Annotated in this window: 49 protein-coding genes and 1 tRNA gene (1 of these 50 cut by a window edge); 29 read left to right on the top strand and 21 right to left on the bottom strand. The window is 66.5% G+C overall.

Annotated features, from left to right (window positions below; all coding sequences use genetic code 11):
• Positions 1-1,842, top strand: partial view of a serine/threonine-protein kinase gene (locus tag ACDC67_RS13270; protein WP_376693878.1) — the 3' portion only. It extends 126 nt beyond the left edge of the window; only the last 1,842 of its 1,968 coding nucleotides appear in the window; its start codon lies off the left edge, out of view; the stop codon is at positions 1,840-1,842.
• Positions 1,843-2,788: 946 nt separating this feature from the next.
• Here the strand turns inward: ACDC67_RS13270 and ACDC67_RS13265 are convergent.
• The gene (locus tag ACDC67_RS13265; protein ID WP_376693877.1) at positions 2,789-3,799 is read right to left on the bottom strand and encodes a CsgG/HfaB family protein; all 1,011 of its coding nucleotides are present in this window, start codon (positions 3,797-3,799) and stop codon (positions 2,789-2,791) included.
• Between the two features lie 256 nt (positions 3,800-4,055).
• Here ACDC67_RS13265 and ACDC67_RS13260 point away from each other — a divergent pair, with 256 nt between their 5' ends.
• The gene (locus ACDC67_RS13260; protein WP_376693875.1) at positions 4,056-5,318 is read left to right on the top strand and encodes a NupC/NupG family nucleoside CNT transporter; all 1,263 of its coding nucleotides are present in this window, start codon (positions 4,056-4,058) and stop codon (positions 5,316-5,318) included.
• 29 nt (positions 5,319-5,347) lie between these two features.
• Here ACDC67_RS13260 and ACDC67_RS13255 read toward each other — a convergent pair whose 3' ends face one another.
• Complete coding sequence (locus tag ACDC67_RS13255) at positions 5,348-6,088, bottom strand: class I SAM-dependent methyltransferase (RefSeq protein ID WP_376693873.1); 741 nt, start codon at positions 6,086-6,088, stop codon at positions 5,348-5,350.
• Between the two features lies 1 nt (position 6,089).
• On the opposite strand from ACDC67_RS13255, the gene ACDC67_RS13250 reads away from it, so the two are divergent.
• Genes ACDC67_RS13250 through rsmA form a run of 5 tightly spaced genes read left to right on the top strand, consistent with a single transcriptional unit; the run spans position 6,090 to position 12,449 of the window.
• Positions 6,090-7,118, top strand: a complete 1,029-nt coding sequence (locus ACDC67_RS13250; RefSeq protein ID WP_376693871.1) for an aminopeptidase — start codon at positions 6,090-6,092, stop codon at positions 7,116-7,118.
• A 54-nt stretch (positions 7,119-7,172) separates the two neighbouring features.
• On the top strand, positions 7,173-9,341 hold the full coding sequence (locus ACDC67_RS13245) for an LPS-assembly protein LptD (RefSeq protein ID WP_376693869.1): 2,169 nt from the start codon (positions 7,173-7,175) through the stop codon (positions 9,339-9,341).
• Positions 9,342-9,390: 49 nt separating this feature from the next.
• Entirely contained in the window at positions 9,391-10,656 is a 1,266-nt protein-coding gene (locus tag ACDC67_RS13240) for a peptidylprolyl isomerase (RefSeq protein WP_376693867.1), read from the top strand.
• Between the two features lie 12 nt (positions 10,657-10,668).
• Positions 10,669-11,652, top strand: coding sequence for a 4-hydroxythreonine-4-phosphate dehydrogenase PdxA (pdxA, locus tag ACDC67_RS13235; RefSeq protein ID WP_376693865.1), 984 nt, complete (start codon positions 10,669-10,671; stop codon positions 11,650-11,652).
• Complete coding sequence (gene rsmA / locus ACDC67_RS13230) at positions 11,649-12,449, top strand: 16S rRNA (adenine(1518)-N(6)/adenine(1519)-N(6))-dimethyltransferase RsmA (protein ID WP_376693863.1); 801 nt, start codon at positions 11,649-11,651, stop codon at positions 12,447-12,449. The genes pdxA and rsmA overlap by 4 nt, the downstream gene beginning before the upstream one ends.
• Positions 12,450-12,505: 56 nt before the next feature.
• On the opposite strand, the gene ACDC67_RS13225 is transcribed toward rsmA, so the two are convergent.
• Entirely contained in the window at positions 12,506-12,856 is a 351-nt protein-coding gene (locus tag ACDC67_RS13225; protein ID WP_376693861.1) for a DUF2782 domain-containing protein, read from the bottom strand.
• Positions 12,857-12,979: 123 nt separating this feature from the next.
• Here ACDC67_RS13225 and ACDC67_RS13220 point away from each other — a divergent pair, with 123 nt between their 5' ends.
• The 7 genes from ACDC67_RS13220 to ACDC67_RS13190 all read left to right on the top strand — a co-directional run bounded on the left by ACDC67_RS13220 (position 12,980) and on the right by ACDC67_RS13190 (position 21,384).
• Complete coding sequence (locus ACDC67_RS13220; RefSeq protein ID WP_376693860.1) at positions 12,980-14,128, top strand: hypothetical protein; 1,149 nt, start codon at positions 12,980-12,982, stop codon at positions 14,126-14,128.
• A complete protein-coding gene (locus ACDC67_RS13215) occupies positions 14,125-14,886 on the top strand; it encodes an ABC transporter ATP-binding protein (RefSeq protein ID WP_376693858.1) in 762 nt (253 codons plus the stop codon). Before ACDC67_RS13220 ends, ACDC67_RS13215 begins: the two co-directional genes overlap by 4 nt.
• A gap of 42 nt (positions 14,887-14,928) precedes the next feature.
• A complete protein-coding gene (polA, locus tag ACDC67_RS13210) occupies positions 14,929-17,616 on the top strand; it encodes a DNA polymerase I (protein WP_376693910.1) in 2,688 nt (895 codons plus the stop codon).
• Between the two features lie 307 nt (positions 17,617-17,923).
• On the top strand, positions 17,924-19,285 hold the full coding sequence (gene glmU / locus ACDC67_RS13205) for a bifunctional UDP-N-acetylglucosamine diphosphorylase/glucosamine-1-phosphate N-acetyltransferase GlmU (RefSeq protein WP_376693856.1): 1,362 nt from the start codon (positions 17,924-17,926) through the stop codon (positions 19,283-19,285).
• Between the two features lie 76 nt (positions 19,286-19,361).
• Positions 19,362-19,769 carry an ExbD/TolR family protein gene (locus ACDC67_RS13200; protein WP_376693854.1) on the top strand — a complete coding sequence of 136 codons (408 nt, stop codon included), beginning with the start codon at positions 19,362-19,364 and terminating at the stop codon, positions 19,767-19,769.
• 36 nt (positions 19,770-19,805) lie between these two features.
• Entirely contained in the window at positions 19,806-20,186 is a 381-nt protein-coding gene (locus ACDC67_RS13195) for a DUF4870 domain-containing protein (protein WP_376693852.1), read from the top strand.
• Positions 20,187-20,256: 70 nt separating this feature from the next.
• Positions 20,257-21,384, top strand: coding sequence for an acyl-CoA desaturase (locus ACDC67_RS13190; protein WP_376693850.1), 1,128 nt, complete (start codon positions 20,257-20,259; stop codon positions 21,382-21,384).
• 114 nt (positions 21,385-21,498) lie between these two features.
• On the opposite strand, the gene ACDC67_RS13185 is transcribed toward ACDC67_RS13190, so the two are convergent.
• Genes ACDC67_RS13185 through ACDC67_RS13170 form a run of 4 tightly spaced genes read right to left on the bottom strand, consistent with a single transcriptional unit; the run spans position 21,499 to position 24,405 of the window.
• Entirely contained in the window at positions 21,499-22,290 is a 792-nt protein-coding gene (locus ACDC67_RS13185; protein WP_376693848.1) for a TatD family hydrolase, read from the bottom strand.
• A 57-nt stretch (positions 22,291-22,347) separates the two neighbouring features.
• Entirely contained in the window at positions 22,348-22,791 is a 444-nt protein-coding gene (locus ACDC67_RS13180; RefSeq protein WP_376693846.1) for an Rrf2 family transcriptional regulator, read from the bottom strand.
• Positions 22,792-22,801: 10 nt separating this feature from the next.
• A complete protein-coding gene (locus ACDC67_RS13175; protein WP_376693844.1) occupies positions 22,802-24,001 on the bottom strand; it encodes an NnrS family protein in 1,200 nt (399 codons plus the stop codon).
• Entirely contained in the window at positions 23,983-24,405 is a 423-nt protein-coding gene (locus ACDC67_RS13170) for a YbaN family protein (protein ID WP_376693842.1), read from the bottom strand. Before ACDC67_RS13170 ends, ACDC67_RS13175 begins: the two co-directional genes overlap by 19 nt.
• 250 nt (positions 24,406-24,655) lie before the next feature.
• Between ACDC67_RS13170 and ACDC67_RS13165 the strand changes: the two genes are divergently transcribed.
• A tRNA-Thr gene (locus tag ACDC67_RS13165) sits at positions 24,656-24,731 on the top strand.
• A gap of 75 nt (positions 24,732-24,806) precedes the next feature.
• On the top strand, positions 24,807-25,358 hold the full coding sequence (locus ACDC67_RS13160) for a lipocalin family protein (RefSeq protein WP_376693840.1): 552 nt from the start codon (positions 24,807-24,809) through the stop codon (positions 25,356-25,358).
• Here the strand turns inward: ACDC67_RS13160 and mnmC are convergent.
• Positions 25,352-27,220, bottom strand: coding sequence for an FAD-dependent 5-carboxymethylaminomethyl-2-thiouridine(34) oxidoreductase MnmC (gene mnmC, locus ACDC67_RS13155; RefSeq protein WP_376693838.1), 1,869 nt, complete (start codon positions 27,218-27,220; stop codon positions 25,352-25,354). The genes ACDC67_RS13160 and mnmC overlap by 7 nt on opposite strands.
• A gap of 67 nt (positions 27,221-27,287) precedes the next feature.
• Here mnmC and ACDC67_RS13150 point away from each other — a divergent pair, with 67 nt between their 5' ends.
• Both ACDC67_RS13150 and gcvH read left to right on the top strand, forming a co-directional pair.
• Positions 27,288-27,755, top strand: a complete 468-nt coding sequence (locus tag ACDC67_RS13150) for a MerC domain-containing protein (RefSeq protein WP_376693836.1) — start codon at positions 27,288-27,290, stop codon at positions 27,753-27,755.
• 71 nt (positions 27,756-27,826) lie between these two features.
• The gene (gene gcvH, locus ACDC67_RS13145; protein ID WP_376693835.1) at positions 27,827-28,216 is read left to right on the top strand and encodes a glycine cleavage system protein GcvH; all 390 of its coding nucleotides are present in this window, start codon (positions 27,827-27,829) and stop codon (positions 28,214-28,216) included.
• 319 nt (positions 28,217-28,535) lie between these two features.
• On the opposite strand, the gene nfi is transcribed toward gcvH, so the two are convergent.
• The 7 genes from nfi to groES all read right to left on the bottom strand — a co-directional run bounded on the left by nfi (position 28,536) and on the right by groES (position 36,234).
• Positions 28,536-29,192 (bottom strand): deoxyribonuclease V, encoded by a 657-nt coding sequence (gene nfi, locus ACDC67_RS13140; protein ID WP_376693832.1) that lies wholly within the window; start codon positions 29,190-29,192, stop codon positions 28,536-28,538.
• Between the two features lie 2 nt (positions 29,193-29,194).
• Positions 29,195-31,753 (bottom strand): bifunctional [glutamate--ammonia ligase]-adenylyl-L-tyrosine phosphorylase/[glutamate--ammonia-ligase] adenylyltransferase, encoded by a 2,559-nt coding sequence (glnE, locus tag ACDC67_RS13135; protein WP_376693830.1) that lies wholly within the window; start codon positions 31,751-31,753, stop codon positions 29,195-29,197.
• Positions 31,750-32,535 (bottom strand): gamma-glutamyl-gamma-aminobutyrate hydrolase family protein, encoded by a 786-nt coding sequence (locus ACDC67_RS13130; protein ID WP_376693829.1) that lies wholly within the window; start codon positions 32,533-32,535, stop codon positions 31,750-31,752. Before ACDC67_RS13130 ends, glnE begins: the two co-directional genes overlap by 4 nt.
• The gene (locus ACDC67_RS13125) at positions 32,532-33,533 is read right to left on the bottom strand and encodes an amidoligase family protein (RefSeq protein WP_376693827.1); all 1,002 of its coding nucleotides are present in this window, start codon (positions 33,531-33,533) and stop codon (positions 32,532-32,534) included. The genes ACDC67_RS13130 and ACDC67_RS13125 overlap by 4 nt, the downstream gene beginning before the upstream one ends.
• 97 nt (positions 33,534-33,630) lie before the next feature.
• Positions 33,631-34,020: a hypothetical protein gene (locus ACDC67_RS13120; protein ID WP_376693826.1), complete on the bottom strand. Its 390-nt coding sequence runs from the start codon at positions 34,018-34,020 to the stop codon at positions 33,631-33,633.
• A 205-nt stretch (positions 34,021-34,225) separates the two neighbouring features.
• Positions 34,226-35,884, bottom strand: a complete 1,659-nt coding sequence (gene groL / locus ACDC67_RS13115) for a chaperonin GroEL (protein ID WP_376693824.1) — start codon at positions 35,882-35,884, stop codon at positions 34,226-34,228.
• Between the two features lie 59 nt (positions 35,885-35,943).
• Positions 35,944-36,234 (bottom strand): co-chaperone GroES, encoded by a 291-nt coding sequence (gene groES, locus ACDC67_RS13110; RefSeq protein WP_376693822.1) that lies wholly within the window; start codon positions 36,232-36,234, stop codon positions 35,944-35,946.
• Between the two features lie 265 nt (positions 36,235-36,499).
• On the opposite strand from groES, the gene cutA reads away from it, so the two are divergent.
• From cutA to ACDC67_RS13095, 3 genes are read left to right on the top strand one after another with little or no spacing between them, the layout of a single operon-like run.
• Positions 36,500-36,826 carry a divalent-cation tolerance protein CutA gene (cutA, locus tag ACDC67_RS13105; protein WP_376693820.1) on the top strand — a complete coding sequence of 109 codons (327 nt, stop codon included), beginning with the start codon at positions 36,500-36,502 and terminating at the stop codon, positions 36,824-36,826.
• Positions 36,823-39,108 (top strand): protein-disulfide reductase DsbD, encoded by a 2,286-nt coding sequence (locus ACDC67_RS13100; protein WP_376693818.1) that lies wholly within the window; start codon positions 36,823-36,825, stop codon positions 39,106-39,108. The genes cutA and ACDC67_RS13100 overlap by 4 nt, the downstream gene beginning before the upstream one ends.
• A complete protein-coding gene (locus tag ACDC67_RS13095) occupies positions 39,105-39,647 on the top strand; it encodes a TlpA family protein disulfide reductase (RefSeq protein WP_376693816.1) in 543 nt (180 codons plus the stop codon). The genes ACDC67_RS13100 and ACDC67_RS13095 overlap by 4 nt, the downstream gene beginning before the upstream one ends.
• A 37-nt stretch (positions 39,648-39,684) precedes the next feature.
• Here the strand turns inward: ACDC67_RS13095 and ACDC67_RS13090 are convergent, their stop codons facing one another.
• The gene (locus ACDC67_RS13090; RefSeq protein WP_376693814.1) at positions 39,685-40,035 is read right to left on the bottom strand and encodes a hypothetical protein; all 351 of its coding nucleotides are present in this window, start codon (positions 40,033-40,035) and stop codon (positions 39,685-39,687) included.
• On the opposite strand from ACDC67_RS13090, the gene aroQ reads away from it, so the two are divergent.
• The 3 genes from aroQ to accC are packed head-to-tail and all read left to right on the top strand — an operon-like array spanning position 40,012 to position 42,303.
• Positions 40,012-40,458 carry a type II 3-dehydroquinate dehydratase gene (aroQ, locus tag ACDC67_RS13085; protein ID WP_376693813.1) on the top strand — a complete coding sequence of 149 codons (447 nt, stop codon included), beginning with the start codon at positions 40,012-40,014 and terminating at the stop codon, positions 40,456-40,458. The two genes, ACDC67_RS13090 and aroQ, sit on opposite strands and share 24 nt — an antisense overlap.
• A gap of 9 nt (positions 40,459-40,467) precedes the next feature.
• Complete coding sequence (accB, locus tag ACDC67_RS13080) at positions 40,468-40,950, top strand: acetyl-CoA carboxylase biotin carboxyl carrier protein (protein WP_376693811.1); 483 nt, start codon at positions 40,468-40,470, stop codon at positions 40,948-40,950.
• A gap of 6 nt (positions 40,951-40,956) precedes the next feature.
• On the top strand, positions 40,957-42,303 hold the full coding sequence (accC, locus tag ACDC67_RS13075) for an acetyl-CoA carboxylase biotin carboxylase subunit (RefSeq protein ID WP_376693809.1): 1,347 nt from the start codon (positions 40,957-40,959) through the stop codon (positions 42,301-42,303).
• A 155-nt stretch (positions 42,304-42,458) separates the two neighbouring features.
• On the opposite strand, the gene ACDC67_RS13070 is transcribed toward accC, so the two are convergent.
• The 5 genes from ACDC67_RS13070 to ACDC67_RS13050 all read right to left on the bottom strand — a co-directional run bounded on the left by ACDC67_RS13070 (position 42,459) and on the right by ACDC67_RS13050 (position 52,039).
• The gene (locus ACDC67_RS13070; RefSeq protein ID WP_376693808.1) at positions 42,459-42,932 is read right to left on the bottom strand and encodes a chemotaxis protein CheW; all 474 of its coding nucleotides are present in this window, start codon (positions 42,930-42,932) and stop codon (positions 42,459-42,461) included.
• Positions 42,933-42,941: 9 nt separating this feature from the next.
• Positions 42,942-48,701, bottom strand: coding sequence for a hybrid sensor histidine kinase/response regulator (locus ACDC67_RS13065; RefSeq protein ID WP_376693807.1), 5,760 nt, complete (start codon positions 48,699-48,701; stop codon positions 42,942-42,944).
• A 92-nt stretch (positions 48,702-48,793) separates the two neighbouring features.
• Positions 48,794-50,833: a methyl-accepting chemotaxis protein gene (locus ACDC67_RS13060; RefSeq protein ID WP_376693805.1), complete on the bottom strand. Its 2,040-nt coding sequence runs from the start codon at positions 50,831-50,833 to the stop codon at positions 48,794-48,796.
• A gap of 163 nt (positions 50,834-50,996) precedes the next feature.
• Entirely contained in the window at positions 50,997-51,575 is a 579-nt protein-coding gene (locus ACDC67_RS13055; RefSeq protein ID WP_376693803.1) for a chemotaxis protein CheW, read from the bottom strand.
• A gap of 32 nt (positions 51,576-51,607) precedes the next feature.
• The gene (locus ACDC67_RS13050) at positions 51,608-52,039 is read right to left on the bottom strand and encodes a response regulator (RefSeq protein WP_376693801.1); all 432 of its coding nucleotides are present in this window, start codon (positions 52,037-52,039) and stop codon (positions 51,608-51,610) included.
• A 187-nt stretch (positions 52,040-52,226) separates the two neighbouring features.
• Between ACDC67_RS13050 and gshB the strand changes: the two genes are divergently transcribed.
• From gshB to ACDC67_RS13025, 5 genes are all read left to right on the top strand, one after another.
• Positions 52,227-53,165, top strand: a complete 939-nt coding sequence (gene gshB, locus ACDC67_RS13045) for a glutathione synthase (RefSeq protein ID WP_376693800.1) — start codon at positions 52,227-52,229, stop codon at positions 53,163-53,165.
• The gene (locus tag ACDC67_RS13040) at positions 53,162-54,031 is read left to right on the top strand and encodes an energy transducer TonB (RefSeq protein ID WP_376693798.1); all 870 of its coding nucleotides are present in this window, start codon (positions 53,162-53,164) and stop codon (positions 54,029-54,031) included. Before gshB ends, ACDC67_RS13040 begins: the two co-directional genes overlap by 4 nt.
• A gap of 84 nt (positions 54,032-54,115) precedes the next feature.
• Positions 54,116-54,637 carry a YqgE/AlgH family protein gene (locus ACDC67_RS13035; protein ID WP_376693909.1) on the top strand — a complete coding sequence of 174 codons (522 nt, stop codon included), beginning with the start codon at positions 54,116-54,118 and terminating at the stop codon, positions 54,635-54,637.
• Complete coding sequence (gene ruvX, locus ACDC67_RS13030) at positions 54,630-55,067, top strand: Holliday junction resolvase RuvX (protein WP_376693797.1); 438 nt, start codon at positions 54,630-54,632, stop codon at positions 55,065-55,067. The genes ACDC67_RS13035 and ruvX overlap by 8 nt, the downstream gene beginning before the upstream one ends.
• Positions 55,064-55,960: an aspartate carbamoyltransferase catalytic subunit gene (locus ACDC67_RS13025; RefSeq protein ID WP_376693795.1), complete on the top strand. Its 897-nt coding sequence runs from the start codon at positions 55,064-55,066 to the stop codon at positions 55,958-55,960. The genes ruvX and ACDC67_RS13025 overlap by 4 nt, the downstream gene beginning before the upstream one ends.
• Positions 55,961-56,194: the final 234 nt, after the last annotated feature.

Here is a 56,194-nt window from a genome sequence, read left to right as displayed (position 1 = left end):
CTCAGCGCCGACGAAATCGTCGTTGCCCGATTCCTGCGTGAGGCGCGCAGCGTCGCCGCGCTCAATCATCCCAATATCGCCCAGATCTACGTCGCCGACGAGCACGACGGCAAGCCGTATTTCGTCATGGAGTACGTCGACGGCGAATCGCTGGCCGATTTCATCGACCGCGAGGGGCAGTGCTCGCCGGAAATGGCCCGGCGAATGACCGAACAGGCGGCCAATGCGCTGTCGGCCGCGGCCGAGGAGGGCATCGTCCACCGCGACGTCAAGCCGGGCAACATCATGATTGACCGGCGCGGCCGCGCGGTGCTGACCGATTTCGGTATCGCCTGCGTCGCCGCCGAGCAGTCGGACGCCGGTAGCAAGACCATCATGGGCACGCCCGGCTACCTGGCGCCCGAGGCGCTCAGCGGCGGGCCGGTGGACTCGCGAAGCGACATGTTCGCGCTCGGCGCGGTGTGGTACGAGATGCTGACCGGCGAGCGCCTGATGCCCGGGCGCGACCTCAAGGACACCTTCCGACAGCTTGCCGGGGGTGAATTCCCGGACCTGTCTGCGCTCGAAGGCAAGGCCGACGAACGCGTGATCGATATCCTGCGCAAGCTGCTGGCCATCCAGCCGGAGAATCGTTTTTCGGACTGGTCGGCCATGCTGGCCGAGATGGCGCCGCTCAAGACCGGCCGCACCGGACCGGTCCAGCGCGGCGACACCGGGCCGTCGACGGCCGAGCGAGAGGTCACCGCAGCGCTGGCGACCGGGCGAATGTCCGCAAAGACCGCGACGATCGACCGCGCGGCTGAGGCCACGGCTGTCGTCCAGACCCAGACCGAGGGGCGCCATCCCGTGCCGGTGCAGACGAAGGCGCCCAAGCGGCGGGGCCGCCTGGTCGCGTTACTTTTGGTGCTCGTGCTGGCGCTGAGCGCGGCCGGCTTCGGGCTGGCCCGGCTGGATCCGTCCACCTGGAATCGCGTGACGGCCTGGCTGCCCGGCGGAGAAGAGGCCGAGGTCGAAGTCGAAGCGGATTCGGGTGAATCCCGGGCGGCCGGGGCTTCCCGGGAGGGCGAGGGCGCGCCGGCCGATGCTGCGGCTTCGTTGCGCGCTGGACAGGCCCTGACAGACGGGTCGGACGACGGTTCCGGCAGTGCTGACACCCGGGAGACGGACGATGAATCGAATGCAGCCGAGGGCAGCGACGCGGCCGCGCCTTCCGCGCCGGATGCCGACGACCTGGCTGCTGCCGACGACGACCCGGAACCTTCGCCCGTCACGCCGGAGGTCGCCGGCGAGCCCGAACCGGCGCAAGAGGAAGTCGAGGACGATCGCCAGGTGGCGATGGCCGACAGCGAGACGGTCGCCACGGCCGCGCCCGCGACGAGCTCCCAGCCGCCTGAACGGGCCGCGCCGCCGCCGCGCGGCGTGGTGGTCATTGGCCTGGGCGATCCGGTGATCGCCGATCCCATGGTGCGCGAGATCGAGGCCGCCCTGCGCGGCGGCTCGCATCCGCTCGTTCAGCGCAGCTTCGTGCGCGGCTACCGCGACTACATCCAGGGCGAAGAACTCGATCTCGCCGGCCTCGCCGACCCGGCCCGGGAGGCCGGGGCCCGCTATGTCGTGGTGGCCCGCGCGCTGCCGGCCGGCGAGCGCGAGCTGCAGTACTACAACCGCGTCGAGACCGCCTACATCGCGCAGCTCGAAGCCGTCACCTACGACCTGCACGAGCTGCGGCAGATGGGCACCTCGCCGGTCGAGCAAATCGAGTTCACCGCGCTCAACGCCACGCGCCGGGCGGAGGACTCCGTCAAGCCCTGGCTGCCCGGGATTCGGGATCAGTTCGATTGACGATGCCGGTGGCGACACGCTCCAGTGCGTGATCGCGTGGACGGCTGATCCGTGAATCCTGACCCCTTAGGGATTGGCACCACCGGTCGCCATGGCGTCCTCGACAAGTCAAAGGCGGTTTCGCCCGCCTGCTTCGCAGGCTGATGGCGAGTACCTTTTTTCCAAAGCGACGACCAACCCCGTTCTCGTTGGTTGAGGCACCAAAAATCGCTTTTCAATTTCAAAGTCCAACGCTCTGTTATCTCAGGAGCTTGGTGACTGTGGGGGCTGGCCCCTTCGGTGAGCGGGCTTCGCGAGGGCCCGGCTGGTCGCGTGGTGCCCTGGATCGTTTCCGAAAGTGGCCCGGGGAGGGATCCCGGGCTTGCGCTCCGGATTGACCCCCGCGCGCTGAGCGCGCGCCATCTGCGCGGTTGTGGAGAAGCGTAGGATGCGTGGAGCGAAGCGCAACTCATCGGCCGATGCGTTACGGCCCTACGGGCCTCCACGCATCCTACGTTCCTGGATCAAGCCCCCGCGCGCGCAGCGCGCCACCTTCGAAGCCGAGCCGTTCTCGTGCGGGCTTCGCCCCATTCCTGCTAGCGCCACCGGATCCTCCGACCGAGTCTTCGCGAAGCCCGCTCCGCGAAGGGGCCAGCCCGCTCCCGGTTCCAGTCCTGAAACCCCGGATCGTGGGACTTTGACTTTGAAAAGCGCTTTTTCGTATCTTTTTTCGCTTTGGAAAAAAGGTACTCGCCGAAAGCGCCTGCGAAGCAGGCCGGGCGAAACGCCGTTGACTTGTCGAGGCCACCAAAGCGACCGGTGGCGTCAAACCAACCAACGCCGCGTCAGCGGCCTTTATTCGCCGGCGGTGTGGTCTCGATCAACACCAAGGCGACCCGGCCTTATGTCAAAAAGGCCCCGCCGAAGCGGGGCCCGAGTCGATCGCATTGGGAGGGATCGAATCGTCTTACTGCACGTCCAGCGTGAACTCCGACGCCACCCAGCCGGTCCGGCCTTCGCTGTCGCGGATCTGGATCCAGTCGCCGGCGCGCGCCACAACGTCGGCCATGGCGCCCGAGCTGAGGCTGTACTGAACCGAACTGTCGCCGTTGGGGCCAGAGCGCACGTTGAGCGAGTTGGCGGTGATGACCACGCGTTCACCCGTGCCGCCGCCACCGCCGTTGTCGCCGGAGTTATTCGCCTGGTAGCCGGCCGACTGGTCGCCGCCGCCGTGGCGGTAGTAGCGCTGGGGCGTGCGGCTGGCGACTTCCTCGACGGCCTTGCCGATGACCTGGCGCAGAGCCTTTTCGCGCGGGGTGTTTTCCCAGCTCGACAGCGAGCCGCCGAGGGCGTGGCTGCCGGTGTAGCCGGCCAGAGCACCGCCGATGTCGAAGTCCTTGGCCTCACCCTCGACGCTGGTCGCGGCCAGGACACGGCTGCTGTTGGTGTCGATGATGCGCAGGTCGATGGCCATGTGCGCGCTGCTCGAGCCGCCGGCGATGCCGCCGATGACCTTGCCGATGCGACCGCCGCCGAAGGAGCCGCGCGTACCGCTGGCGTTCTCGGAAAACTCCGTCACGGCCGCCACCACGAGCAACTCGGCGCCTTCGATCTCGCCGATGGCGGCCGCGGTCTCTTCCTTGACGCGTCCGCTGGCCCCAAGGTCCTGCTCGGCCATCAAATCGTCGATGGCCTCGCGCTCAAGGACGATGAAGCGCCCGGAGTTGAACAGCGCGGTGGTCAGCATATCGGCCATGCCGTCGCCGATGGACTGGTTGTACCAGCGACCGGTATTGCCGGCCTTGTTCTCGAAGCGGGCCACGGCGATGCGCGCCTGCGGTCCGTCGTAGGCGGCCGCGCGGGCCTCTTCCATGCTGGCTCCGGAACCGCTGTCGCGGACCTGGGTGGTGGTGCCGGCTGCCGGGCAGCCGGTCAGCATGCCGAGTGCGCACAGGCCGGCGATCAATCTCAATTTCATGGTCGTGTCCTCCTGGAATGATCCTGGTGTTGCGGCACTGCAACCCCGTATCGGATTGGCAGGCTGCATGAAAGCTGTACCCCAATAACGAATTATCCGCCCGAATCCGGCCAGTCGATTTGCCCACGGACGCGCTTCGGTCGGCCTTGCGGGCATTTTAGACTGCAGCGGTTGCAAACTGCCAGCGCGCGCGAGGCGTTGCAAGGATGTTATTAACCCGGCGACAATGTAGATTATATTCAGGGAGTCGAGCGGTTTGATTCAGAGTCTTCTCGGGCTGGCGGGCATTGCCGTCCTGCTTGGCATTGCCTGGGCCCTGTCGTCGGCGCGCGGCAGCATTGCGTGGCAGACGGTTCTCGTCGGCCTGGTGCTGCAGCTGTTGCTGGCCATACTCGTGTTGTGGGTGCCGTTCGGCAAGCTGCTGTTCGATCAGCTCGGGCAGCTGTTCGTCACCCTGATCGGCTACACCAGCGCCGGCGCGGAGTTCATCTTCGGGCCGCTGGCCGACGCCGACGAGTTCGGCTTCATCTTCGCCTTCCAGGTGCTGCCGACGATCATCTTTTTCGCGTCGCTGATGGCCTGCCTCTACCACATCGGCATCATGCAGAAGCTGGTCGAGGTGATGGCCTGGGTCATGACCCGGTTCATGAAGGTTTCCGGCAGCGAGTCCCTGGCCACGGCGGCCAACGTGTTCGTCGGTCAGACCGAGGCCCCGCTGGTCGTGCGCCCCTTCATTGCCGGCATGACCCGCTCGGAGCTGTTCGCGCTGATGACCGGCGGCATGTCGACCATTGCCGGCGGCGTACTGGCCGCCTACGTGATGCTGCTCGGCGGGTCCGACCCGGTCGAGCAGGCGTTTTTCGCCAAGCACCTGATCTCGGCGTCGATCATGGCCGCGCCGGCCGCGCTGGTGGTGGCCAAGCTATTGCTGCCCGAGACCCAGGAATCGGAAACCGCCGGTACCGTTCGCACCGCCATCGACCGGCCGCACACCAACCTGATCGAGGCGGCCGCCGGCGGCGCCGGCGAAGGCCTGAAGCTGGCCTTGAACGTCGGCGCCATGCTGCTCGCCTTCCTGGCCCTGATCGCCCTGGTCAACGGCCCGCTGGGCTGGTTCGGCCAGATTACGGGGCTCGAAGGCCTGATCGGGCAACCTCTGAACCTGGCACTGCTGTTGGGCTGGGTGTGTGCGCCGCTGGCGATGCTCGCCGGCGTGCCGCTGGACGAGGCCGTGGCCGTGGGTGGGCTGATCGGACAGAAGATCGTCGCCAACGAGTTCGTCGCCTACGTGGCGCTGACCGAGATGCAGGGCGAACTGTCGGAGCGTTCGACCCTGATCGCGACCTACGCGCTGTGCGGCTTCGCCAACTTCGCCTCGATCGCCATCCAGATCGGCGGCATCGGCGGCATTTCACCCTCGCGCCGATCCGACCTGGCCCAGCTCGGACTCAAGGCGGTGCTCGGCGGCACGCTGGTGTCGCTGCTCAACGCCAGTTGGGCCGGCATTCTCGTGGGCTGATTCGGTCCCGAGCTCGCGAACGGCCAAGCTCAATCTCGTCGGGCGATGACGACCAGGCGCTCGGATTCGAAGTCGTAGGGGCTGCCGTCGTGATCGCCGTGAATACTGTCGATCCGCAGGCCGGCGTCGCGCAGAAGGGCGCTGATCTCGCCGGCTGACCAGACCCGGTGGGAGAACTCATGGTAATGGACCTGGTCGCCGTCGATCAGCATCCACTCGTTCTCCAGGCGGGTCATGTTGTCCACCAGGTCCGGGCGCTCGACCAGGATGCGGCCGTCGTCGTACTCGGTCAGGTGGACCGGCTGCAGGTTGCGACACAAGTATTCGAGACCGACCAGGTCCAGCACCAGGCGCCCGCCGGGCCGGAGGCTCTCGCGGATATTGGTCAGCACGCGTGCATGGTCCGTTTCGTCGGTGAAGTAGCCGAAGCTGGTCCACATGACGATGACGAGATCGAAGGCCCCGGGGCGCGCGAAGCGGCGCATGTCGGCCTCGACGATTTCGATGGGGCGCTCACCGCGCCGCACTTCGAGCTGCTTCAGCAGCGAGGGGCTGGTATCGACGGCGGTGACCGAAAGCCCGGCGTCGGCCAGCGGCAGGGCGTGACGGCCGGGGCCGCTGCCCAGGTCCAGCACGGTCTTCGGTTCCGAGCCGAGCAGGGCGAGCAGCTGCTGGACTTCTTGTGAGCCGCGCGCGAAAGTGTCGGCGTTGAACATCAGCGAGCCGAAATTGCGCCAGAAGTCGTCGTCCAGATACCAGTCGTCGTTCAAGTTGCTGCTCCTGTTGGCGCTGCTGTCGGGGCTGGCCGGCTGTGCCACGGTGGCCTGGTACGGGCAGGCCGCCCGCGGCCAGATCGAGATCCTGGCCAAGCGCGAGGATATCGCAGAACTGATGGAAGATCCGGCCACCTCGCCGCGCCTGCGCGAGCGCCTGGCAACCGTGCTCGATATCCGCGCGTTCGCCATCGAGGTACTGGGCCTGCCCGACAGCCGCAGTTACACGCTCTACGCGGATCTCGAACGAGACGCGCCGTTGTGGAACGTCGTGGCCACGCCGGCGTATTCGATCGAGCCCGAAACCTGGTGTTACCCGCTGGTTGGTTGTCTCGCCTACCGCGGTTTTTTCCGGCGCGAGCGCGCCGAGGCCCTGGCCGTGGCGCTGGCGGCCGAGGACCATGACGTGGCGGTGTTCCCGGCCACGGCCTATTCCACCCTGGGCTGGTTTGCCGACCCGGTGCTCGACAGCATGCTCGAGCTGCCCGAGGCGAGCCTGGCGGAACTGATCTTTCACGAGCTGACCCACGAGATGCTGTATGTGAGCGGCGACACGGCGTTCAACGAGGCGCTGGCGACCTTCGTGGGGCGCCTGGGTGCCCGCCGCTGGCTGGCCGAGCGGGGCCAGCCCTCGGCCCTGGCCCGCTGGCGGGACGATCAGGCGCTCGACCGGCAGTTGACCGAGGTGTTGCTGGCCGCGCGCGAGCGCCTGGCCACGGTCTATGAACAAGGCGGCGATGCCGCGCGGCTGGAGGCGGCGAAGCAGCGCGAGTTCGAGCGCCTGCGAGACGATCTTCGCGCGCTGGCCGGCGCGCAGGGCAGTCGGCGCATCGAGGCCTGGGTCGCTCGCGAGATCAACAATGCCCACCTCGCGCTGGTGGCCACCTACGAGTCGGGCGTGGCTGCCTTCGAGTCGCTCTACCGGGGCGAGTGCGAGGCCCGGTTGCCCTGTCTGTACGAGCGTGCCCGGGCGCTGGCCGAGGCCGATCGGGCCGAACGCGCGCAATTTCTCGAGGGCGGCCATTGAACAATTGCGGGGGATGTGCAAACTTAACCGGCTATTTCGTCGACGGAATTCGAATTGTCCTCGCATTACCTGCTGTCTGCAGCGATCGCGCTGGCGCTGGCCCAGGTCACCTCGCCGGCCCATGGCGAGGTGCAGGCGCCCATGGCCTGCCCGCCGCCGGCGCCGCTTCGCATTCCCGAGGTCCCGCCCGGGGCCGAGACGGGCGCGACGGATATCCAGGCCGCGAGTTTCCAGGCGCAGCCGGGTGAGGAGGTTCGCTTTCTCGACGACGTGCGGCTGCAGCAGGGCCAGCAACAGCTCGAAACCGACGAGCTGATCTACGATCCCGCGACCGGCAGCGTGCGTATTCCCGGCTGGCTGCTCTACAGTGGACCGAGGCTCAACGTCGATGCGACCAATGCGACCTACGACACCCGCGGCCGCAGCGGGCGCTTCGAGGCTGCCAGTTACGCGATCCCCGGCACCACGGCGCGCGGATCGGCCGCTTCCGTGATGCTCAGCGACCCCGACCACGCGCGGCTGGAAGGCTTCGACTTCACCACCTGCCCGCCGGAGCAGACGGACTGGCAGCTGAAGGCTTCCAGCGTCGACATGGATCTCGAGCGGGGCGTCGGAACGGCCCGCAACGCCCGGCTGACGTTCAAGGGCTTCCCGCTGCTGTACTCGCCCTGGCTGAGTTTCCCGCTCGACGATCGTCGCAAGAGCGGCTTCCTCTATCCCGGATTCGGCTACTCGGCCGACGACGGCTTCGACGTTTCCGTGCCCTGGTACTGGAACATCGCGCCCAACCAGGACGCCACCCTGACCGCGCGCTGGATCGAAAAGCGCGGCGCCCTGCTCGGGCTGGAGCATCGCTTTCTCACGCCACGGCAGGCCGGTGAATTCCGCATCGACTGGCTGCCCGAGGACCGACGCACCGAGGAGGGCCGCTACTACGGCGAATTCGACTACCGCTACAAGCCCGCTCCCGGCTGGCTGGCGGCGCTCGACCTGCGGCGGGCCAGCGACGACGAGTATTTCATCGATCTCGGCAGCGACCTGCGCGACTCCGCCATCCAGTTCCTGCGTTCTTCGGCCAGCCTGCGTGGATCGGGGCGTTACTGGTCGGTGGAGGTCCAGGCCGACTCGTTCCAGGTGCTCGACGAAAGCGTGGGCCCGACGCGGGAGCCCTACCGCCGCCTGCCGCGTGCCATGGTCGATGTCGATCGCCCGCTGCCCGGACGGTTCCGGTTCTCCCTCGACGGCGAGGCGGTCTACTTTGAACGCGATGTCGGCACCACCGGCGCGCGGGTCGATCTGTTTCCGCGACTGCACTACGACCTGGTGGCGCCGGGATGGCACATCCGTCCCGCTGTCGGCCTGCGCTCGACGGCCTACGAGCTCGACGGGGCCGGTGCTTCGAGCCTGACGCGAACCACGCCGATCGCCACCGTCGATGCCGGCATGGCCTTCGAGCGGGAACTGTCCAGCGGCCGCATCCAGACCCTGGAGCCGAGGCTCTACTACCTCTACGTGCCCTACCGCGACCAGGCCGACTATCCGGATTTCGATACGCGCGAGCTGACCTTCGGCTTCACCCAGCTGTTCCACTACAATCGATTCAGCGGCCCCGACCGCCAGGGTGACGCCAATCAGCTCACGCTGGCCTTGACCTCGCGGCTGCTGGAGGCCGACGACGGGTTCAGCCGACTCGAAGCGAGCGTCGGACAGATCGTCTATTTCCGCGATCTGCGCGTGCAGCTCGACCAGGCCGAGCCGGACCGGCGCTCCCGTTCGGCCACCGTGGCGGAGATGACCTGGCGGCCGGCGCGGCAGCTGGCGCTCAGTGCCGGCCTGCAGTGGGACGACGAGGTCGATGAAACCGAAGTTGCGCGATTCGGTCTCAACTGGCAGGGTCGGGATGCTCGCCAGGTCGCGCTGGGATACCGTTTCCGCCGTGATCGCGTCGACCAGGCGGACATGCGTTTTCGCTACCCGATCAACGATGAGCTCAATCTTATCGGCCGCGTAACGTATTCATTCGAGGAAAATGAGACACTGGAAGTGCTCGGTGGTATCGAGTACGACAGCTGCTGCTGGTCGCTTCGCTTCACGGCCCGGGAATGGGTTCGCGATCGCGAATCGGACAAGCGCACCGCGTTCTTCGTCGAGCTCGAGCTCAAGGGCCTGGGCAGCATCGGCCGAGCGCCCTATCAATTGTTCACCGGCCCGTCCTGGCGGTGACAGGCACGAACATCATTTTCAAGGACACTGATTTGCAATGAAACAGGCAATGATTCGAACCCTCGCCGTCATGATGCTGCTGCCGCTCGCGGCGCTCGCCCAGACCGAGGGCGAGCCCATCGACAGCATCGTCGCGCTGGTCGAGGAAGACGTGATTCTCCAGAGTGAACTCGACCAGGCCATCGACGCCATCGGGCAGCAGGTGCGCGCCCGCGGCGAGAGCATGCCGCCGCGCAACGTCATGGAAGAACAGGTGCTCGAGCGCCTGATCATGCAGCGCCTGCAGGTTCAGCGCGCCGAGCAGACCGGCATCCGGGTGTCCGATTCGGATGTCGACAACGCCCTCAACCGCGTCGCGCAGCAGAACGACCTGCCGCTGTCGCAGCTGCGCCAGGTGCTCGAGCAGGACGGGATCGACTTCGAGGAATTCCGGCGCGAGATTCGCAACGAGATCGTGACCTCCAGGTTGCAGCAGCGCGTGGTCAATTCGATGGACCCGATCAGCGAGACCGAGATCGATATCATGCTCGCTTCCGAGCAGTTCAGCAGCCAGGAATACCTGCTGTCGCAGATCGTCATCTCCGTACCCGACTCGGCCGGCCCGGACGCGGTGCGCGAGGCGCAATCGCGTGCACAGGAGGTGGTTCAGCGGATCGACGACGGCATGGCCTTCGCGGCGGCCGCGATCAGCTATTCCCAGGGGCCGGATGCCCTCGAGGGCGGCGACGTGGGCTGGCGCAACGCCAGCGCCCTGCCGAGCGTGTTTGCCGATGCCGTCGCTGATCTGGAGCCTGGCGAGATCACCGAGCCGCTGCGCACCTCTGCCGGGTTCGTGATTCTCAAGTTGCGCGACGAGCGAGAGCGAAGCGAAGTCATGATCGAGGAGTATCGCGCCCGCCACCTGGTGATCAGCCCTTCGGAACTGGTCTCGCCCGAGAGAGCGCGCGAGCAGATCCAGGACATCAAGCAGCGCATCGAGCAGGGCGAGGACTTCGCCGAGCTGGCGCGCGAGTATTCCAGTGAGCAGTCGACCGCCAACCTCGGCGGCCTGCTGGACTGGTTCCCCGCCGGCGGCTATGGCCAGCCGATCCAGGAGGCCGTCGATTCGCTCGAGCCGGGTGAGGTCAGTGAGCCTTTCCAGAGCCAGCGCGGCTGGCACCTGGTCAAGCTGCTCGACGTTCGCCAGACCGACCGCACCGACGAGGTCCGTCGCTCCGAAGCGCGCGAGATGCTCTCGCAGCAGAAATCCCAGGAAGAGCTGGACCGGTTCATGCGCCAGTTGCGCAGCGAATCGTTCGTCGAAATCCGGCTTTAGACAACGCACGCCATGGCCCTCGAGCAACTGATCCTGACGCCCGGGGAGCCGGCCGGCATCGGACCCGAGCTGGCCTGCCGGGCCGCGGCGCTCGATCCCGGCCTGATCCTGGTCGCCGACCCCGATCTGCTTGATCGCACGATTGCCGATCTCGACCTGGATACGTCGGTGCAGGTGCTCGACTCGATCGAGGCCGGCGCCACTGGCGGCATTCGCTGCCTGCCGGTCAAGCTCGCGCGCCCGGTCGAGCCCGGCAGAACCGACCCGGCCAACGCCGAATACGTGCTCGAGTGCCTTCGCCTGGCCGCCGGCCACTGCATGGCGGGCCGGGTGCACGGCCTGGTCACCGGGCCGGTGCACAAGGGCGTGATCAACGAGGCGGGTGTGGCGTTCAGCGGGCACACCGAGTTCCTCGCCGCGCAGGCCGGGATCGAGCAGGTGGTGATGCTGCTCGCAGCCGGCCGGGTGCGGGTGGCCCTGGCGACCACGCACCTGCCCCTGAAGCAGGTACCCGATGCCATCACGGCCGAGCGCCTGACGCGCACGCTCGAGATCCTTAACGCCGGTCTGCAGCAGCAGTTCGGCCTGGCACGCCCGCGTATCGCCGTGCTCGGGCTCAACCCGCATGCCGGCGAGGGCGGCCACCTCGGTCGCGAGGAAATCGAGATCATCGAGCCGGTGATCGAGCGACTGTCGCCGAAAATGGCCTTGACCGGCCCGCTGCCGGCCGATACCGCCTTCGTGCCCGACCGGCTGCGGGAGTTCGACGCTGTCCTGGCCATGTACCACGACCAGGGTCTGCCGGTGCTCAAGCACGTCGGCTTCGGCCATGCCGTCAACGTGACGCTGGGCCTGCCCTTCATTCGCACCTCGGTCGATCACGGAACCGCGCTGGATGTGGCCGGGACGGGGCGGGCCGACTCCGGCAGCCTCAGCGCCGCCATCAACATGGCGCGCGGCATGCAGCGCCCGACCGGTTCGGGCCGCACTGGATGAAACCGCACCGGCCGCGCAAGCGCTTCGGCCAGCACTTTCTCCACGATGCCGGCATCATCGGCAAACTGGTTTCGGTCATCCGGCCGAAGCAAGCGGATCACATCATCGAGATCGGGCCGGGCGAGGGCGTGCTGACCGGCCCCTTGCTCGACGCTGGCGCGCGGGTGACGGTGATCGAACTCGATCGCGACCTGGCCGCGGCCCTGCCCGAGCGCCTGGGCTTTCCGGAGCGGCTCGAAGTGATCCAGGCCGACGTGCTGGCCGTCGACCTGGCCGCGCTGGCCGGAGCCGGCATGCGCGTGGTCGGCAACCTGCCCTACAACATCTCCACGCCGATCATGTTTCACCTGTTCGGGTGGCGCGACGTGATCACGGACATGCATTTCATGCTGCAAAAGGAAGTCGTCGACCGGCTGGTTGCCGGGCCCGGTTCGAAGCAGTACGGCCGCCTGTCCGTGATGGCGTCCTTTCATTGCCGCATGGAACGACTGTTCAACGTGCCCCCGGGTGCCTTCCGACCGCCGCCGAAAGTCGACTCGGCCATCATCCGCATGATCCCGAAAGCGCTCGACGACAACATGCTGGCCCGCCTGCCGCAGTTAGAAGACGTCGTCCGCCACGCCTTCGGCCAACGCCGCAAAACCCTGCGCAACGCCCTCAAGGGGCTACTGGACGAGAAAGCGATCGAATCCGCCGGCATCGACCCCACGGCTCGGGCCGAGACGGTGCCACTGGAGGGTTTCCTGACTCTGGCCGATCAGCTAACCAGCCAACCAGCTAACCAGCCAACCAGCTAACCAGCCAACCAGCTAACCAGCCAACCAGCCAACCAGCTAACCAGCCAACCAAAAAATCACCATTCGGCGATCTTCCAGTACGCCGGCTTGACCGGATCCATGCCGTCGTGGCGATCGTCCATGACACCGTCGCCGTCGGAATCGACCAGGTAGTACGACGGCCCGCCGTCGAGCGGCGTGACGCGGATCATGTAGACGGACCCGCCGGAAGAGTATTCCTCCACGATCCGGTCGTCCTCGCGCCGGATGACCACCTGCGGCTGGATCTGCTCGTCGGGATCTTGCACCTTCGGTGGCATCGGCTCGCGAATCGGGGGTGGCGGCGGTGCGTCGGACGGCGGCGCCTCGTCCTGGGCCAGGGCCGGCCAGGCCAGAAGCAGGCTCGGAATCAACAGGGCATATCGCATGGTGGGCGGCCTCTTGGCAAGGTGTTGTTCGAGTCTACCAGAGGGCGAGGAATCCGGGCGGCGCACCGGCTTCGTGACGATCGGCACGGGCGACGAGCGCGCCCAAGGCGTAGTCTGGATTGGATGCCCAATTTCAAGATTCTTCCGAGTCCGGCCGATGATCCCGTGCGTGCATCGCGGCGATTCATGCGGGTCAACCTGGTCCGCGATTTCCTGTCCCGGCCGGTCCTGTCGAGCCTTCTGGCCGCTGCATGCCTGGTCGCCCTGGCGCTGGTCGTGGCGTTGCTTGCGGGCGCCCTGGCTCGGCACGCGGACACCCTGTCAGCCTGGCTGACCGATCACGCCGCCGTGTCGGGAGCGGCCGTCTTCCTGCTTTGCCTGGCAAGCCAGGTGCCGCCGACCCGCCGCGAGCTCGATCAGGCGCGGTCGGGTTGGCTGTCCGCCTTGCCGCAGATGCCGCGGGCCATGCACCGCTGGTCGCGTCGGCGTCGCTGGGGGCTGGCCGCGCTCGAGTCGCTTGGTCTGGCGCTGGCGGTCGCCGCGGTTTATCGACACGCTGCTCCGGAAGTGACCTCGACGCCGGTCGCCTGGCTCGTGCCCGTCGGGGCGCCGGTCCTGGCCGCCCTGCTGGCGCCGGGGCTGGCGCGACGGGGCCGCGGAAGCGCTCGATCCTCCGTGTCGCGCGCTCCGGCTGTATCGAGGGCCCGCGACAGCGTTCCGATCCTGACCTACTGGCAATGGGTGCACTACCGGAGCTGCTGCTGGCGAGCCGGCATGCGCTGGTCCTTGGGCTTTCTCATTATCCTGATGCCGGCCGGCGCCTCCGCGCTCCAGGTCGGCATCGCCCTGGTTATCGGACTGTTCTTTCTGCAGCTCATCCAGCTGTGGTCCTCGACCCTGCAGGTCATCTTCCAGGCCAGCAGACTGGTTCGGGCGCTGCCGGTAGCACCCTGGGCCTTCATTCGCCAGGTCTCCGGGCTGCCGCTGATGACCGCTTTGGCCGTCATGCTGGCGGCGGTTCTGGTGCTGGCCGCGGTGGGCCTATCTTTCCCCGGCGCCGTCGTCGCCGGCCTGGGGCTGTTCGGCGTGCTGAGCCTCAACCTGGCCACCGCGCTGGCCTGGCGGCACGAAGCGCGCTTTGCGGGACTGCGCTCGGCGGCCGTCCTGCTGGTCTGGCTGACGTTCTCGCAGAGCGCACCGTTCATGGCGCCGGTTGGCTGGTGCGTGCTGATCGCGTGGCTGCTGCGCCGCGCCGGCAGGGAGGTATCGTGAATCGAATTCTGGAAATCGACGGCCTCTCGGTGGACCTGGGGCGGCGCGAGGTGCTGAGCAACATCGACCTCGTCGTGAAGCCCGGAGCGCGTGCCGCCCTGATCGGTCCCAACGGCAGCGGCAAGAGTACGCTCCTGGCCACCGTGGCGGGGCTCCGCCCCCCGGCGGCCGGCTCCGTTCGAGTCTGCGGCGCCTCGCTCGACTCGCATACCCGCGAGGCCCGGCAGCGACTTGGCTACATGGTGGCCCAGGAGGCGCTGCCCGGCCTGCTCACGCCGCGCCAGTGTCTCGAGTTGTTCTCCAGCAGCCGCGGCTTGCCGGCGGTGCCCGAGGCGACCTGGCAGCAGGCCGAAGACCTGGGCCTGAGCGCCTGGATGGACGAATGGCTGATGGCCTGTTCACTCGGAACCCGGCAGAAAGTCTCGGTCTTGCTGGCCCTGATCGGCCCTCCGCCGTTGATCTTGCTCGACGAACCGCTCAATGCCCTCGACCCCGTCAGCGCACTGGCGCTCAAGCGCTGGCTGAAGAAGCTGAGCGGCGAGCATGGCTGCAGCATCCTGATGGCGACCCACGACCTGGCCGTGGTCGAATCCCTCCATGATCATGTCCTGGTGCTGCTCGAGGGCCGCATCGTGCTCGACTGGGATCGCGAGCGCATGACCCGCGAACTCGCCGGGGGCGAACGGGGGCTGGAAGATCGAATCGTCGAAGTGCTGGCCGGGCAAGCGCCGGGACGCAGCCCCGCCGGCCGGGAGTAGTACCATGTGCGGACTCCTTCAACCGGCTGCGAACTGCTCGTCATGACCCACCCGTTCCAACTCTGCCTCGTCGATGGCTCGTCCTACCTGTACCGGGCGTTTCACGCGCTGCCCAGCCTGACCAGCGGCGACGGTCAGCCCACCGGTGCGATCTTCGGCGTGGCCAACATGGTGCGGCGCATGCTCGAGCACTACGAGCCGGAGTACGTGGCCGTCATCTTCGACGCCCCGGGCAAGACCTTCCGGCACGAGACCTATGCGGACTACAAGGCCACGCGTCCGCCCATGCCGGATGAACTCAGAGGGCAGATCGAGCCGCTGCACGAACTGATCGACGCCATGGGCCTGCCGCGGCTGGTGATCGAGGGCGTCGAGGCCGACGACGTGATCGCCACGCTCACCCGACAGGCTCGGGAGGCCGGCCAGCCGGTGCTGATCTCCTCGGGCGACAAGGACCTGGCCCAGCTCGTCACCGACGGCGTCGTGCTCGAGGACACCATGCAGGACAAGCGCTACGATCCCGGGGCGGTCGAGGAGAAGTTCGGTGTCGGTCCGGAACTCGTCGGCGACCTGCTGGCGCTCGTCGGCGACAGTTCGGACAACATCCCGGGCGTGGACAAGGTCGGGCCCAAGACGGCGGTGAAGTGGCTCAAGGCCTACGGTGATCTCGACGGCGTGATTGAGCACGCCGACGAGATCGGCGGCAAGATCGGCGACAACCTCAGGGGCGGGCTCGACCAGCTCAGGCTCTCGCGCGAGCTGGTCGAACTCGACGATTCGGTCGAGCTCGAGGGCGGCTTCGAAGCGCTCAAGCGCGCCGAGCCCGACCGCGAGCGCATGGTCGAGCTGCTCAAGCGCTTCGGCTTTTCGACCTGGCTCAAGCAGTACAGCGAAGGCGAGGGCGAACACGGCGGCGCGGGCGGGGAACTCGAGGTCGAGACGGTGACCACCAAAAAGCAGCTCGAAGCCCTGGTCGAGGCCCTGCAGTCGGCCGAGCTGATCGCCTTCGACACCGAGACCACCAGCCTGGAACCGCTCGACGCCGACCTGGTGGGCTTTTCCTTCGCCGTCGAGGCGGGCAAGGCCTGGTACGTGCCGCTGGCGCACGCCGACCAGAACAACGAGTTCAGCGCCGAGGAAGCCATCGAGGCCCTGCGCGGCATCATCGAGGACGAGGAGCGGCCCAAGGTCGGCCAGCACCTGAAATACGACCTCAACGTGCTCGAACGCGCCGGCATTCGGCTCGGGGGCATCCGGCACGACACCATGCTCGAGTCCTACACCTACCACTCCTCGGGCACGCGCCACGACATGGACTCCCTGGCCACGCGCTATCTGGGCCGCCAGACGACGTCCTATGAAGCGGTGGCCGGCAAGGGCAAGAGCCAGGTGACCTTCGACCAGGTGCCGGTCGCCACCGCCGCCGAATACGCCGGCGAGGACGCCGAAGTGACCCTGGCGCTGCACGAGCACCTGTGGCCGAAGCTCGAGAAGCTCGAGGGGCCCAGCCGCGTCTACCGCGAGCTGGAGATTCCGCTCATCCCGGTTCTGGCGCGCATGGAGCGCACCGGCGTGGCGCTGGACGCCGATGTGCTGGTCAAGCAGAGCCGCGAGCTCGAAAAGCGTCTCGACCAGCTGGTCGATGCGGCCTTCGAAGAGGCCGGCCGGGAATTCAACCTGGGCTCGCCCAAGCAGCTGCAGGAAATCCTGTTCGACCAGCTCGGCCTGCCGGTCAAGCGCAAGACGCCCAAGGGGCAGCCTTCCACGGCCGAAGACGTGTTGCAGGAACTGGCCATCGAAGGCCACGAGCTGCCCAAGCTGATCCTCGAGCATCGCGGCCTGGCCAAGCTCAAGAACACCTACACCGACCGCCTGCCCGAGCGGATCCATGCCCGCACCGGACGCATCCACACCCACTACCACCAGGCGGTCGCCGCGACCGGCCGGCTGTCCTCGACCGACCCCAACCTGCAGAACATTCCGATCCGCACGCCCGAGGGGCGGCGCATCCGCAAGGCCTTTATCGCGCCCGAGGGCACGGTGCTGCTGGCCGCCGACTACTCGCAGATCGAGCTTCGCATCATGGCGCATCTGTCGGGCGACGAGCGCCTGCTCGCCGCCTTTGCCGACGGCGAGGACATTCACCGCGCCACGGCCGCCGAGGTGTTCGGCCTGGCCGTCGACGACGTCGACGACAACCGGCGACGCGCGGCCAAGGCGATCAATTTCGGCCTGATGTACGGCATGAGCGCCTGGGGCCTGTCGCGCCAGCTCGAGTTGCCCCGCAACGAGGCGCAGGAATACATCGACCGCTATTTCGACCGCTACACCGGCGTGCGCGACTTCATGGAAGACATTCGCCAGCGCGCCCGCGAACAGGGCTACGTGGAAACCCTGTTCGGGCGACGCCTGTGGGCCGACGAGATTCGCTCACGCAACGGGCAGCGCCGCCAGGCGGCCGAGCGCGCGGCCATCAACGCCCCCATGCAGGGCACGGCGGCCGACATCATCAAGCGCGCCATGATCGACGTCGACGACTGGATCCAGGGCGAGGACGTGCCCGCCCGGCTGGTCATGCAGGTGCACGACGAACTCATACTGGAAGTCGATGAACAGGCGCTGGAATCGGTACGCCGGGGGGTCGTCGAGCGCATGCAGAATGCCGCGAAACTCGACGTTGAATTGCTGGTCGAAGCCAATAGCGGGCCTGATTGGGAAGCCGCTCACTAAACCACTGATTTTAAAGGGAAAAAATTTTTTCGAAAATTGGCGGAATTTCTGGAACTTTTGCGCGTGGCCTCCGGTCTGATTAATTACCATGCGCATGGTATTGGTTCGCTTCCCTCCCTAGGCGAACCAAGAGGATTCGGTTACAGTCCCCAAACCGGATCCGAGTACAGGCCCCGGGTCCTCCCTCGCCCGGGGCCTTTTTTATTCTGAAATCGCCCCCGTACGCTTTTCCCCCCTGAAACCCAGGCTCGGAGCTCCGCATCGAGCGATATACTGGCCGTCAGATTTCTAGGGGTAGTGGTTTTCAATGCTGGAAGTGATCATCCTCGCCGCCGGCGAAGGCAAGCGCATGAACTCGGCCCGGCCGAAAGTGCTGCAGCCGGTCGGCGGGCAGGCCATGCTGCAGCATCTGGTCGATGCGGTGAGGGCGCTGGAGCCCGGCGCCATTCGTGTCGTCATCGGTGCGGGAGCCGATCAGGTTCGTGGCGAGCTCGACGGGCAGGGCATCGAATGGGTGCTGCAGTCCGAGCGGCGCGGCACCGGTCATGCCACGGCGCAGGCGCTGCCGGGGATCGATCCCGCGGCCCGCGTGCTGGTGCTTCCCGGCGACATGCCGCTGATTCGCGCCGGCACGCTGGCGCAACTGCTCGACAGCGATGCGGACCTGGCGGTGCTGAGCTTTCTCGCCGACGATCCCACCGGCTACGGACGAATCGTTCGCAGCGACGGCCGGGTGGTGGCGATCCGCGAGGAGAAGGACGCCAGCGACGAGCAGCGCCGTATCCGGGAAGTCAATAGTGGCGTGCTGTGCGCCCAGGCGGCCGAGCTGTCGGGCTGGATCGACCGGATCAGCGACGACAATGCGCAGGGCGAGTACTACCTGACTGACTGCATCGCACACGCGGCCGATGAGGGCCGACGCGTGGACGCGGTCGTGGCAGAGCACGCCGATGAGTTGCTCGGCGCCAATGACCGCGCCCAGCTTGCCGAGCTCGAGCAAGTCTTCCAGCGTCGCGCCCGCGCGTCGCTGCTGGACGACGGTGTTACGCTGCTCGATCCCGAATCGGTTCAGGTGCGCGGCCCGGTGTACAGCGGCCGCGATGTCTGTATCGATGTCAACGTGGTTCTCGAAGGGCACAATCGATTCGGTGACGGCGTCGTGATCGGGCCCGGCTGCGTGGTGCGCGGCTGTGACCTGGCCGCCGGCACCCGGATCGAGCCGATGAGCGTGCTCGAGGGCGTGCGCACGACCGGCGCCTGCTCGGTCGGGCCGTTTGCGCGCCTGCGCGCGGGCACCGAACTGGCGGCGGGGGTGAAGGTGGGCAACTTCGTCGAGACCAAGAAGGCGAAACTGGCCGCTGGCGCCAAGGCCTCGCACCTGAGCTACATCGGCGACGCCGAGGTCGGTAAAGATGCGAACATCGGTGCCGGCACGATCACCTGCAACTACGACGGCGCCAACAAGCACCAAACCGTGATCGGTGACCGGGCCTTCATCGGATCGAACTCTTCGCTGGTCGCGCCTGTCAGAATAGGGAGTGATGCCACAATCGGCGCCGGGAGCGTGATTGCCTCGGATGCGCCCGACGGCCAGCTTACCCTCGCCAGGACCCGGCAGCGCAGCGTGCCCGACTGGGAACGACCCACCCGAAACGACAAAAAATCCTGAACCGGAGTTGGCGCAGGGGGTGTCCCTGCGGTATTCTCGTCACCTTACAGTTTTTCGCCAGAGATTTCGTTGCAAAATGCGTAGACGCCATCGCCCAGAGGAAGAAGCCGAGATCAACATCACGCCGATGCTCGACATCGTGTTCATCATGTTGATCTTCTTCATCGTGACCACCTCCTTCGTCCGCGAACAGGGCCTGGATATCTCGAGGCCGTCGGACAGCGACACCAAGACCGTGCAGGAAGACGAAGACCTGCCGATCGTCGTGCGCATCGACCAGGCCAGCATGGTTACGGTCAACAAGCGCCGCGTGGAGCCCGAGGCCATTCGCGCCAACCTCGAGCGCGAGTTCGCCCAGAGCCCGCAGTCGCCGCTGATCGTCGCGGCACACCCGGATGCGAATACCAATGCCCTGGTGCAGGTGCTCGATTCGGCCAACGTCGTCGGCATCAGCAATATCTCGGTCGCTACCGAGAACCAGTAGCGCGGCCGAGCCATTCCGAATCACCTGGAGCCCAAGATGAACGAAGAGTATTCCCCGGAGTCCGGCGACACGGCTGGAGATAAAGACACCAACACCTGGGCGATGATCCTGCATCTTTCGATGCTCTCGGGCCTGGTCGTGCCCATGGCGGGTCTGATCGTTCCGATCGTCATCTACATTCTCAAGAAGGATGATCTTCCGGGCCTGCAGCCGCACGGCTACGTGATCTTCAACTGGATGATCAGCGCGTTCATCTACGGCATCATCGGCGGCATCCTCATTCTGGCCTTCGGTCTTGGCATCCTCGTGCTCATGGCGCTGGGCCTGCTCAGCCTGATCTTCCCGATCATCGGCGGGGTCAAGGCTTCCGAGGGCGAAGTCTGGCCTTATCCGCTCTCGATCCGCTTTTTCAAGTAATTCGGGTTTCGGCGGGTCGCTCGACCATGAAACGACGCGAAGCCGAAATCCCAAGGAAACAACGCAGCATATGACTCAGCAAAAGCCCGGCCTGGTTTACGAAAACCTGGCCTTCTTCATCGCCATCGCCGTGCTCGGCTTCGTCGCCGCGCCGCTTTGGGGCCTGTTCTACGGTTTCAGTGGATGGACCTGGTTGTTTGCCGGGATCTTCTGGGTGCTCAGCGGCCTGTCCATAACCGCCGGATACCATCGACTCTGGTCGCACCGCACTTACAAGGCCGCCTGGCCGCTGAGGCTGTTCTTCGCCGTATTCGGCGCCCAGTCGCTGCAGAACTCCATCATGATCTGGTGCGCGCGCCATCGGGTGCATCATCGTCATGTCGATGACGTCGATCGCGATCCGCACTCGATCAAGTCCGGTTTCTGGCACGCCCACATGGGCTGGATGCTTCGCCGCTATCCCACCAGCGAGATCGACTTCGACCAGGTGCGCGACCTCGAGCGCGACCCGATCGTGAGGTGGCAGCACCGCCACTACTGGCCGCTGACCTGGGGCATGAACCTGGGCCTGCCGCTGCTGCTGGGCTGGATCGTGGGCGATATCGTCGGTATGGTCCTGCTCGCCGGCGCCTTCCGTCTGGCCTTTTCCCAGCAGTGCACGTTTTTCATCAACTCGCTCGCCCACACCCTGGGCAAGCGCAATCACAACCTCGACAACACGGCGCGCGACAGCGGCGTTGTTGCCCTGCTGACCTGGGGTGAGGGTTATCACAACTTCCATCACGCCTTCCAGGCGGACTACCGCAATGGCATCAGCTGGTGGCAGTTCGACCCGGGCAAGTGGCTGATCGCCGCGGCCTCATGGATGGGGCTGGCATTCGAACTGCGGCGCACGCCGCGCTTCAAGATTCGCCGCGCCCGGCTCCAGGTCCAGTTCCGTGAGTTGCAGGAGCGCCTGTCCGGCGACCCGTCGGCCATGAGCTGGGCGGAAACCCTCGACCGCGAGTATCAGCAGTTCAAGGACACGGTGGCGCAGTGGCAGGCCGTCCAGGCTGATCGCGTCACCGCCGGCAAGGCCGCGATTCGTGACAAGTGGCGCCGGACCGAACTGTCCACGCGCTACCGCGAACTCGAATACCGCCTCAAGATGCAGGCCCGCCGCCTGGCCACCATCCGCCAGGCCGCTACCGCGGCGTAGCGCGGGGAAAGCACCAAATCTCAAGCGCCAAATTCGAAACAAACTCGAAATCCGAAGTTTCGAATGACCAAAACGCCTGATGCGTGGCGGTGTAGGTCGGGGCCGCATGGCCCACTAGCCGGTCAAGCGAAAGAAGCGCCGCGCCGTGGTGGTGGTCTCCTCGGCCAGCTGATCGGGGCTGGTGCCTCGGCAGGCGGCGACGGTGCCGGCGATCCAGGGTAGCCACTGCGGCTCGTTGCGGCGGGTCTTGATCTTCGGTTTCATGTTGCGCGGCTTGAGGTAGGGCGCGTCGGTCTCGAGCATCAGGCGCTCGGCGGGAATCTCGTGCACGAAATCCTTCAGGTGCCGGCCGCGACGCTCGTCGCAGATCCAGCCGGTAATCCCGATGTGGCAGTCCATCTCCAGGTATTCCAGCATGGCATCGCGGGTGTCGGTGAAGCAGTGCACGACCGCGCCGGCCAGCTGCGGACGAAACTCGCGGAAAATCGCCACGAAGTCGTCGTGGGCATCGCGCTGGTGCAGGAATACCGGCTTGCCGCAGTCGACGGCCAGTTCGAGCTGCTTTTCGAAGGCCCTGCGCTGCGCCGGGCGCGGGGAAAAGTCGCGAAAGTAGTCGAGCCCGCATTCGCCCACGGCGACCACGTTGTTCGCTTCGTGCAAGTCGGCCAGGACGCTCAGGCTCTCGCCGGTAACCGCTTCGGCGTGATGCGGGTGGACGCCGGCGGTGGCGAACAGGACGCCGGGCCATTCAGCGGCCAGCTCTCGCGCCTGGACGCTACCCGCCTCCGTCGCCCCGGTGACGACCATCTGCGCCACGCCGGCCTGGCGGGCGGTCTCGATGACCGTCTCGCGATCGGCGTCGAAGGAGTCGTGGGTGAGGTTGCAGCCGATATCGATCAGTTCCATGGCGCGAGATTGTACCGTTGCGCGCCCTCGATTGCCGGCTAATGGGGCACTCGATGGCTATTCGATGCGGAGCTTCAGGAGGCGGGCCATTTCCGGCGCGATTTCGGGCGTGACCAGGTCGGCAAGCGTGTAGCCGTCGAGCACGTCGAGAAAGGCGCGCAGCGCTTCGTCGAGCATGCGCGGCAGGGCGCAAGCCGGCGTGATGATGCAGCGGTTCTCCGGGCGGAAGCACTCGACCAGGCCGAAGTCGGGTTCCATGTCGCGCAGGACGCGCCCGATGACCATGGTCTCCGGGGCCGCACCCAGGCGAATGCCGCCGCCGCTGCCGCGCGTCGACTCGACGTAGCCCAGGCCGGCGAGCTGATGGGCGACCTTCATCAGGTGATTGCGGGAAATGCCGAAGGCCTCGGAGACCTCCTGGATCGTCACGCGGCGGTCACCGCTCAGCGCCAGGTGCATGAGCACGCGAAGGGCCAGGTCGGCGTGGTGTGTCAGTCGCATGGCGGGATGCTCAGCCGGGACGGCCGTCGGCGCGCGGGGCGACCAGGATCGGCAGGTAAATCCAAAGAAATACCCCGAAGGCGCCCGCCCATGCGGCGGTCGTGGTCGTCACTCCGAGGCGCCAGGGCATCCAGTCGAGCGCCGTGGCCAGGCGAACGAGTGCGGCGATGAGAATCAACGCATAGCAGGCAACCGCGCCGCGCGGCAGCTCGAGGTCTCGCCCGGTATGGCCGAGCGCGACACGCGTCATGACACCGACGATCATCACGGCCATTGCACCCGGTCCCAGGGCGTGAAGCCAGGCCGTTCGCGGAATGCCGGGCAAGCCGTAGGCCACCGCCATCAGCAGCAGGCCCAGCGGGATCCAGGCATAGCCGGCGTGCAGGATCCACACCAGCGGCTCCCGTCGCGCGCGCCAGCCGCTCCATCCGATCACCCGGATTGCATTGGCCAGGCCGGCGACAGCCGCCATGCCGGCCGCGACGGCGGCGGGTGCGCCGGCCAGAAGGAGCAGGGCCAGCAAGGCCGTCGCACTGATGCTGGCAGCCTCGGCCCAGGGCCGGGTCTTCACGCAGGCGGGATCGATCTGCCCGCGCATCATCCAGTTGCGCGTGAACGCCGGCGTGATGCGGCCGCCGATGATCACGATCAACATCACGATCAGGAGCATGGCGCCTAGTTCCGCGCGCTGCACCAGGGCGGGATCGCCATTCAATACCGCGGCGTGAAAGAGCAGGTTGGCCAGCCACAGTGCGCTGACCACGGCGACCAGCGGCAGATTGCGGAAACTGCCCGAGCCGATGATGACCCGGCCGGCGTAGACGGCGACCGCTGCCAGGAAGGTCAGGTCGATCACTGCCACCAGCGCCAGCGGCAGCCAGTTGGAGAGCCACATCGCGACCCGGCCCGCCAGCCACAGACCGAACAGCATCTGCAGCTTCGAGCCCGACAGCGGTGCGGCGCCGGTCCAGTTGCACATGGCGGTGAGCAGGAAGCCGGCAACGGCGGCGGCCACCATTCCGAAGAGCATTTCGTGGCTGTGCCACTGCATCGGCAGGTAGCTACCCGCCAGCGGCCAGCCCAGCAGCAGAACGCCGAGCCAGGCGCCAATGCCCGCGATCGCGTAGATCGCGGTGGCAGCGAAGAAGGGCCGGAAAGGGTAGGCCCAAAGCGCCGTCGGACGCGAGACGGCTATCGATTCAGGTTGCATCGGCGTGGATCGTCGGGCTGGGTCGTGTGAGTGGGGCGGGAGAGAATGAAGGTGGCCACGGCGGTGAAAAACAGCGCGACCGTGGTCAGCACGAAGGGCGCTGCGCCGCTCAGCCACAACACCCACAGGCTGACGGCCATGAGCAGGCAGGCGGCCAGTTTGGCGCGAGCGGGCACGGCACCGTGCCGATGCCAGGCGCGCAGCGACTGGCCGTAGCGCGGATGGCGGTAAAGCTTGAAGCGCAGCCTCGGCGACGAGCGCGCCGCGGCCCACAGCGCCAACAGCAGGAACGGCGTGGTCGGCATGACCGGCAGGATGGCGCCGATCGCTCCGAGGCCGACAAAGCCGTAGGCAAGCGACAGATACACCAGCCGGTGAGTCGAATGCCCGGGACGCGCCTTCATGTCAGTGAAGCTCCCCACACTAATCATGCATATAGTATACATCTTGTGGGCCGATTACGCACGGCAGCCCTAAGGGCGCTGTCCAATCCGCCAGGTTTGGGTAAAATGTACGTGTTGCCGGCTCAGCTCAGTTGGTAGAGCTGTTGCGGAGATTCGGCAGCGCTTCTTTCAAGCTTCGCTTGAAAACCGCACTACCGAAACGATTAGAATTGACTCCCAAGTCAATTGTGGCAATTCATTTGACCCAAACGCCGGTTTAGCTCAGTAGGTAGAGCATCTGATTTGTAATCAGAGGGTCGGGGGTTCGACTCCCTCAGCCGGCACCATTTCTCTTTCCCCCTGCACTTTCCTTCACGGTCCAGGCGCTACGTTTCGCGGCATTCGTGGAACGGAGCATCGAAATGAAACAATTCTTCGCCATACTCGCGCTGCTGGCGCTGTCGGGCTGCGCGATGATGCGGGGCGGGCCGCCGCTGGAAACCGTGGAGCGGGTCGATCTCGAGCGCTACATGGGGCAGTGGTACGTGATTGCCAACATTCCCTACTTCGGCGAGCGCGGCAATGTCGCCGGGCGGGCCATCTACCGGATGCGCGAGGATGGACGAATCGACGACATCTACCGCTACCGCGACGGCAGTTTCGACTCGCCGGAGGAAGAAATGCAGGGCGTGGCCTGGGTCGTCGACGAGGAAAGCAACGCGCAATGGAAGGTTCAGTTCTACTGGCCGATCCGGTTCGGCTACTACATCATTGGTCTCGACGACGACTACCGTTGGGCGGTGGTCGGCCATCCCTCGCGCGAGTACGCCTGGATCATGGCGCGCGAGCCCGAGCTTCCCGCAGAACGCTACCAGGCCCTGCTCGATCTGCTGGCTGCCCGCGGCTTCGATCCGTCCCGGGTCGAGAAGGTGCCGCAAAGGCCGGGGCAGGTCGGCCAGCCGGGGTTTCAGTGATGGTCGGGTCGCCAGTCGGGATCGCGCCGGCGCCGGCGCTCGATGAATCGTTCGGGCGCGAGTGAGGCGATGACCCCATCATCCGCGGCCGTTGGCAGGCCGGAGAGTAGATCGGCGATGAGGTCGGCGCACAGCGGCGTGTGGCTGAGCCCCTTCGATCCGTGGGCGATGTTGAGCCAGACGCGTTCGTCCAGCGTGTGCGGATTCGCGGCGGGATCCGGGCAGGGACCGACCAGGGGCAGCCAGTCGCCCGATTGGCAGCGCAGGCCGGCATGTTGACCGACGACCTCGATATCGCCGCCGCCCAGGGCTCGCCAGAGCGCCGGGATGTTGCGCTCCAGTTCGGCCAGGTTGTGCTGGTTGTCGACGGGATCGATCACGGGAGCCTGGCGCTGGCGATCAAAGGTGGCGCCCACGCTGTGCAGGCCCTCGAAGGCCGGCGTGACGTAGCCGGTATGGCAGTGCACTTCCCCCCAGCGCCGACTGGCCGCCGTGGCGCGGCAGAAAGTGACCTGGCCGCGAACGATCCGCAGCGGCAGCCAGCCCAGCCCCGTGAATCGGCGGCTTGCGCCGGCGGTGCACAGCACGGCGGTGTCCGCCTCGAGCCAATCGCCTGATGCCAGTCGCAGCCTGACCGAATCCCCGCTGGCCAGCGACTCGACGCTGTCGGCGCGGGTCGTGATGTCGGGATGATCCAGCAGGAAACGACACCACGCGGTCGGCCGCAGGCACCCGGCGCCATGGATGCGGACGCTACCTGCCCCTTCCGGCGAGAGCATTTCCCGCGGCCATGCCCCGCTGTCCACGGCCCGATGCGTTTTTTCGGCCACCCGCGGATCGACCAGGTGCTGGACGACGTCTTCGAGCCGGCCATCGCGCGCATCGCGCGGGAAGCCCAGGCGGCGGAGCCAGCGCTGTGCCTGCAGCAGGGCGCCGAAATAGAAGCGGTTCTGGGCATTGAGGTGATGGCTGGCGGTGGCGTAGAGCACGGCGGCCAGGGCGGACGGCGCCGGAGCGGCGACTGCCGGGTCGAGTACGCGAACCCGCCAGCCGCGCTCGGCCAGCGCCCGGGCGGTGGTGCTGCCGGCCAGGCCGGCGCCGACAACGACCGCCTCGCCGCGCCGGGCTTTCTGCGGCGTCCAGTCGCCCGGCGCGCGGGCCGTCAGCCGGTGGCGCTTGTGCCCGAAACCGGCGTGTCGCTCGACTCCGAATCCGGCCGATTCCAGGCTGCGCCGCACCGCCCCGGCGGCGGTGAACGTCGCGACCGTTGCGCCGGGACGGGCGCGCCCGGCGAGGGTCCGGAAGAGGCGCTCGGACCAGAGCCCCGGGTTGCGCGCCGGCGCGAAACCGTCGAGGAACCACGCGTCGACATCTCTCGGTCCGTGCGCCCACATCGTTTCGGCATCGCCGAACATCAGGGTCAGTTCCACGCGCTCGGACAGGCGGACTCGATGGAACCCGGGTGCCGGCGGCGGCCATGCTGCCCGCAGCGCTCTGGCCGGACCGGCCAGTTCGGGCCATTGCGAAAGCGCGAAGGCCAGGTCCTCGCGCGAGAGTGGATGAAGCTCGGCCGAGACGAAGTGCAAGCGCGCCGAGGGCGGCGCGTGCCGCGAGAAACAATCGGCCGCCAGCAGGGCGTTGAGGCCGGTGCCGAAGCCGGTCTCGCCGATGACGAACAGCCCGTCGTCGGGCAGCTCGGCGAACCGCTGCGGCAGCTTGCTGGCGTCGATGAACACCGCGCGGCTCTCGGCCGCACCGTGACCGGGCATGTAGTAGCTGTCGCCGAAATCCTCGGCGAAGGGTGTATCGCCTTGCCAGCCGATCCTGGCCTCGCGGATTGGGGGAAGCGTGAAATCGCGCATGACGACGCCCGCGGCAAAGCCGCCATTCTAAGGGGGCGCCCCGGCTCGCGTGGCAACCGGACCAAAAATGTTATATCATACGCTTTTCACGCAGCAACAGGCAGTCAGCATGGCCGTTGTCTTCAAGTCACCCGAGCAGGTCGCGCGCGGTACGGTTCTCGATCGTGCGGGTATCTGCGTGTCCGCGGTCTGCCTGGTGCAGTGCGTGATGCTCAGCCTGACGCTGCTGCTGGCGCCCATGATTTCGCTGGGCGTGTTCGGCAGCGATCTCTTCCATCGCTTGCTGTTGCTGCTGATCTTGCCGCTGAGCCTGGGCGCTTTCTGGCTGGGCTACCGCACGCATCGCAGTCTGGGCCTGCTGTGGGTCGGGATTGCCGGGCTGAGCCTGCTGCTGGCCGCTGCCGTGCTCGAAGCCAGCGTGCTCTCACCCCTGGCCGCCTCGGCGCTGACTTCGGTCGGCGGGCTGACCCTGATCGTCGGTCACTGGCTCAATCTGCGCCGCCGGCGTAGCGTCTGTCTTCGCCCCCGGGTCTGAGGGCTCGATTGCGTCTCGGCAGGGCGCGGGTTTGCTGATAGAATTTCCGCAAATTCTCAAGGGACGGCTTCATGAGCGACATTCCTTCCGATCTGCGCTATGCGGAAAGCCACGAGTGGGTCAGCCAGGAAGAAGAAGGCGTGGTCAAGGTCGGTATCAGCGACCACGCGCAGGAACAGCTGGGTGATCTGGTTTTCGTCGAGTTGCCCGAAGAGGGCGAGACCTTTGGCCGGGGCGATGCCTGCGCCGTGGTCGAGTCGGTCAAGGCCGCCTCCGACATCTACTGCCCCGTCTCGGGCGAAGTCACCGTGGTCAACGAGGCGCTGGCGGACACCCCCGAAATCGTCAACAACGATCCCTACGGGGACGGCTGGCTGTTCTCGGTCAAGCTCGACGATCCCGGCGAACTCGATGAGCTGATGGATGCCGAGGCATACCGCGAACACCTCGACGAAAACTGAGAAATCGGTTGAGAGCTACTGCGCGGGCTGCTGACGGCGTCCGGCAGGACAGGCGGAATGCCGAGTGCGGTTTTCGCGGAGCGAAAAGAGCGCTCGGCTGTAGCCGTCGTCCGTGTAGGCAGTGGAGTCTTGGCGGTTTTCCGAAGGAAAGAAGCCCAGACGGAGCGCTGTTGAACGCGTGCTCGGAATCCTCACGTAGTATCGTCTACGCTGCGGTTCCTCCGCTCCGGCGGCCACCGTCAGCAGCCCGCTCGCTACGCTCTCAACCGATTTCTAGTGAATTTGATAGTTAGAGCTTTGGACTGTTAGCAGTTGAGGGCTACTGTGCGGGTGGCTGGCCGGCGAGGCGGTCGGCGTGTCTGATCGGTTCGGGGAGTCGATAGCGCGGGGTGCAGGCCAGCACGAGTTCGACCGCCGTGTCCAGGCTGACGCGATGGCCGACGGAGATGTAGAGGGGCCGCACGCGGTCTCTTGAGCGCAGCACCCGGCCGATCACCTTGTCGCCATCCACCAGATCGACCACGCTTCCCTTGTCGCTGCCGGGATCTTCGTGTTGCCCGCACAGGCGGCTCTTGCCGACCCCGATGGTCGCCAGCCCCGTCGTCACGCCCAGGTGGCAGGCAATGCCGAAGCGTCTCGGGTGGGCGCGTCCCTGACCGTCGCACAGCACCAGGTCGGGCGAATGCGACAGCTGCTCCAGCGCGCCGAAGATGGCCGGCAGTTCGCGGAAGGACAGCAGGCCGGGAATGTAGGGCAATGCCGTCGGCCGTTCATGGGTTACCGTCTCGATCACTTCCAGCTGCGGGTAGCGCATGACCACGACCGCCGCGCGGGTGCTGCGTCCGCGGTCGGGGAAGGCGGCATCGACACCGGCCACGAGTCGGGGCGGCAGGCGCAGGTCGTCGCGGTCGATGACCCGGCGCGCCAGCGACCGCTGGCGTTGTACAAGCGCTCGCGCGTCGGTGCTTTCGTCCACGGCTACGCCCTTGCGTCTTCCGCCGGACCGAAGTGTGTCGACCAGGCTTCGTCGATCAAGCCGCGAACCGCGGGCTCGTCGAAAGGTGTGGGCTCGCGCCGCAGCCAGTCGAGGTGACGCCGCTCGAGCAGTTGGTTCCAGGCTCCGGCCAGCGCCCCGGCTTGCCGGGCATCGATCCATCCTGCCTCGGCCAGCGCTTCCAGCTGGCCGTCGGTTTCGCGCAGATCGATCAACTCGGGATGCTCGGCGGCCTGGGTGAGCACGCCCAGCTCGGCCAGGAACTGCAGGTCGGTGAGCGATCGCTTGGTGGGCGATTCGCGCCTGTCTTCGCGCTGCCGGCGCCGCATCTCCTGCAGCTCCCTGGCGACCGCGTCGGCATCACGAGCTTGCGTGAGCACGGTTCGACGGATCGACTCGAACTCCGAGGCCAGGGTCGGATCGCCGGCGATCCAGCGCGCACGAATGAGCGCCTGGTGTTCCCAGGTCCAGGCCTTATTGACCTGGTAGTCACGAAAGCTCTCGAGCGTGGAAACCAGCATGCCGGCGCGCCCGTTGGGGCGCAGCCGCGTGTCGATCTCGAACAGCTTGCCGCCGGGCAACGGCATCTCGAGCGCGCTGACCAGTCGTTGCACCGTACGCCGAGGCGCTTCTCCACTCCGGTGCAGAAAGACCAGGTCGAGGTCCGACTCGAAGTGCAGCTGGCCGGCGCCGAGGTTGCCGTAAGCGATGACCGCCAGGTTGGTATCGCCCCGGCCGGAAAGTGAAAGAACCCGGTCGACGATGGTGCCGGCCATGGCGCTGAGCTGGCGGCCGGCATCGACGGCATCCATCCGGTCGTCGAGCTCGGCCAGCGCGGTGCGCAGGAAGCCGGCCTGCCGCCAGCGCGACAGGGCCCAGAGGCTGGCTTCCTTGTCGTCCGGATCCGGCCTGGGCGCGGCAGGCAGCTCGAAGCCATTGATCGGATCGAGGAGGTCGTCGATCAGCTGTGGCGAGGCGATGATCCATTCGGCCACGCGCTGGCTGTGGTGGAAAACACGCACCAGCCGCTCAAGGGTTTCCGGGCGCTCGCGCAGCAGTGCCAGGTAGGCCGAGCGGCGCGAGATCTGGTCGATCAGCCGCAACAGGTCGGCCAGGCCCGTGTCGGGCGGGCGCTGGCGTCCCACCGCCTCGATCAGGCCGGGCATCAGTCTTTCCAGCCGCTGCCGGCCTTCGGCGCTCAGGGCACGACGCTGCAGGTTGGCATGGCATTGCATCAGATGTTCGGCGGCGTCCCCGGGCCGCTGGAAGCCGGCCGCCTGCAGGTGCGCTTCGGTGTCCTCGCCGGGCGGCCACAGCGCGCCGGCCTCGGCCGAGTCGGCATCGGGGTCGCGGAAGCGCTCGCTGAAGTGACGGTTGACCGTGGCGCGATGGTGCTCGATGACCTCGTTCAATTCGTTCCAGTCGGCGTGGTCGAGCAGTTCGGCCAGTCGCTGCCGATCCTCGGCATCCCCCGGCAGTTCGTGCCCCTGGCGCGCGGTCAGCGCTTGCAGGCGGTTTTCGAGCGTGCGCAGGAAGGCGTAGGCAGCGCGCAGCTCGCTTGCGTCCTCGCCGGGTATCAGGCCCAGGCGGGCGCAGGCCTCCAGCGCCGGCAGAAACCCGCTCTGGCGCAGCGTTTGCTCGCGTCCCCCGCGCAGGATCTGCAGGGACTGGACCAGGAATTCCAGTTCGCGGATTCCGCCGCGGCCGCGCTTGATATCGGCACGATCGCGCCGGGCCCGGGCGTTGGCGTCGATGCGCCGGTGCAGTTCGCGCAGGCTCTCGAAGATGCCGTAGTCCAGGTAGCGCCGGTAGATGAACGGCCGCAGCGATTCGATCAGCGCCCGCCCGGCCTCGAGATCGCCGGCGACCGGGGCGGCCTTGAGCCAGGCATAGCGTTCCCAGGTTCGCCCCTCGCTGAGAAAGTACTGCTCCATTGCCGGCACCGACCAGACGAGGGCGCCGGAATCGCCGAACGGCCGCAGCCGGGTGTCGACGATCCAGGCCCGCCCGTGCGCGTCGACCGCGTCGAGCAGCTGGATAAGCCGGCGCGCCACGCGTTTCATCCAGTCGGCCGCCTCGATCCGCTTCGGGCCGCTGCTGCGCCCAGCAGCGTCGTGGGCGAAGACCAGGTCGATATCGGAATTGAAGTTGAGCTCGTCGCCGCCGAGCTTGCCCAGGCCGAACACGATCAGGCGCGGGCGGCTGCCGTCTTCGTTATCGAGCCAGCCGTGGCGCCCGGCGACCTCGTTCTCGGCTTCGGTGAGCGCCAGCTCGATACAATCGCGCGCCAGCGCTGACAATCCCCGACCGGTTTCGGAAATGTCCGCCTCGCCGCTCAAGTCGCGCCAGAGCAGATGGACCGACTGTAGCTGCCGGTACCGTCGGAGCGCTCTCGTCGCATCGGCGCGCATTTGCTCCTCACCGGGTAGTTCGAGCGCGATATCCGGCCCGGGTGCATCGTCGAAGCGACGCCAGGCCTCCGCCACGAAGCGGCAGTGGGCCTGCAGCCACTCCGCATCGATGTCTTGTCCGGGACGGTTCATCTCGGTTCGCCTGCTTTCGCGTTCTCTACCAGGGCTCGGAACAGCGCCTGCTGCCGCCTGCGCTGGGGCAGGTACTCGGGATGCCACTGTACCCCGATGAGCCAGGATTGTCCGGCGCCCTCGATCGCCTGGACGATCCCGTTGGACTCGGTTGCGCCGATGACCAGCCGGTCGCCGAGACGGTCGATGGCCTGGGAGTGCAGCGCATTGACCAGACAGGGGCCGGCACCCAGCAGCCGGGAGATGCGGCTGTCCGCCTCCACCGTGACGCGCTTGCGCGGCAGGACCGATCGGATCGCGGGGTACTCGTCGTAGAAGCCGATCAGGTGCTGGTGCAGACTGCCGCCGAAGGCCACGTTCATCAGCTGCATGCCGCGACAGATGCCGAGCATCGGGAGGCCTCGCTCGCGCGCCTCGTCGATCAGGCGGTACTCGAGCGCATCCCGATCGCTGTCCGGGCCGCCGTGCTTGGTCGTCAGGAGCCGGCGGAGGGCGACAACCAGGGGGAAAAGGGCGAGACCGAGCCAGCGGCGCCATCCGCGCGCCCCGCGGTCGGTCAGCTGGCGCGGCCCGGAGCGCGTTTGCTGGCCGTAGAGGCCGGGGCTGACGTCGGCGCCGCCGCCCAGGATCAGGCCGTCGAGTTGCTCGATGTCGCAAGCCTTCCCCGGGCGGATGCGCAGCGGGCGACCGCCAGCGCGGCGGACGGCCAGCGCCGAGAACCACCAGGCCGCCAGGCCGCCGCGGTCCGGGCCGGTGACGCCGATGACCGGCCGTGCCGTCATCGGCGCAGCCGTCGCCAGGCGCGTGAGATCCAGTGTCGAAGGCGGCTGGAACTCGACAGGCGTCGCGCGCGCTCGCGCTCGAGCCTTTCGGGGTCGTTGGCGAGCCGCTCGATGGCCATCCAGCGATTCCAGACATGGGCCAGCGACCAGTCCGGCTCGTCAATCAGGCAGTTGGGCAGGCGGTAATGAAACGCCGGTCGGGGCTTGACCAGGCTCGCCTCCACGGGCGCGCTCATGACGCGTTTCTCGTCGATGTGCGCGAACAGGGGAAGCAGGTCGAGCGGGCGGTTGCGGGTTGGCGTGAGCCTCAGGTAATCGCCGATCAGCTCGTCCAGGTCGGGCCGGTAGTCAGCCTGCAGGACGTGGACGAGGTATTCCTCGGGAAACGGCTGGACGTAGGGCGTGACGCGCCGCGACAGGTCGACCCGTTCGTCCTCGATGAGCTTGTCGTAACTGAGCAGGAACGCGCGGATGATCGACAGCAGGTAGTCGGCCTCCAGGCTGGCAGCCTCGATGTTGAGCTGCATGCCGAAGGCGAACAGCGGTGAAGCATGCGTGCCGCGGGCGCCGGCGCGTTGCAGCCGCGCGCGAATGTCGTCGAGCGTGCTCAGTTCGGTCCACGGCACGGGCGGGCCGACCAGTTCCAGCGGCACGATCAGGCCGGCCACGCGTGAAATCAGCGATTCGATCTGCTCGCGCTCGTCGCCGTCGCCGATATCGATGCCGAAGTCGGCGAGCAGCTTCTGATACTGGCGACTCTTGAGCAGCTCGGCATCCAGCTCGACGCGAAAGTCGCCCAGTCGAGAGTCGCGAACGTGCGACAGGAAGGCGCTTTCGACTTCGGCTTCTCCGCCGACAACATCGAGCACGGCCCGGACGACCTGCTCGGGGCGAAGTCCGGCCATCTCGAGTTCCACGCCGACATGGCGCGTCTCACCCTCGGCATTGTTGCGACGCGGCGGCGGATCAAATTGCGAGGTATCGGCGCGATCGTTCATGGATGCCGACAGGATACCCGACGGGTGCGACGCGGATGTATGTAGGCCGGGGATGCGACCCCGGCCTACGTAATCGATCGAGATGCATGGAGAGGCGTCAACCCAGCGACAGGTACCGGTCTTCCTCGCGCAACAGGAACAGGGCGATGCAGGCTCCCAGCATGGGGATGGCGGCCAGGAATAGCATGTTGTTGAACGGGTCGAGGTACTGCTGCCAGGACGAAAGTACCGAAACCGTGTGCGTGACAAGCACGAAGCCGTAGGTCCAGAACTTCCACAATCCCAGCACGAAGGCGATCTCGATCGCCAGTTGCACCAGGCCGATGATCAGCAGGATCGTGGCGCCCATGCCGGAAATAAAGTAGAAACCCTCGAACACGGCCGCCGCGTGGCCCGGGTTGAGCAGCTTGTCCAGCGACCACATGGCCATGACGATGAACACCGTCACGCGCAGGATGAAAAGGGAGATTCCGATTGGTTGTTTCATGGTCTGACGGCCAGCGTTTGCATGTGGCGGCCAAGATAGCAGGCGCTGGCAAGCACCGTCCCTACGTAATTGCCGTAGGTCGGGGCCGCGTCCCCGTCCTACGCCCCCAAACGAAAAACCCCGGCACAGGGGCCGGGGTCTTCGAATTTCGAACGGGTTGCTCGATCGCTAGGGGCAACGAACGAGCGGGTGCAGGTTCCGGGGCTTACATCATGCCGCCCATTCCGCCCATACCACCCATTCCGCCCATGCCACCCATGTCCGGGGCACCGCCGGCGTCATCCTTCTGCGGGATCTCGGCAATGGCGCACTCGGTGGTGATCATCAGGCCGGCGACCGAGGCGGCGTTCTGCAGGGCAGTGCGCGTGACCTTGGTCGGGTCGAGAATGCCGGCATCGATCATGTCGACGAACTCGCCGGTGGCGGCGTTGTAGCCGTAGTTGCCCTTGCCCTCGGTAACCTGGGCCAGGATCACGGACGGCTCACCGCCGGAGTTGTACACGATCTTCCTCAGCGGCTCTTCCATGGCGCGCAGGGCGATCTTGATGCCCACGGTCTGATCGTCGTTGTCGCCGGTGAGCTTCTCGATCGCGGCGCGGGCACGCACCAGGGCGGTACCGCCGCCGGGCACCACGCCTTCCTCGACGGCCGCACGCGTGGCGTGCAGGGCGTCTTCGACGCGGGCCTTCTTTTCCTTCATCTCGATCTCGGTGGCGGCGCCGACCTTGATCACGGCCACACCGCCGGCCAGCTTGGCCACGCGTTCCTGCAGCTTCTCGCGATCGTAGTCGGAGCTGGCGTCCTCGATCTGGGCGCGGATCTGGCCGACCCGGCTTTCGATCGCGGCCGCGTCACCCGAACCGTCGATGATGGTGGTGTTTTCCTTGTCGATCTGGACCTTCTTGGCCGAGCCGAGCTGGTCGATGGTGGTCTTCTCGAGGCTCATGCCGACTTCCTCGGAGATCACCTGACCACCGGTCAGGACGGCCATGTCCTCGAGCATCGCCTTGCGGCGATCACCGAAGCCGGGCGCCTTGACGGCGGCGACCTTGACCGTGCCTCTGAGGTTGTTGACCACCAGGGTGGCCAGCGCCTCGCCTTCGATGTCCTCGGCACAGATCAGCAGGCTGCGCGACTGCTTGGCCACACCTTCGAGGATCGGCAGCAGCTCACGCACGTTGGAGATCTTCTTGTCGTGCAGGAGGATGTAGGGGTTTTCGAGCTCGACCTGCATGGTCTGCTGGTCGGTGACGAAATACGGCGAGAGATAGCCGCGGTCGAACTGCATGCCTTCGACGACCGACAGTTCGTTGTCGAGCGACTGGCCTTCCTCGACCGTGATCACGCCTTCCTTGCCGACCTTGCCCATGGCTTCGGCGATGATCTTGCCGACTTCTTCGTCGCTGTTGGCCGAAATGGTGCCGACCTGGGCGATGGACTTGTCGGTGTCGCAGGGGGTGGACAGCTTCTTGAGCTCATCGACGGCGGCGCGCACGGCCTTGTCGATGCCGCGCTTGAGGTCCATCGGGTTCATGCCCGCGGCGACCGACTTGACGCCTTCGCGCAGCATGGCGTGGGCCAGCACGGTCGCGGTGGTGGTGCCGTCACCGGCCTCGTCGGAAGTCTGGGAAGCGACTTCCTTGACCATCTGGGCACCCATGTTCTCGAACTTGTCTTCCAGCTCGATTTCCTTGGCCACCGACACGCCGTCCTTGGTCATGGTCGGGGCGCCGAAGCTCTTTTCGATCAGGACATTGCGGCCCTTGGGGCCGAGGGTGACGCTGACTGCGCGAGCCAGCACGTCCACGCCCTTGAGAACCTTGTTGCGGGCGTCTTCGGAAAATCTTGTTTCTTTGGCGCTCATGATTGTTTTCCTCTAAATCTTGAGTCTTGGGATGTCAGGTTGATCTGCGGGCGGCCGTCTCAGGACTCGACCACTGCCATGATGTCGTCTTCGCGCATCACCAGCAGTTCGTCGTCGTCGACCTTGACCTCGGTGCCGGAATACTTGCCGAACAACACCTTGTCGCCCACCTTCACATCCAGCGCTCGCTGTTCCCCGTTGTCGAGGACCTTGCCGTTGCCGACTGCGATCACCTCGCCGCGGATGGGCTTTTCGGTGGCACTGTCGGGAATCACGATCCCGCCGGGGGTGGTGCGCTCTTCTTCCACGCGCTTGACGATGACGCGATCATGCAAAGGACGCAGTTTCATGGGTCTTTCTCCCTTTCACTAACGGTTGTTTTTGACAAATGGCATGCCACCTGGACTGGCTGATGCCCGCCCGGATGTCCATGCCTGACTCGGGGGCGCGTCCCACCAAACCGGGTTTGGTCAAGACGTCGCCGACACGCCTTGGCAAATGGAGCCCGCCGAAGAGCATTTCAAGGCTTGGGGTCGCTTCGTCGTCCAGATTTTTGTGCCGACGAACACGGCCTGTCAGAATAAGCGCCCTGCAAGCGATCGCGAGTGAGGCTGAATGAACATGCAAGACGATATCTGCCTGGTGCTGACGACCTGTCCCGACCGTGACACCGCTGAACGTCTCTCGGCCGTGCTGGTCGAACAACGGCTGGCCGCCTGTGTATCGGCCGGCGCGGAAGTGATCTCGACCTACCCCTGGCAGGGCCGGGTCGAGCGCGAGAGCGAGGTTCCGCTGACCATCAAGACCACCCGGGCGAGGGTGAGCGCGCTCAAGCAGGAGCTGGTTGCGCAACATCCCTACGAGGTTCCCGAGCTGCTGGTGGTGCCGGTCAGCGACGGACTGGACGACTACACCCAATGGATTCGGGACTGGATTCAATGACCAAGCAATTTGCGCGGGCCCTGCTGCTGCTCGCTTCCCTGCTCCCCCTGGCCCTGCAGGCCCAGATCAACCCCGACGACCTTCTGCCGGTCGAGCGCGCCTTCGCGCTGGAAGCCGAGGCCGAAGCCGGTGGCTCGACGCTGGTGCTGCAGTGGGAGGTCGCCGAGGGCTACTACCTGTATCGTCACGCTTTCTCGGTCGAGGTCGTCGGTGACGATGCCGCGCTGGGCGAGCCGGTCATCCCCGCCGGTGAGGCGACGGTCGACGAGTTCTTCGGGGAAACCGAGATCTATCGCGACAGCGTGACCGTCCGCGTGCCGGTCGAACGTGCCCCGGCCGACGGCGAACTCGTCGTCCGCGTCGGCTTCCAGGGTTGCGCCGACCTGGGGGTGTGCTATCCCCCCCATCGCCAGGAAATACGTGTGCAGCTTCCCGCCTCGCAGGCCGCCGCGCCGGACCCCGGCGCCGGGCAGTCGCTCGCCGGCGGAGGGCAGGGTGACACGGGCAGTTCGCTCGATGCCCTGCTCGGCGGTCAGCGCCAGGCTCTGCCGGCCGAGCAGGCATTCCGCATCGAGGCCATCGAAGACGGGCCCGACCGACTGCTGGTGCGCGCGAGCGCCCAGCCCGACTATTACCTCTATCGTGAGTCCTTCTCTTTCCGGATCGACGATGCCGAAGTGGCGGTGAGTGCCGTCGACCTGCCGCCGGGTGAACCCAAGACCGACGAGTATTTCGGCGAGACCCGCGTGTACTTCGGCGAGGCCGAAATTCCCGTGCGCCTGGAGCGACCGGCCGGCGGCGAGCGGGAGATCGAGCTGGAAGTGAACTTCCAGGGCTGCCTGGATGAAGGGATCTGCTACCCGCCCATGACGCGCAGCATTCCGGTGACGCTGCCGGCCGCCGAGAATGACGCGGGGTCGCCGCAAGCCGTTACGGCGCCTTCGGCCGGGCCAGGTGCCGTGAGCGAGGAGGCGGTCGAGGCGGTGATGCCGCAGTCCGAGCAGGATCGCCTCGCGGCGGCCCTGTCCGGAAGGCCGCTGGTCGCCGTGGGGCTGTTCCTGGTTGCCGGGCTGCTGCTGGCCTTCACGCCCTGCGTCTTTCCCATGGTGCCGATCCTGTCGGGACTGATCGCCGGCGAAGGCGATCGCATGACCACCGGCCGGGCGTTTCGCCTGTCGCTGGTTTACGTGCTCGCCATGGCCCTGGTTTACACCCTGTTCGGGATCGTCGCCGGCCTGTTCGGCCAGAACCTGCAGGCGGTGTTCCAGCATCCGGCGGTACTGATCGGCTTCGCCGGGCTCTTCGTCGTGCTGTCGCTGGCCATGTTCGGCTTCTACGAGCTGCAGCTGCCGCCGGCGGTGCAGACGCGCCTGAACGAATGGTCGAACCGCGCCGAGGGCGGCACCCTGCTGGGCGCGGGCATCATGGGCGCGCTTTCGGCGCTGGTCGTCGGGCCCTGCGTGGCGCCGGCGCTGATGGGTGCGTTGATCTACATCGGCCAGAGCGGCGACGCCGTGCTCGGCGGCCTGGCGCTGTTCGCCATGGCCATCGGCATGGGGATCCCGCTGATCGTGTGGGGCACCTCGGCCGGCCGGCTCCTGCCGCGTGCCGGCGGCTGGATGAACGCGGTCAAGGCCGTCTTCGGCGTCGGCTTGCTGGCTCTGGCCATCTGGATGCTCGAGCGGGTCCTGCCGGGCGCGGTCATCATGCTGCTGTGGGGTGCGCTGGCCATCGCCTCTGGCGTCTACCTGGGCGCGCTGACGCGTCTGGATCCCGGGGCCGGTGGCTGGCACAAGCTGTGGCAGGCGCTGGGCTTGATGCTGCTCCTGGTCGGTGCGGCCCAGTTCGTCGGTGCGCTTTCGGGCGGCCGCGACTGGACCCGCCCGCTGCATCACCTGGTCGGGGCCGGCGGCGGTGCGGCCGTCGAGGCGCCGGCCTTCCGTGAAGTCGACACGCTCGAGCAGCTCCAGGCGGCCGTGGCCGCGTCCGACCGGCCGGTGTTTCTCGACTTCTACGCCGACTGGTGCGTCGACTGCGTCCGCATGGAACGCCGCACTTTTCCCGACCCCGCCGTGGCCGAGCGCCTGGGTGACTTCACGCTGCTCAAGGCCGACATCACCGCCTACAACGATGCGCACAAGGCCATGCTCGAGCATTTCGGCCTGATCGGGCCGCCGGCCTACCTGTTCTTCCGCGACGGCGAGGAGCTCGAGCGATTCCGCATGTTCGGCTTCCTCGGCCCGGACGAATTCCTGCCGCTGCTCGACGAGGTGGCGCGATGAGGGGCTGGCGGCTTTGGGTTTCGGTCGTGGTGTTCGGTTTCCTGCTGGGCACGGCACTGGCCTGGTTGACCAATCGGGCCTCCGAGTCCGATTCCGGCGCCGCGCCGGAATCCGGGCTGGCCATCGGCGACCCTCATCCGGGGTTTGCTCTGCCCACCCCGGGCGGGGAACAGGTCGACGCGGAGCGCTTCGCCGGGCGGGCCATGCTGGTCAACTTCTGGGCAACCTGGTGCGCGCCGTGCCGGCGGGAAATGCCGGTGCTGCAGGCGGCCAGCGACAAACATGGCGATGCCCTGGCGGTGGTCGGTATCGCGCTCGACGATCCCGAGCCGGTCCGGCGTTTCATCGACGAGCTGGGCATCGACTACACCATCCTGGTGGGCCAGGACGCGGTGCTGGATGCCCAGCGCGCCTGGGGCAACGAGGTCGGCGCAATGCCCTACACGGTGCTCGTCGGGCCGCAAGGCAAGGTGCGCTGGCTCCACTACGGGGAAGTGACCGGGGAGGAGTTGGCAGAGGCGTTGGGAGGAGTGCTCTAGACGCGGTGCCGGGGCCTCTACGGGAAGGTTTCAGGGTTCAGGTTTCAGGGTTCAGGCGGCGCGGAGCGACTTGGGGGCCGGCTTCGCCGGGATTAACATAGGAAAGATCGGAAGGCGGAATCTGGAGGGGGCCGTCTGCGCCTGCGATGCGGATCAACTTGCCATACTGCCCAGCGCCCAGCGGGCACGGCGCAAGGGTTTTCGGCAACGCTCCCTCGGCCACACCAAGCGCCCCTGAAACCTGAAACCTGAAACCTTCTTCAAACGACCATTCGCCACCGTATCTTCGCCGAACTTCACCGAACGTGTGGACATTTCCCGCAACATGCGGCACACTCTCGGCTCCTTCATGGCAGGAGCCGGCATGACGGCCGTTCTCGTTGTTCACGGACCCAATCTGAACCTGCTGGGACGGCGCGAACCCGCCGTGTACGGTCACGATACGCTGGCCGACATCAACGCCCGCCTGGCGCGTCTGGCGGCCCGTAACGGCGTCGATCTGCAGACGTACCAGTCCAATGCAGAGCACGAGCTGGTCGAGCGCATCCAGTCCGCGGCCGATGACGGCACGGACTGGATCCTGGTCAATCCGGCCGCCTACACGCACACCTCGGTCGCCATCCGTGACGCGCTGGCCGCGGTGGCCCTGCCGTTTATCGAGATTCATCTGAGCAACCCGCATCGTCGCGAGCCGTTTCGGCACCGCTCCCATTTCAGCGACCTGGCCGAGGGCGTGGTCGCGGGGTTCGGCGCCGATTCCTACTTGCTGGCGTTGCAGGCTGTCATCAACAAGACCAATGCTTCGGGATAGAGACAGACCATGGACCTGAGAAAAATCAAGAAACTGATCGAACTGCTCGAGGAGTCCGAACTCGCCGAGATCGAGATTCACGAGGGCGAGGAATCGGTGCGGCTGATTCGCCACCATGCGCAGCAGGCCGGGGCCCCGGCCGCGCAGATTCCGGTCTCCGCGCCGCCTGCCCAGCAGCAACCGGCGCAGGCGGAGGCACCCCGCCCGGCGGGTGAGGCGGCGGACGCCGGCTCGGGCGAGGCCCTGCCGGAGGGCGATGTGGTTCGTTCGCCCATGGTCGGCACCTACTACTCGGCACCCAACCCGGAATCGGATCCCTTCGTCCGGGTGGGCAGCAAGGTCAGCACGGGCGACACCCTGTGCCTGGTCGAGGCAATGAAGATGTTCAACCAGATCGAGGCCGAATTTGGCGGCGAGGTTGTCGCCGTGCTGGTCGAGGACGGCCAGCCGGTCGAGTTCGACGAGCCCCTTTTCGTGATCCGCAGGACCTGACGCGACATGGCACCGTTCAAGAAGGTACTCATCGCCAATCGCGGCGAGATCGCGCTGCGCATCCTGCGCGCCTGTCACGCCATGGGCATCCGCACGGTGGCCGTTCATTCCACCGTCGATCGCAATCTCAAGCATGTCGGCATGGCCGACGAGTCGGTCTGCATCGGTCCCGCCCCGGCCAACCAGAGCTATCTGAACGTGCCGGCGATCATCGCCGCCATGGAAGTCACGGATGCCGAGGCGGTTCATCCCGGTTACGGCTTCCTGGCCGAGAACGCCGACTTCGCCGAGCGTGTCGAGGAGTCCGGGTTCACCTTCATCGGGCCGCGCGCCGAAACGATCCGGCTCATGGGCGACAAGGTGTCGGCCATCAACGCGATGCACCAGGCCGGCGTGCCCTGCGTGCCCGGCTCCAACGGGCCGCTGGACGACGACGAACGGCGCTCGCGCAGGCTGGCCGATGACATCGGCTACCCGGTGCTGATCAAGGCGGCGGCCGGTGGCGGCGGGCGCGGCATGCGCGTGGTGGATGATCCCGAGGACCTGATCAAGTCGATCAACCTGACCCGGCAGGAGGCCCGTTCGGGCTTTGGCGACGAGACGGTCTACATGGAAAAGTTCCTGACCAATCCGCGCCATGTCGAGATCCAGGTGTTGTCCGATGCCCACGGCAATGCCGTACACCTCGGCGAGCGGGACTGCTCGATGCAGCGGCGCCACCAGAAAGTGATCGAGGAGGCGCCGGCGCCGGGTATCACCGACGAGCAACGCGAGCGCATCGGTCGCATCTGCACCGATGCGTGCAAGCGGATCGGCTACCTGGGCGCCGGGACCTTCGAGTTCCTGTTCGAGGACGGCGAGTTCTACTTCATCGAGATGAATACGCGCATCCAGGTCGAGCATCCGGTGACCGAGTGCGTGACGGGGCTCGATCTGATCCGCGCCCAGATCCTGGCCGCCGCGGGCGAGCCGCTGCCTTTCCGGCAGGAGGACGTGATCATCCAGGGCCATGCCATCGAGTGCCGGATCAACGCCGAGGATCCGGAAAAGTTCATCCCGCAGCCGGGTACGATCGAGGCCTTCCATGCGCCCGGTGGTCCCGGTGTGCGCGTGGACTCACACATCTACGACGGCTACAAGGTGCCGCCCAACTACGACTCGATGATCGGCAAGCTGATCACGCACGGCGAGACGCGCGAGGCGGCCATCGAGCGCATGCGCGTGGCCCTCGACGAGATCGTGCTCAAGGGGGTGGTCACCAACATTCCGCTGCACCAGCGCCTGATCCGCGACTCCGGCTTCCGCCAGGGTGGGACGAATATTCACTACCTGGAGAAGCTGCTTAAGGGCTGAGGGACCAGGGACCAGGGACCAGGGACCAGGGACCAGGGACCAGGGACCAGGGACCAGGGACCAGGGACCAGGGACCAGGGACCAGGGACCAGGGACCAGGTAAGGTCCTGCTAGTCCCTAGTCCCTAGTCCCTAGTCCCTAGCCGCCGCCGGAAATCAACTCGTAAGAGGCAATGCACCAAAGGCTGCGTGAGCAACCAGGTGGCCCAAGCGGTCGAGGTCGGGGAGGACCGCTTCGCGGCCCTCGACTTCTGCCCGCCCGGCGACGGCGATCGGATTGGACTCGGTCGGGATTTCCTCGAAATTGTCTTCCGTGACGGTCACCAGCCTGGGATGGCCCTGGGTGATGACCGCCATGTAAGGCATGCGGTCGGTATCGATCAGGGTCTTGAGAATGCAGATGCGCGCACTCTTGAGGTTCTCGGTTTCGGCTTCCTCGATCAGGCTCGAGAAACTGATGACCGGCACCTGCCAGCCGTGCCACAGGATGGTGCCCAGTACCCAGTCGACCGCCTCGGGAATCGGATCGGGTTCGGTGTAGCCGATCATCTCGGCCACCGTGGCGTTCGGTAGCAGAAGATCTACGCCGGTGACCGGAACCATAACGCTGCGAATTTCGTTATCGGACATGGCTGCTTCTTATCCTTGCGGCACGGGCATCCGGAGCTGGTCGAAGACTTCCTCGACGAGGTCGGCTTCCTGGTAGGGTTTCGTGAGGTAGCCGTTGACGCCGAGATCCTTGGCATGCTGGCGATGCTTTTCGCCGCTGCGCGAAGTGATCATCACCATCGGCACGTGCTTGAGGCGCGGATCGTTGCGCACGTGGGTGGCCAGTTCGTAGCCGTCCATGCGCGGCATCTCGATATCGAGCAGGATCAGGTCGGGGACGCGCTCGAACATCGCTTCGACGGCGTCGAGACCGTCGCGGGCGGTCATCACTTCCAGGCCGCGGTACTCGAGTACGCGGGCGGTGACGCGGCGCATGGTGATGGAGTCGTCGACGACCATGACCAGCGGCGTGCGCTTGACTTCCTCGGCGCGCTCGGCACGTTCGTACTCGGCCTCGAAGCCGGGAAGAAGGTTGCGCTCGAAGGCGCGACGGATCAGCGGGCCCATGTCGAGAATGGGCACGACCTGGCCGTCGCCGGTGATGGTTCCGCCGAGCACGCCGGTGATCGAGCTGATCTGCGGCCCGACGGGCTTGATGACAATCTCGCGATGCCCCTGCAGCTCGCTCACGCGCAGTGCGGCGCGATGCTCGCCGGCCTCGATCATCAGCAGTGACAGCGTGCTCTCGGGCAGTTCCTCGACATCGAACCCGAGCTGTGTCTCGAGCTCGAGCAGCGGATACTGCTCGCCCGCGTATTCCTGGTGCGGGTCGCTGGAATGGATCTGGTGTTCCCATTCCGAGCTGAGCATACGCGTGACACCGCGCACGGCCTGGAGCGGGATGGCGAACTGCCGATCGGCAACGCGCACCATGATCGCCTGCATCACCGTCAGGGACAGCGGAATGCGAATGGTGAACACGGCGCCCCGGCCAGTCTCGGAGTCGGCGCGCACGCTGCCGCCGATCTGGCGGACCTCGTTGGCAACGACATCCATGCCGATGCCGCGACCGGCCAGTTCGCTGACCCGCTCTGCCGTGGTGAAGCCGGGGCGGAAGATCAGCTGGGCCAGGTCGCGATCGCTGGCGTTCTGGTTTTCCGACATCAGGCCCTGGTCGATGCCGCGCCTGCGGATGGCGTCGAGGTTCAAGCCCGCGCCGTCGTCGCGAACGCGCAGGACGAGCTCCGTGGCCTCGCGGCTGACGTCGATATGGATCGAACCCGTTTCGGGCTTGCCGGCGTCACGCCGGTCCTCGGGCGACTCGATGCCGTGCGAGATGGAATTGCGCAGCAAGTGTTCGAGCGGCGCGGTAATGCGGTCGAGTACCGACCGGTCAAGCTGGCCGTCGCCCTCGATATCGACGACCAGTCGGGCCTGTTTGTCGAGTTCGCGGGCGGCGTTGCGCACCACGCGCCTGAAGCGGGGCAGCAGGGTGTTGAACGCAACCATGCGCGCCTGCATCAGGCCTTCCTGCAGTTCCGTGTTGACGCGCGACTGCTGCATCAACAGCGTTTCGGACTGCCGCGTGGCGTCGTCGAGAATACTGGTCAGGCTGGTGAGGTCATTGACCGATTCGCCCAGGCCGCGAGAGAGCTGCTGGATGGTCGAGTAGCGGTCGAGTTCGAGCGGATCGAATGCCTCGTCGGCCGGACCGTGTTCGCGTTCGTAGCGGGCCAGGATCTGAGCCTCGGTTTCGATCTCGAGCTTGCGCAACTGGTCGCGCAGGCGAATGACCGTCTCGTCGACTTCCGCGACGTTGTTGCGGAAGACGTTGACCTGCTCTTCGAGGCGCGACCGGAAAATGCTGATTTCGCCGGCGAAGTTGACGAGGTCGTCGACCAGGGCGGCCGGCACGCGCAGGGTTTCGGTGCGCGCGACCTGGGCTTCCTCGGCCTGTTCCGGCGCTGCGGGTTCCTCCTCTTCGGCCAGTTCCGGGAGGATCTCGGGTTCCTCGATTTCCTCGGCCTGTTCGGGGAATAGTCCGCCGCTGGGCCGATCGGGCATCGGTTCGCGCTTCTCGACGGCTTCGACCATGGCGTGCAGGTGGTCGCAGCCCGCTTCGAGTGCGTCGATGCGCTCGGCCGTGGCGCGATGCAGGCCGGCGGCGATGCCCTCGAGTAGTTCTTCCATGACGTGGGCGACCGCGCCGACCGGATCGAGCCCGACCATGCGCGAACTGCCCTTGATGGTGTGCAGGTCGCGCTGCAGGCTGGTGACGAGCGCCTTGTCTTCCGGCGCCTCTCGCCATTGCTGCAGCGCTTCGTCGGCGTGTTCGAGGACCTCTTCGGCTTCTTCGAGGAAGGCTTCGAGGAGATCCTCGTTGAGATCGCCGTACAGCGCCTCCGTTTCCGCCTCGGATGCGGTTTCGGCTCCAGTCTCTGCTTCTGCCTCTGGTTCGGCCTCCGCCTCGAGCTCGGATTCGGTGTCCGCTTCGGCCTCGAGCTCGGATTCGGTGTCCGCTTCGGCCTTGGCCTCGGCTTCTGTTTCGGCTTCGTGCTCGGCTTCGTGCTCGGCTTCGGCTTCGGCTTCGTGCTCGGCTTCAGCCTCAGCCTCAGCCTCAGCCTCAGCCTCAGCCTCAGCCTCAGCCTCAGCCTCAGCCTCAGCCTCAGCCTCAGCCTCGGTTTCAGCCTCAGCCTCGGTTTCAGCCTCAGCCTCGGTTTCAGCCTCTGACTCCGCTTCGGCTTCCACCTCGGCTTCGTCGTCGTCCGCCGCCTCTTCGCTCTCCGCGCCTTCGGTCGCCTCGGGAGCCATAGCCTCCTCGGCTTCGGCCGCGGCTTCTTCGGCCGTTTCCTCGAGCCCGAAGAAGTCTTCATCCCCGTCGCCGAAGTCGATCTCTTCGGCCTCGGAACTGAACAGGGGTTCGTCTTCGGGCTCGCGCTCGACCCCGGCCGGGGGTTCGGACGGGGGCTGCGTGGATTCGGTTCGGTCGCGGTAGGCGAGGCCGTGCAGGCGTCGCAGCTCCGATGACATCTCGGAAGTCTCGAACTCGCCGTCGTCGACGGCTTCGCCCTGCAGGCGGTCGAGCCGCTTGTGGAAGAGTTCCTGGCAGGCGAGTATGGCCTTCAGGCCCGAATCGCCGGGTGCGTCACCGGAGTGAGCCAGCTCCTCGAGGTATTGCTCGAATATCTGGGCGGTATCGTTCTCGTTGCCGATGGGCGCCAGCCGCATGGTGCCCTTCATGGTGTGAACCGCTCGAACCAGCCGATCGTCCACGGGTTGCGGCATGTCGGCTTCCTGGGCCTGTTTTGCCCAGTCGTCGAGCGTTTCGAGATTCTCCGACAGTTCCTTGACCATCAGCTCGATCAGGGTCGGATCCAGGCCTTCGAGCTCGGCGTTGGTGGCGGCAGCTGCCGCGGCCGCGGGAGATGCCTCGCCGGCGGCCACCTGTTCAGCGTTCTCGGCCAGCTCCGCGCAGGCGGAAGCGTCGTAGGGCTGCTCCCCTTCGCCGCTGAGTCGCGCGCGCATGCTCGGCAGCATGTCCACTGCCGAGGCGACCATGTCGATGACGCCGGGTTCAGACTCGAGTTGCCCTTCGATCACCCGGTTCATCAGGTTCTCGATCTGCCAGGAAAACTCGCCGATTTCCTCCGCACCCGCCATTCTTCCGGAGCCCTTGAGCGAATGGAACGAGCGTCGGATGGTGGTGAGCGTATCGTTGTTGTCGGGTTCCTCGCGCCACTTGGGCAGCATTTCCCTGAGCGTGTCGAGTTCCTGGTCGAACTCTTCGAGGAAGATCTCGACGATGTCGAAATCGTCCATGCCGAAGTCGTCGCCAAAGGCGGACCCGGAAGTCGCCGCCGCGGGTGACTCGCTTTCGGCGTCCGCCTCGGCTGGTTGTTCGCTGTCTTCTTCGAACGGTGTTTCGGCGTGCGTTTCTGTCGCTGCGTCTTCCGTTGCCTCGTCGTCCGTCCGTTCGGGTTCGACCTGCTCGGAAGCGCTGTCCAGCTCCTCGCTGAAGTCGAACTCGCTGACTGGCTCGAAATCCGCTTCGATTTCCAGGCCGGACGACTCGTCGGCCGTCTCCCCGTCCCATTGAAGCCCGTCCAGGTCCGCTTCTTCGCTCGTCTCGGTCTCGTCTTCGACCTGCGTTTCGGTCGGTACGGCCTCGGTATCGGCGAGGTCGGCGTCCTGCTCCGGGGCCACCGGCCAGTAGCCCAGCTCGCGTAGCCGTTCGCGCGTATTGGCGAAGTAGTTGCGGCCCTTCTCGTCGAGCCGCGTCTGGGCGTCGAAGTAGAACTCCGAGACGGTCAGGGCTTCGGCGAGGGTCTCGAGCTCGGACTCCGGGGCCTCGTCGCTGTCGATGAGGCGAGTCTGGATGAGACGCGTGGCCGCCAGCAGCATGGCGGCCCCGTCCTCGAGCTCGGCCATGTAGAGCACGTGGGCGATGCGATCGAGCATGTCGCGCGCTTCGCCGGCGGCGTCGGGCTCGGCCTTGCCCCGGTTGAGTGCGTCGAGCAGGCTCTTGGCGTGGGAGAGATCCTCCCCGGCCTCGTGAAATACCTGCCGGAGCACGCGGCGCCACTCGGAAGGCGGCAGCAGCGTGCCCGTGCTGTCTTCGTCGTCGCGGCCGCTTTCAGCCTCGATGACGCTGATGTTCTCCTCGAGCTGGGATTCGACCACCAGCAGTTCGCGCGCGACGGCAAGCAGGGCCGGGTCCTCGGGATCGGTCCCGATCTCGGAAAGGCGGCTGGCCTGGGCGCGAATGCGATCGGCCAGGTTCTCCAGCCCGAGCATGGCGAGCGATTCGCCCACCGAGCCGAGCAATTCGGTTTGCTTCTCGAGCAGGTCGGGATCGGCCGAGTGCTCGAGCTGGCTGCCGAGCGTGTCCTTGATCTGGGCGAGATCCTCGCGCGCGGCCTGGGTGACGGCGGCGAACAAGCCGCGGTTCTTGCCGGCCAGGAACGCGCGGGCCTGGCCAGTTGCTTCCGGCGCGTGTTCGTCGAGCCTGAAGGCGGTCCAGGCCTGCGTGGCGATTTCGTTACCGGGGCGGTTGATCGCGAGGTTGAACAGAAAGGCGCGGCAGAGGTCGTCGGCCGTCTCGTCGATGTCGGCATCGCCGTCGGTCAGGCGCTTGAGCAGGGCGTCTAGGCGCGCGTACAGGCGCGCTACGGCCGGCCCGCCCTCGAGGTCGCCGGCCGCGAGCGAGGCCGATACGGCGGCAGCGGCCCAGCCGGTGCGGCGGGCGGCATCGGGCAGCCCCGAGGCGTCACGCATGGCCAGGCCGATACGCGTCAGCGCGTCGAGCGCCTCCTGGTTGTCGTTGTCGACCAGAAAGGCCCCGAGGGCCTGCTGGTAGGCGCGGCGCAGCTCAGCCGGCGAATCCGTCGCGTCACCTTCGGGCAGTTCGACGTGTTCGACGGAGGGCCGGAAGAATTCCGCCTCGTCCAGGGGCTTGGCGCCGATGGACGTGCGCAGGTTGTTGATGGTCGGCAGCAGCACCAGCGGTGCGTCACGCTGGGTGCTCTCGAGGTAGTCGAGGTAGTCGGGCAGGGTGGCCGTGGCTTCCATCAGCGCGTTCAGGGCCTCTTCCTCGCGCCCGAAATCGTCCTTGCGCACGGCTTCGAGGGCGTCGGCCATGGCTTCGCCGAGGAGGTCTCCGCTGTCGAACTCGAGCACCGACAGGCTGCCGGCGATTCGGCGGCAGGCCTCGATGGCGCCGTCAAGATCGGCCGGGTCGCGATCGGTGCCGCCCTCGCTCCAGCGCTCGACGGCCTGGAGAATCTCCTGGCCGAGTTCGTCGATCAGCGGACGGGTCCACTGCAGAGACTGGTTAGTGCTCGAGCTGCTCATTTCGGCAAGTTGTCTGGCGGGCTGCAACGCATGGCATTCGGTCTCCGGTAGCCGTCAGGCGGGCATCAGCGACGCCCGCCGTCGGCATTCGATCATTCCTCGTCTTCAGGCAGCTTGAAGTCGGCCACCGAGTCGCGCAGGTCGCGCACCAGTTCGGCAAGGTTGGCCACCGATTTGGCGGTCTGGCCGGTACCTTCCGTCGTCTGGATGGAAATATCGCGAATCGAGTTCATCATCTCGGCGATGCGCGTGGCGTTCTTCGATTCCGTCTGGGCCTGCTTGGAAATCTGGGCAATCAGGCCGGCGAGGTCGTTCGACACGTTCTCGATCGATTCCAGGGCTTCACCGGCGTCCTCGGCCAGTCGTGCACCGGAGACCACCTGGGAAGTCGTCTGCTCCATGGAGGTGACGGCTTCGGAGGTGTCGGCCTGAATGGTTTGCACCAGGGCCTCGATTCGACGCGTGGCGTTGGTGGCGCGTTCGGCCAGTCGCTGAACTTCGTCGGCAACCACCGCGAAGCCGCGGCCGGCGCCGCCGGCTGAAGCGGCCTGAATGGCGGCGTTGAGGGCGAGCACGTTGGTCTGCTCGGAAATGCCGTTAATCAGTTCGACGATGTCGCCAATTTCCTGCGAGGACTCGCCCAGGCGCTTGATTCGCTTGGAGGTTTCCTGGATCTGGTCGCGAATGCTGTCCATGCCAGTGATCGTCTGGCGCACCATGTCTGCACCGCGGTTGGCGATCTCGACCGAGTTCTGGGCGACGTCGGCCGATTCGCTCGAGCGCTTGGCCATGTCGTCGAAGCTCTGGGCCATTTCGTTGATCGTTTCGGTGGCCGAGCGAATTTCCTTGGCCTGGTGCTCGCTGGCCTCGGCCAGTTGCGTGGTCGTCGCCCGGGTTTCCTGCGCCTGGGCGGCCACCTGCTGGGCCGTCGTGTTGACGCCGGAGACGAGGTCGCGAAGGGCCTCCACGGCGTAGTTGACCGAGTCGGCGATGGCCCCCGTGACGTCTTCGGTCACGGTGGCCTGGACGGTCAGGTCACCATCGGCGAGCGAGGACATTTCGTCGAGCAGGCGCAGAATGGCTTCCTGGTTGCGCTGGTTGACCTCGGCGGTCTGCTTGGCCGCGCGGCGCTGCTGGAAGTAGGCGCCGGCGCCGATCAGGAACAGAATGAGCAGGGCGGCGGCGGCGATCGCCAGGCCGGCGATCAGCGAAGGCCACAGGACGCCTTCGCCCAGGTTGGCGTAGTCGTCGGCCAGGTCGCGCGCCTGGTCGGTCAGGTCTTCGGCGTCGAGGAAGATCTCGTCGGCGGCGTCGCGGACCTCGAACAGGTCGGTCGAGGCGGTGAGAATGGTGTCGACGTCGTAGCGGACTTCTTCAAAAATCGGAACGACTTCGGCCAGGGCTTCCATCACGGTGCTGTTGCGCACCGCCTGCAGGCCGAGTTCCTCGTCGCCGTTGATCAAGCCCTCCAGCACGCGGTTGAACAGGCTGGCATCGCGGCTGAAGGCGTCCGCGGCGGTGATCGCACCCTGACCGCCGGCCAGGATGTCATTGACGCGGCGCAGCATGCGGTCGGCCAGCGCCAGCTGGCGGCTGGCGACGTAGATCTGGACCGACGGCGCGCCGGTTTCGATCATGCGGCGCACGACTTCGTCGGCCTGGGCCTGCAGTCGCGGTATATTGCTCGAGAACGCGGACGCCGATTCGGCCAGTTCCACGACCAGGTCGGATCGATCGAGAATGGCGGTGGCGTTGGCGTCGATGCCCGACCAGATTTCCTCGAGCGTCGACAGCGGCGCGTCGACCCGGTCCGGGGACGGCGGCAGGCCGGTGTCGGGGTCGCCATTGCGCAGGGTATTGATCGACTCGTCAATGATGTCGCGCGTTCTGCCCAGTTCGTCGAACGCCTCGAAGTTACCCACGGCGGCCTCGCCGGACGCCTTGGCCAGCTGCTGGGCGCGCACCTGAATCTCGGTCGTCAAGCCCAGGTACTGCGTTTCCTGCACGTTGCGCTGGTTGAGCAGGTAGAAGTTGTAGGCCACCAGGCCCAGCAGGGCCACCAGCAGGATGAACAGCAGTGCCTGTGCGGGAGAAAGTCGCTGCTGCGATGTTTGTGACGCGACGCTACTCATGCCTTCACCTCATTGTTGAATACTTCGGGGCATCCGGCGGCCAGGCCGTGCGACCGGATGCCTTGTCCATCTGCTGTGGTTGTCGTCGACGCCCGGGCATGTTGCCGCGAGCATGCGTTGTTTTCGGAATGATCTTGCACTGTTGGTTCCGTCCCTTGCGATTTCAGTCTTCCCGCGCGCCGTTGATGAATGCCTGGTTGCGCTGGAGTTCATCGACCCGGAGTACGCCCCATTTTCTTTCGCTGGTTTCGAATTGCTGCTGCACCAGGCCCGACAGCGGTGTGTCGTTCCAGTCGGCCTCGTCCTTGAGGTCGTCGGTATGGAAATGGCGCTGCCCGAAAACCTCGTCGACGACCAGCCCCGCCAGTCGTCCCTGCATGCGCGAGATGATCAAGCGCGTGCGATTGGTCACCGGCGTGCGGCTGCCGAACAGGAACCAGCCCAGGTCGGAAACCGGCGCCAGGTTGCCGCGCACGTTGGCCAGCCCCAGCAGCCAGTCCTTGGCGCCGGGAATGGGGGTGAAGGGCGGGAAGGCGATGATTTCCTCGACCTGGTCGATCCGGCAGGTCAGGTAATAATCCCCGAGACGGAATACAACGCCGTCCCAGTTGCTGATCTGTTGCTGCCGTGCGGCTTCGCCGACATCGTGATCGAGACTGCGCCGCTCGTAATCGGCCAGCCGCGCGAGTAACGGCGGTCGGCCCGATTCGGTTGCAGTCGCGAATTGCTGATCCCCTTGCATTGTCCCTCTCGAAGTTCCTCTCGCGGCCACCGTCAGGCCGCTTCGGTCCGTTCGCGCTGCTGGCGCACGGCCGCGAGCAGCTCGTCGCGCGTAAATGGCTTGGTCAGGTAGTGGTCGGATCCGACAATGCGTCCCCTCGCCTTGTCGAACAGGCCGTCCTTGCTGGTCAGCATGACCACCGGCACGTTCTTGAATCGCGCATTGTTCTTGATGATGGCGCAGGTCTGGTAACCGTCCAGACGCGGCATCATGATGTCGACGAAGATCAGATCGGGCTCGTGCTTGTGGATCAGGGCGAGGGCTTCAAAGCCGTCATTGGCCGTGATGACCTCGCAGCCTTCCTTGCTCAGCATGGTTTCGGCCGAGCGGCGGATCGTCCGGCTGTCGTCGATCAGCATGATCTTGAGACCGCTCAGATCGGCCACTGCGTCTGCCCCGCTATCCGTGTTCTGGTCTGCACTCATTGTCTACCTGATGCTGCTGGCGGATACACCACAAGGACTGTGACGGCCTAGGTTAGTCTATCTCCGCCGAATTTGCCAATCCAGTAGAATTGTGTCACAGAAGTCCATGGGAATACAGATGTTTCCCGATTCGGCAGACCGCATTCAACGCCACTGGCCCAAGCCAGTCTGACGCAACGGAGTCCGCATGCGCAAGAACCTCGTCGTGGTCATGGACGACATCGCCGCCATCAAGGTCGTCAAGGACACCAGCTTTGCCATGCTGCTGGAAGGCCAGCGTCGCGGCTATCGCCTGTGGTACCTGGACGAAACCGATCTGTATCTCGATGGCGCCCAGGCATGCGCGAGAATGCAATCGGTGACCGTGCGTGACGATGCCGACGACTGGTTCGAAACCGGCGAGACGGTTGACCGCCCCCTGGGTGCCGACGACCTGGTGATGATGCGCGCCGACCCGCCCGTGGACGACAACTACCTGTTCGCCACCTACCTGCTCGAACAGGCCGAACGCGCCGGGGCCAGGGTCGTCAACCGCCCGCGCTCGCTGCGCGATTTCAACGAGAAGCTGGCGATTGCCCGCTTCCCGGAGCTGATCCCGGCGACCCTGGTCAGCGCCAGCGCCGGCAGCCTGCGCGAATTCGTCCGCCGGGTGGGGCGGGCTGTGCTCAAGCCGCTCGACGGCATGGGCGGCAAGAGCATCTTTCTGCTCGATCGCGATGATCGCAATCTCAACGTCGTCGTTGAAACGTTGACCGACAGCGGCCGGCGCATGGCGATGGCGCAGGAGTACCTGCCGGCCATCAGCGACGGCGACAAGCGCGTCCTGATCGTTCACGGCAAGCCGGTCGACAAGCTGCTGGCCCGTATCCCGGGCCAGGACGATTTTCGCGGCAACCTGGCGCGCGGCGGGCGCGGCGAAGGCCGGCCGCTGGGCGCGGCCGACCGTGCCATCGCCGAGGCGGTTGCCCCGGTGCTGCTCGAACACGGCATCGAGTTCGCGGGTCTCGACATCATTGGCGACTGCCTGACCGAGATCAACGTGACCTCACCGACCTGCGTCAGGGAACTGGACGCCCAGTTCGGGATCAACATCATCGGTGACCTGTTCGACGCGATCGATCCATGAGTGCAGCGCGCCCGGCGACACGCGGTAGCGACTCCCTGGCCATTGCCGCGGCCGTGGCCGTCGGGCTGCACGCGGCCGTGATCGGCCTTGTCCACTTCGATTTTCTCGGGCGCGAGCCCGACAGCGTACCCAGCAGCCTGGATGTGGTCCTGGTCGAGTGGGCGACGGAAGAGGCGCCGGAAGAGGCGGACTTTCTGGCGCAGGCGACGCAGCGCGGCGGCGGAACGGCCGAAGAAGTCGATCGTCCGGCCGAGCCGGTCGCGACCAGCCGGGTCGAAGAGGTCGCCCCCATTGAGCAGGAGGCCGCCGATGCCGCCGACCGTGAAGAGCCCGAGCAGGTCGACGAGATCGTGCAGGTCGAAGACAGCGATGCCGAGCGCCCGGTCCGCGAAGAGACCGAAGTCGACGAGCAGGTCGAGGTCTCCACCAGCGAACTGATGGAGCAGACGCGCTCGATGGCCCGTGCCTCCACCGAGCGGCTCAGCGATGCGGCCGATTACCCCGAGCGGCCCAGGCGCAAGTTCGTCTCCGCCAACACCCGCGAGCATCTCTACGCCGGCTACATGCGTTCGTGGGTGTCGAAGGTCGAGCGGGTCGGCAACCTCAATTACCCCGAGCGGGCGCGGCGCCAGAACCTGGCCGGCGCCCTGGTGCTCAGCGTCGACGTGCTCGAGGACGGCAGCATCGGCCGGATTCGCGTGCTGCGCTCATCGGGCCACGACGTGCTCGACGAGGCGGCGGTGCGCATCGTGCGGCTTTCTTCCCCCTTTGCCCCCTTGCCCGAGGAGATCCTGCGCGAAGTCGATGTGCTGACCATCACCCGGACCTGGCAGTTTTCCAGCTCCGGCGTGCTGCGCGGTGGATGAGCGCGCGATCGTCCCCATATCAGCTCACGAGTCCACTGATAGAATGAACCCGTGAGCTATCTTGAGCATCAATTCCTTATCGCCATGCCCGGCATGGAAGATCCCAACTTCATGCGCGGCGTGACCCTGTTGTGCCAGCACAACGAGGAGGGCGCGCTGGGCATCACCGTCAACCGCGAGTCCGAGTACGTGCTCGAGCACGTCCTCGAGCAGCTGGGCCTGGAGTGCGACGATGAGCGCATCGCCGGTCTGCCGGTCTACGTCGGCGGCCCGGTCCATCCCGAGCGCGGCTTCGTGCTGCACAGCAACGACCGCAGCTGGGAGGCGACGGTGGACGTCGGCGAGGGGATCTGCGTGACCACCTCGCGCGACGTGCTCGAGGCCATCGCCCACGGCGAGGGCCCGCGGAAGTTCCTGGTGGCGCTGGGCTACGCCGGCTGGGAATCCGGGCAGCTCGAGGATGAAATGCGCGACAACGCCTGGCTGAACGTGATGGCGACGGCCGAAGTCATTTTCGACCTGCCGGTCGATCAGCGCTGGGAAGGCGCGGTGGCGCGGCTGGGCATCGACGTGGCCAACCTGCAGCCGGCCGGCGGGCATGCCTGAGGCGGTTGCCGCGCTGCTGGGTATTGACTTCGGAAAGCGCAGCGTGGGTCTGGCGGTCGGACACCGACTGACCGGTTCGGCGCGCCCGCTCGAGCCGATTCGCTACCGCGACAGCGACGGGCTCATGACCCGCCTCGACGAAGTCCTGCGCCAATGGCGCCCCGCGACCATCGTCGTCGGCCTGCCGCTGGCCGGTGACGGCAGTGAATCGGACATGAGTCGACGGGTGCGCGAATTCGCCGCCCGCCTGGCCGAGCGCCGTCCCGGCGCCGATGTCCGGTTCCAGGACGAGCGCCTGACCTCGCACGCCGCCGCCGAGCGCCACGCCGATCGCCGCCAGCAGGGGCGGGCCAAGCGCAGCGACGCGAAACGGCTCGACAGCGTGGCCGCCTGCCTGATCCTGGAGTCCTGGATGGGGGAGAACCCGTGACCGATCGACATCTGCTCGACATCGACAGCCTCGGCGACGGCGATATCGATCGCATCCTCGATCGCGCCTGTGCCCTGGCGGCCGGCGCAAAAGGCCATCCCGTCGATGCGACGATAGCCAACCTGTTCTACGAGCCGAGCACGCGCACCCGGGTGTCCTTCGAGCTGGCCGCCGGCCGCCTCGGGATGCGCGTGGTCAATATCGAACTCGAGCGATCCTCGGCGACCAAGGGCGAGACCCTCGAAGACACCGTGGCGACGCTGACCGCCATGGGCGTCGATAGCGTGGTGCTGCGACACCCGGAAAGCCATCGGGTCGGGCAACTGGCCGGGGCGGTATCGGGCCTGCGCCTGGTCAATGCCGGCGACGGGACCCACGCCCATCCCAGCCAGGCCCTGCTGGACGCGGCCACCCTGCGCTCGCGCGGCATCGAGCTGGCCGGGCTGAAGATCGCGGTCGTGGGCGATATCCGGCATTCGCGCGTGGCAGGTTCCGGCCTGCGCCTGTGGCAGCGGCTGGGCGTGTCCGAAATCCGCCTGGCCGGGCCTCGGTCCCTGCTGCCGGCAAGGCCGCCCGTGCCGTCGGCGAGCCTGCACGAAAACCTTGCCGACGCCGTGCGCGGCGCGAACGTGGTGATGATGCTGCGCGTCCAGCACGAGCGCATGGACCGCGCCGGCTGGCCTGATCGCGAGAGCTACTTTGCCGACTGGGGTCTGAAGGAGACCGACCTGGAAACGGCCGAAGCCGGCTGCCTGGTCATGCACCCCGGCCCGATCAATCGCGGTATGGAGATCGATGCCGCCGTCGCCGACGGCGAGCGTTCGCTGATTCTCGATCAGGTGAAGATGGGAGTGTTCGCGAGGATGGCGATCTTCGAGTGGTTGTTCGACTGAAGTCCGCGGCCCGGTCGTCGGGGGCGCTTGGGCCGCGTCCTCACACGTGAACCCAACTCGGTGATCTGATCCTTGGTCTCGGGGCGCTTCGCGGCCTGGAGCGTTTGGTGGGCTGGCGCCACCGCACGTTCGGGTGGCCTCGACACGTCAAAATCTGTTTCGCCCGGGCCCGCTTCGCGGGGTCTTGCGGCGACTCACTTTTGTCATTCGCGACAAAAGTAAGCAAAAGCGCTT

This window comes from Wenzhouxiangella indolica (assembly GCF_042310355.1).
GTDB lineage: Bacteria > Pseudomonadota > Gammaproteobacteria > Xanthomonadales > Wenzhouxiangellaceae > Wenzhouxiangella.
The sequence above is the reverse complement of the archived record's forward strand: the minus strand, read 5'-3'. Positions and strand labels throughout refer to the sequence as shown.

Excerpts from the sequence above, each read along its gene's own strand:
- ACDC67_RS13220 (WP_376693860.1), top strand. The coding sequence starts at position 12,980 with ATGCCCAATTTCAAGATTCTTCCGAGTCCGGCCGATGATCCCGTGCGT.
- ACDC67_RS13120 (WP_376693826.1), bottom strand. The coding sequence starts at position 34,020 with ATGAAACAACCAATCGGAATCTCCCTTTTCATCCTGCGCGTGACGGTG.
- ACDC67_RS13170 (WP_376693842.1), bottom strand. The coding sequence starts at position 24,405 with ATGAAGGCGCGTCCCGGGCATTCGACTCACCGGCTGGTGTATCTGTCG.
- ACDC67_RS13060 (WP_376693805.1), bottom strand. The coding sequence starts at position 50,833 with ATGAGTAGCGTCGCGTCACAAACATCGCAGCAGCGACTTTCTCCCGCA.
- ACDC67_RS13035 (WP_376693909.1), top strand. The coding sequence starts at position 54,116 with ATGCCCGGCATGGAAGATCCCAACTTCATGCGCGGCGTGACCCTGTTG.
- groL (WP_376693824.1), bottom strand. The coding sequence starts at position 35,884 with ATGAGCGCCAAAGAAACAAGATTTTCCGAAGACGCCCGCAACAAGGTT.
- ACDC67_RS13240 (WP_376693867.1), top strand. The coding sequence starts at position 9,391 with ATGATTCGAACCCTCGCCGTCATGATGCTGCTGCCGCTCGCGGCGCTC.
- ACDC67_RS13040 (WP_376693798.1), top strand. The coding sequence starts at position 53,162 with ATGAGTGCAGCGCGCCCGGCGACACGCGGTAGCGACTCCCTGGCCATT.
- ACDC67_RS13100 (WP_376693818.1), top strand. The coding sequence starts at position 36,823 with ATGACCAAGCAATTTGCGCGGGCCCTGCTGCTGCTCGCTTCCCTGCTC.
- ACDC67_RS13190 (WP_376693850.1), top strand. The coding sequence starts at position 20,257 with ATGACTCAGCAAAAGCCCGGCCTGGTTTACGAAAACCTGGCCTTCTTC.
- pdxA (WP_376693865.1), top strand. The coding sequence starts at position 10,669 with ATGGCCCTCGAGCAACTGATCCTGACGCCCGGGGAGCCGGCCGGCATC.
- rsmA (WP_376693863.1), top strand. The coding sequence starts at position 11,649 with ATGAAACCGCACCGGCCGCGCAAGCGCTTCGGCCAGCACTTTCTCCAC.
- ACDC67_RS13180 (WP_376693846.1), bottom strand. The coding sequence starts at position 22,791 with ATGCGACTGACACACCACGCCGACCTGGCCCTTCGCGTGCTCATGCAC.
- ACDC67_RS13225 (WP_376693861.1), bottom strand. The coding sequence starts at position 12,856 with ATGCGATATGCCCTGTTGATTCCGAGCCTGCTTCTGGCCTGGCCGGCC.
- groES (WP_376693822.1), bottom strand. The coding sequence starts at position 36,234 with ATGAAACTGCGTCCTTTGCATGATCGCGTCATCGTCAAGCGCGTGGAA.
- ACDC67_RS13200 (WP_376693854.1), top strand. The coding sequence starts at position 19,362 with ATGCGTAGACGCCATCGCCCAGAGGAAGAAGCCGAGATCAACATCACG.
- ACDC67_RS13195 (WP_376693852.1), top strand. The coding sequence starts at position 19,806 with ATGAACGAAGAGTATTCCCCGGAGTCCGGCGACACGGCTGGAGATAAA.
- polA (WP_376693910.1), top strand. The coding sequence starts at position 14,929 with ATGACCCACCCGTTCCAACTCTGCCTCGTCGATGGCTCGTCCTACCTG.
- ACDC67_RS13150 (WP_376693836.1), top strand. The coding sequence starts at position 27,288 with ATGTTATATCATACGCTTTTCACGCAGCAACAGGCAGTCAGCATGGCC.
- ACDC67_RS13065 (WP_376693807.1), bottom strand. The coding sequence starts at position 48,701 with ATGAGCAGCTCGAGCACTAACCAGTCTCTGCAGTGGACCCGTCCGCTG.
- ruvX (WP_376693797.1), top strand. The coding sequence starts at position 54,630 with ATGCCTGAGGCGGTTGCCGCGCTGCTGGGTATTGACTTCGGAAAGCGC.
- ACDC67_RS13185 (WP_376693848.1), bottom strand. The coding sequence starts at position 22,290 with ATGGAACTGATCGATATCGGCTGCAACCTCACCCACGACTCCTTCGAC.
- glnE (WP_376693830.1), bottom strand. The coding sequence starts at position 31,753 with ATGAACCGTCCCGGACAAGACATCGATGCGGAGTGGCTGCAGGCCCAC.
- ACDC67_RS13160 (WP_376693840.1), top strand. The coding sequence starts at position 24,807 with ATGAAACAATTCTTCGCCATACTCGCGCTGCTGGCGCTGTCGGGCTGC.
- aroQ (WP_376693813.1), top strand. The coding sequence starts at position 40,012 with ATGACGGCCGTTCTCGTTGTTCACGGACCCAATCTGAACCTGCTGGGA.
- accB (WP_376693811.1), top strand. The coding sequence starts at position 40,468 with ATGGACCTGAGAAAAATCAAGAAACTGATCGAACTGCTCGAGGAGTCC.
- ACDC67_RS13050 (WP_376693801.1), bottom strand. The coding sequence starts at position 52,039 with ATGAGTGCAGACCAGAACACGGATAGCGGGGCAGACGCAGTGGCCGAT.
- mnmC (WP_376693838.1), bottom strand. The coding sequence starts at position 27,220 with ATGCGCGATTTCACGCTTCCCCCAATCCGCGAGGCCAGGATCGGCTGG.
- ACDC67_RS13175 (WP_376693844.1), bottom strand. The coding sequence starts at position 24,001 with ATGCAACCTGAATCGATAGCCGTCTCGCGTCCGACGGCGCTTTGGGCC.
- gcvH (WP_376693835.1), top strand. The coding sequence starts at position 27,827 with ATGAGCGACATTCCTTCCGATCTGCGCTATGCGGAAAGCCACGAGTGG.
- cutA (WP_376693820.1), top strand. The coding sequence starts at position 36,500 with ATGAACATGCAAGACGATATCTGCCTGGTGCTGACGACCTGTCCCGAC.
- ACDC67_RS13055 (WP_376693803.1), bottom strand. The coding sequence starts at position 51,575 with ATGCAAGGGGATCAGCAATTCGCGACTGCAACCGAATCGGGCCGACCG.
- ACDC67_RS13070 (WP_376693808.1), bottom strand. The coding sequence starts at position 42,932 with ATGTCCGATAACGAAATTCGCAGCGTTATGGTTCCGGTCACCGGCGTA.
- gshB (WP_376693800.1), top strand. The coding sequence starts at position 52,227 with ATGCGCAAGAACCTCGTCGTGGTCATGGACGACATCGCCGCCATCAAG.
- ACDC67_RS13125 (WP_376693827.1), bottom strand. The coding sequence starts at position 33,533 with ATGAACGATCGCGCCGATACCTCGCAATTTGATCCGCCGCCGCGTCGC.
- accC (WP_376693809.1), top strand. The coding sequence starts at position 40,957 with ATGGCACCGTTCAAGAAGGTACTCATCGCCAATCGCGGCGAGATCGCG.
- glmU (WP_376693856.1), top strand. The coding sequence starts at position 17,924 with ATGCTGGAAGTGATCATCCTCGCCGCCGGCGAAGGCAAGCGCATGAAC.
- ACDC67_RS13265 (WP_376693877.1), bottom strand. The coding sequence starts at position 3,799 with ATGAAATTGAGATTGATCGCCGGCCTGTGCGCACTCGGCATGCTGACC.
- ACDC67_RS13095 (WP_376693816.1), top strand. The coding sequence starts at position 39,105 with ATGAGGGGCTGGCGGCTTTGGGTTTCGGTCGTGGTGTTCGGTTTCCTG.
- ACDC67_RS13130 (WP_376693829.1), bottom strand. The coding sequence starts at position 32,535 with ATGACGGCACGGCCGGTCATCGGCGTCACCGGCCCGGACCGCGGCGGC.